The organism is Paenibacillus medicaginis, assembly GCF_042138635.1.
Classification (GTDB): domain Bacteria; phylum Bacillota; class Bacilli; order Paenibacillales; family Paenibacillaceae; genus Paenibacillus; species Paenibacillus medicaginis.
This window is the reverse complement of the sequence record NZ_JBHIRY010000015.1, coordinates 1-57,671: the sequence shown is the minus strand read 5'-3', so window position 1 is coordinate 57,671 and position 57,671 is coordinate 1. Positions and strand designations below refer to the sequence as shown.

The window sequence follows — 57,671 nt, the reverse complement described above, 5'->3', positions numbered from 1 at the left end:
GTTCATTTTCCCCTTTCCCCGCAGCCGGTATTTCCGGCAACGGCCTCTCCGACTTGTGCAACGCATGCCATTCCGCCACTTTTAGCTCAGGTACGGCGGCAAGCAATTCACGGGTATATGGATTACGCGGCCCCTGGAGCACTTGAGCGGTATTTCCCCACTCCAGCAGTGCCCCTTCTTTCATAATGCCCACCTTATCTGCGATAGAGGCCGCAATCGCCATATGATGAGTGACCAGAATCATGCCTGTCTGCTGGTGGTCACGAAGCATCCTGAGCTGCTCCAGCACCCTGGCTTGTGCCAGCACATCCAGTGCGCTGGTCGGTTCATCCGCCAGCAGCAGCTTCGGCTGCAATGTCATCGCCATGGCAATGGCCGTACGCTGCTTCATGCCTCCGCTGAGCTGATTCGGGTAGGTCTTCATGACACGCTCCGGGTCCTTCAGCCCAATCTCTTGCAAATGCTGCAGAGCAAGCTGATAAGCCTCACGTCTCGATAGGCGCAAATGGCTGCGAATGGCCTCAATATATTGACTTTCAATTTTGCGGATAGGATTCAAATAAGCGCCGCTGTCCTGAAATACCATCCCGATCTGCCGGCCACGGATGGTTTCCCAGCCTCGTCCTTTCAGCCCGGTAAGCGAGAGGCCAGCCAGCGTAATATTTCCTGCCGTGATGCAGCCCCCAGCCCCCAGCAGGCCGATCACGGCCCGCAGCAGGGTAGATTTGCCGCTGCCGCTCTCGCCGACAAGAGCAACAACCTCACCGTGCTTCACGGATAGATTCACGTCGTGCAAGGCAGGCCGCTCATTGGAGGAATAGCTGACACTCAGATGGTCCACCCGCAGCAGCGCATCCGCCGCCTCAGCCTGATCACGGATGCTGTCAGCGGAAGCTCCCGTCATTGCTGCCACCGAATATTACGATCCAGCAGATAGAAATCAATTGGATACATCGCAGCCCCTGTAACCGAGCTCTTGCTCACAATATTGATTGGCGTGTAGGTCACGAACAGGTAAGGCGCGTCATCCAGAATCATTTGCTGCGCCTTGGCGGCAATCTCGTATCGCTTTTCAGTATCAAATTCAGAAGACAGGCTGCTGATTAACTTGTCCAGCTCAGGGTTGCTGTAACCTCCGATATTCCACTCCGCACCGGTCTTGAAGTAAAAGTCCAGAATATACTGCGGGTCTCCGGTAATGCCTGTATTGATGCTGGTCAGCGCCAGATCGAAGTTGCCGCTCTTCTGCGCATCCGTCAAATCCTCATAAGAGGTCAGCTCCAGACCAACACCAAGCTCTTTCAGCTGGGATTGCATCGCCTCCGCGACGATGGAATCGGACTCATATGAGGCATTCAGAATCAGCCGGAGGGAGAGCTTTTGCCCATCCTTTTCCCGGATACCGTCACCATCACGATCCTCATAGCCTGCTTGGCTCAGCAGCTTTTTAGCCTGCTCAGGATCATAGGTATATCCTGTAATCTGGTCATAACCAAAAGGCAGCGCCGAAGTGAACGGTCCCTTGGCTGCCTGCCCGCCTACCAGAGTACCCGCATACATTTCCCGGTCAATGCCGTAGGATATCGCTTTGCGGACTGCGATATCGCTCAATGCCGGATTCTTGTAGTTGAACCAGACAAATTGGGTGCGCAGACCCGGAATCTCATCAATCCTGTAACGGGAGCTGTCCTGGAACAAAGGCAGCTGGCTGCGGCCTACATTGCTGGCTACATCAATCTCCCCGGATTGCAGGGCCATTGCTCTGGTATTATCGTCGGCTATGTATTTGAATGTAATGCTCTGCACCTCGGCTGCACCGCCCCAATAGCCCTCATATCGCTTCGTCTCAATCTTCTGCTCCGGTGTATAGGAAGTAACCATATACGGGCCAGTGGCAATAGGCTTTTGGGCAAAAGCAGATGTATCCGCAGTGGTGTCCACGATGACAAACAAAGGCTCGGCAATGTTGCCTGGCAAGGATGCGTACGGTTCACGGGTTCGGATCGTCAGGTTCTGTCCTTCGGAGCTCATCGAAGCGATCGGGAGCGTGGACTTGCCGCGCGGGTTCAGAGAAAGAGAGCGTTCAAGCGATTTCTGCACCGCCTCCGCTGTCACCGGCTTTCCGTTATGGAAGGTCACCCCTTCACGGATATGGAATAGCCAGGTCTTATCATCCTGACGCTCCCAGCGATCTGCCAGCTTGGGAACCATCTGCATCTTCTCATTGAACTGGATAAGCGTCTCACCGATGGCCGCGCGTGTCAGCGTCCAGCCGTTCCATTCCTCTGCCGGATCAAGATTTGTCCCCAGCCAGAACAATGCCACATTCAGGTGCGTGCCTGCAGTTGCCTCATTTCCTGTTGCCGCAGACCCCGCAGCTCCAGCAGCTTGTGTACTCTCTGCACCGCCAGAGCCGGAATTGCCCGCCGTTCCCCCTCCACATGCAGACAGCAGCACCACCATCAACACCCATACAGACATACTTCCAAATCGATTCGTGTAAAAAGCTTTGTTCCGCCTATTCATTATATCTCTCCTCATGCTAGCGCTTATGTCTGGGATCAAGCACGTCACGCAGGCTGTCCCCCAGCAGATTAAAGATCATGACCGTGCAAAAAATAGCAAGACCCGGATAAATCAGCAGCCAGGGTGCGGTCTGCATATATCTTCGTCCTTCGTTCAACAGTGCTCCCCACTCCGGCTCCGGCGGCTGTGCGCCGAGTCCGAGAAAGGACAAGCCCGAGATGGACAATAACATGCCGCCGATATCCATCATCGCCATGACGATTAGCGGTGGCAGCACATTGGGCAGAATATAGCGCATCAGAATACGGACAGGCCGTGCCCCGCCGAGCGCAGCGGCAGTGATGTATTCCTTCTGCTTCTGCTGAATGACCAGACTGCGCACCATACGGGCATATTTAGCCCACCACACGACGGAGAGTGCCACTACGGTATGAATCAGACCGGGACCAAGCATACCCGCAACCGCAATGGCAAAAATAATTCCCGGAAATGCCATCAGTGTGTCCGCGAGCCGCATAAGCACGCTATTCACCCATTTGCCCGCATAACCTGCCAGAGCACCAACCGTCACGCCAATCGCAGCCACAACCGCAACCAAAATGAAGGTCATGAGCAAGGAGGTCCTTGCCCCGTACAGCACCCGTGACAGCACACAGCGTCCCAGTTGATCCGTTCCCAAGGGGTACTGCCTGTCCGGAGGATGCAGCACCTTCGTGAAGTCTGTTGCAAAGGGATCATGGGGAGCCAGTAAAGGTGCGACTATGGCCAGCACCAGCCATAGTCCGGCCAGTCCTAACCAGATGGAGAATAGCCGCTGCTGTATCCATAACTGTGCCAGTTGCTGTATCAGCATTCTCATTTATACGTCCTCTCCAAGTCTGAGCCGCGGGTCCCGGAGATGTGTCCATACATCCACGACCAAATTAATAGATACATAGATGACGGCCATCCAGATGACATAGCCCTGAATCAGCGGATAGTCACGTGCGATGATCGCCTCCAGCGCTAACTGACCCACACCCGGCCAGCCGAACACACTCTCTATGATCGCTGCGCCGCCAAGTAAAGTGCCTGCAGACATCCCGAGCAAAGTCATTAGCGGCAGCAGTGCATTCGGCAGAACATACCGCAGCATGATCGTGCCCTCCCGCACACCGCGCGCCTTAGCCCCGATCACATAATCCTGGGACATTTCCTCCAGCAGCACCGTGCGAATCTGCCTGCTATACTGTGCAATCAACGGCACAGCCAGCGTACAGGCTGGGAGGATCAGGCTGCGGACTCCTGAACGTCCCATGACCGGCAGCAGCTGCAGCTTGACTGCGAAGAGCAGCATTAGCAACAGCCCTAGCCAGAAGCTCGGCATGGAAAGCCCTGCAAAGGAAAACACACGGATAAAATAGTCCTTTGCACGATTCGGTTGCATTGCAGCTGTCATCCCTAGCGGAAAGGAGATCAGCACCACCAGCAGCAGAGCGGCACCGGCCAGTTCCAGCGTAGCAGGCATTCTGGACAGCAGGACCTCTGTCACCGGATATCCGTATTTATAGGACATGCCAAAATCACCGGTCAGCGCACGCAGGACCCATGAGCCATACCGCACAAGGAAAGGCTCGTCCAGCCCCAGCTCCGTCCGCACCTGTGCGACCAGTTCCTCTGAGGGAGTAACTCCTGTAGACATCAGCATCAATCGTGCAGGATCACCTGGCGACAGGTAGGTGAGCAGGAAGGTCAGGAACGAAATGCCCAGCAGCACGGCGGCCAGCTGAAGCAATCTGTGGACAATATATCGGCTCACGCCATTCGCCGTCCTTTCCTGAGGGTAGTAAATACTGCTGCGTAACAGCATGTTGAAAAATACACAAGCAAAAAGAGCGACTTCTCCCGTGTAGAAACGGAAAAAAAGTCGCTCCAAATAGACTGATTTTCAATGAAAATCGGACTCCTGTAACACCTTCCTATCTTCCGTAGGCATTGCTGTGTTGTCGAACGGGCAGGTCTCCTGGCTCCAGAATCATCATCCTTGCAGCGGCCTTCCCGGGTTATAAACCCAGTGGCACTTGCTGCGACTCCTCTGTTACAGTGGCGGGACCGCGCCGGTATTACACCGGACTTCCCTATTAAGCAGCCATCCTTGTAGATGGAGCACCCAGTTCCATGTATGCAGTTGATATGTTTTACAAGTGTAAAGCAGCCTCATTTCAGTATAACGGGCGGGCCTGAAATGGGCAAAGCTTTTCTGCTTCTTTTACTTTGCAGTCGGCCAGCTTCAAGACTGTGCTGTTCCATTGGACTTTTTACGTTGCATGAACATCTATGACTACGTATAGTATATATGTAAGCTATTTCTTTTAAGGAGAGTGAATGATCATGGCCCGCACCAAGACTCAAAAGGCCATAACCCAAGCAGAGCGAGCGGGAAAGCGCAGCTTTGCGGACAATCGGAAAACGAATGACCAGTACGGCGCTCTGTCGCAGCACGTACGAACTACCCCCACCAAGCTGGAAAAACTGCATAAAATCAAGCATAAAAAGCGGATCGGAGACGATGGCGCTTTTTTTCGTTTTGGGGAAAATTTGGCGTAGCTCTCCTACAGCAGGGCGGAAAGATGGTATCCTATGTATAATCCATACCGTACAGGAGTGAGCCGTCATGACATTAGCCCGCACCGGAGAGATCATTCCCAGAGAGAAAGTGAACCTGGACAAAAAATACCCGATTTACATTGCAGACACCATCGGCGTCAGCTCCCCATACCAGAAGCTGCACTGGCATGATGTGCTGGAGATCAATTATATTAAGTCCGGCTCCGGATACTACATCATTAACGGTAAAAGGTTTGAATTCCAGCAGGGAGACATTCTGTTGATTAATTCGAATGATCTGCACTGCGCGTATGAAGTGAAGGACCTTGTCATCATGGTCATTGAATTTGATATGTCCTGGTTTGTCAGCAGCCTGCGTTATGATCCGGAGATTCTTTCCCCTTACAAGGATATGGGCAGCCATTTCACCAACCTGCTTGACCGCACTTCGCCGCATATCGGGGAGCTGCGTACGCTTTTGCTGGAGATGCAGCAGGAGCATGAGCAAGCCCGTCCATCGTATATTTCCCTGGTGTATGCCCACTTGCTGCGCTTTCTTTCCTGTGTGAACCGTTATTTCCGTCTGGAAGACGCCAGACAGTGCAGCAGTGCGAACGTCAGCTCGCTTCAGCTTGAAAAAATGCGTCAGGTCATCCACGCCATGGAAGAAAAGCTTTCCCACCCATGGACCCTGGAGGAGCTTGCTGCCATTGTCTACCTCAGTCCGTCCAGGTTCAGCGATATTTTTCGCCGGGCTGTTGGCACTTCTCCCCTGGAATACCTGATTCAGCTGCGTTTGGAGCATGCGCTGATGCTGCTGGAGCAGACGCAGATGAAGATCATGGATGTTGCCATGGAATGCGGCTTCCGCAGCCTGTCCAATTTCAATCATTTGTTCAAAAAGCACATCGGCCAATCCCCGAAGCATGCCAGAATGCGGCAGCATCATACCCCCACGCTTCAAAAATAGCCATTTCCTAATAAAATATCACTCACAGTTGACACCGAAAGATAGGATTCTCCCTCATTGGGTCAATATAATTAAAAATCCAGTAAGATAACGTAACTTTACAGACGTTTAACAGAAGAAATGTATTGTTTTCGCCTTGTAAAATAAGAAGGAAAGACAGGTTGATTGACGCGGTTCTGACAAACAGAAGCCGCAGAGTTCCTGTTAAAGGGGGGGACGTTTCTGCAGAGCGGCGTTCGTACGGAGCGGCAATTGGCGGCCAACCCGGACAGCGAAGCCTATCGAAAGCCGGGACGGCTGGTCAGATTTGCCCGGCAGTGGGAAATTCAGCTGATGGTTGTGCCTGCGCTGCTTTTCATTATCGTGTTCAGCTACGTCCCGATGTATGGGGTGCTGATGGCCTTTCAGGATTACAACATGTTCAAAGGCTTTCTGGCAAGTCCATGGGTAGGCTTCAAGCATTTCGAAATGTTCTTCCATGCACCCGAGTTTTGGAAGATCATAAGGAACACTGTTGTCATCAGCCTGCTGAAGCTGCTGGTCGGTTTCCCTGCGCCCATTATTCTCGCGCTGATGCTGAACGAGATCCGCAACAGGGTATTCAAAAGGACGATTCAGACGATCAGCTATCTTCCCCATTTTCTGTCCTGGGTCATCGTCTCCGGCTTTGTCGTATCCTTGCTGTCTACAGATAACGGCAGCCTCAACATTGCGCTGATGAAATTGAACCTGATCGAAGCACCCATCAATTTCCTGTCGTTGCCCGAATACTTCTGGACCATCCTGGTGACCACCGGCGTCTGGAAGGAGATTGGCTTCGCCTCCATCGTCTATCTGGCGGCCATTGCGGGTGTTAATCCGCAGCTGTATGAAGCCGCAGCGATGGATGGGGCAAGCCGTCTGCGGCAAATCTTTTCGATCACGATTCCCTCCATTATGCCGGTTATTATCGTGTTTATGATACTCGCCATCGGCAATCTGTTGAATGCGGGCTTTGACGATATCCTGCTGCTCGGCGCAAATCCGGTGCTGCGGGACGTAGGGGATGTGATCGATACCTACGTGTATCGGGTGGGGATACAGAATTCGCGTTATTCGTATGCCACCGCTGTCGGATTATTCAAGGCGCTGATCAGTGTCGGGCTGTTGGCAGCCGCCAATTATGCTGCCCGCAAATCCGGCAATAGCCTGTGGTAAACCGGACGTGGTCCGGGAGATTCGGCAGAAAGGAGGAGATGCATGAAGCTGACCCTGGGAGACAAGGTGCTGACGTTTATCATCTATGTTTTGCTGACATTGCTCGGCTTCGCTGCCTTTTATCCGTTCTGGAACGCGGCGGTCATTTCGTTTAATGACGGGAACGATACGCTGCGGGGAGGCGTTACCTTCTGGCCCAGAGCCTTTACGCTGGAGAACTACGCGGTCGTGTTCAAAGATAAGCGGCTGATCGACGGGTTTATCGTATCGGTGCTGCGGACAGTGACTGGCACGATTTTGTCCATTGTTGCGACAGCCGTCTTTGCCTACGGCATGACCAAGCGGGAGTTGATGGGGCGCAAGTTTTATATGATCCTCTGTGTCATCACCATGTACTTTAGCGGGGGATTGATTCCGACTTATCTGCTTATCCGTGAGCTTCATCTTATCGATACGTTCTGGGTCATGATTATTCCCGGTATTATCAGCGTGTGGAACATGATTATTTTCCGGGCATTTTTTATGGGCATGCCTGACGGTCTTGATGAATCGGCGCGGATCGACGGCTGTTCGCACTGGGGGGTATTTTTCCGCATCATCCTGCCGCTGTCGGGGCCGGTGCTGGCGACCCTGTCCCTGTTTACTGCAGTCTATCATTGGAATGACTGGTTCGCCCCCAGCATCTATATCACCAATCTGGACCTGCTGCCCATTCAAACCAAGCTGCAGCAGATCCTCAATTCCAACATCATGAAAGAGCAGATGTCCCAAATGGATTCTGCGGCGGCAAGCCATTTGAACCAGATGAAGAGTGTAACCACCAAGTCGCTCTCCATGGCTACGATGATGGTGGCGACCGTACCGATCCTGCTTGTGTATCCGTTTGTGCAGAAATATTTCGTTAAAGGGGTCATGATCGGATCGTTGAAGGAGTAGCCGGTCGATTGACCACGCTTTATTTGTTCACCGCAAGTGCATACAAGGGGGAAGGTACCATGGATGGTTGGAAAAAGAACACGTTTCTGTCTTCTCTGTCAGTCCTGCTTGTCGCTATGCTCGCTTTGACCGGATGCTCGGGTTCAGGTGGCGGCGAAGAAGGTCCCGCAACTGCTGAAGGTGAACCGGTGAGGCTGGCATGCTGGTTCCGTTTGATGACTATCTCGATAAATATCCCAATCTGCAGAAATGGGCAGGAGAATCTACATTGGATATGCTGCGTTCCCCGGATGGCAAGCTGTATCAGTTCCCGAACTGGTATACGACACAGCCGAACGGCAACGCGGGTTATGTGGTGAACAAGAAGATTTATAACGAGCTGGGTTCACCTTCGCTGGAAACGACGGATGATTTTTATGCCTATCTGAAAATGGTGAAGGCAAAATACCCTGATGTCATTCCGTTTGAAGTGGGTGAAAAGGCGAATGGAGTGGATATCCTCACCACCGCCTTTGCCGAAAAACGCCCGTATTTGTTTAACAGCATGAAGGCCGTGCCAAACGGGGATCAGTTAACATCCATTTTTAAAGACCCGGCTTACCGTGAAGGCCTGCAGCTGGCGAATAAGCTGTACCGGGAAGGATTGATCACCCAGGATGCCTTTACCCAGAAACCAGAGCAGATTGAGCAAAAGATCCGCAACGGCCAGGTTGCCGTATATGCCGCATCCAGTCCGACCGAGTATGGTGCGATCGGAAATGCGATACTGTCAGCCGAAGACCCGGAGGCAGGTTATTTCATGATCTGGCCGATCCGCAAGCAGGGCCTTGATAAGAATAATATTTTCCCTGGAGATTATAAGCAGCAGGGCTGGAACGTAAGCGTCATTACCCAATCGGCGCAAAATCCGGAAGCCATCTTCGCCTTCCTGGACTGGATGACAGGACCTGAAGGGCAGCGGGTCATCATGTGGGGACCTGAGGGCACGTTCTGGGACGGTGCCGACGAGGACGAAGCTCCGCTGTTTACAGAGAAATACGTTAATGATACCAAGGCCCGTGACGAGTTCATGAACTCAACCGTGAATCTCCAGTGGGTCGGCAATACGGTGTATGTAGATAATTCAAAGATGAAGTTCGAAAAGACACTGCCGCCTGAAAAGCAAAACTGGGAGTCGCGCTGGCAGTCAGAGATAACATGGAAAACGCAGTACAATACGACGGAATTCACGAACCTTGATCCTGCCGGGGATTCAGACGAGGGCATTGTGGCACAAAGCGTGCTGGATATTTATGATAAAGCCTTTGCCGCTTCCGTCATGACCGCCAAATCTGAAGACGAGGTGCTTGCCATGCTGGATCAGGCGGAAGCGGACGCGCAGCAGGCCGGGTATGAACGGCTGCTGAAGTACAAGACAGCAAGATGGCAGGAGAATCTAAGCAAGCTGAAATAGGAGAGAGAGCATTGAACTATTACTTGGGTGTAGACGGTGGTGGCAGCAAAACCTTGGCGGTCGTGTCGAATGAGCAGGGACAGATCGTGGGCAGGGGAATGAGCGGCTGCGGCAACCATCAGGTAGGGGTAGAACTGGCACGTCGCAGCATCCGTGAAGCGGTTGCGGAAGCCCTGTTCCAGGCAGGACTTGTGAAGGAGCAGATTGAGTTTGCCATGTTCGGGCTGGCGGGAGCGGACCGCGAAGCGGACTTCCGCATCCTCAGACCGATGATAGCGGAGCTGGATTTTCCGGCCCGCGATATTGTGTGTGACACCGTGATTGGACTCAGAGCGGGCACGCGGCAGCAGGATGGCGTGGTCGTCGTGTGCGGCAGCGGCACGAACTGCTTTGGGGTCAACAAGCATGGAGAATCGCTGCAATGTGGTGGATTCGGTTATAACTACGGGGATTTTGGTGGAGGCAGCGGCCTCGCGGTAGAGGTGTTTCGGACCGTCATCCGGGCCTGGGAAGGAAGGGAGCAGCCAACATTGCTAACCGGTGCTGTGCTGCAGACGTTGGGATATCCGTCGGTGGAGCGAATGTTCCATGATTTTCTGGATCATGGCAAGGAGATACCGAGATACCTTGCCAAGGTGCTGTTCCAGGTAGCGGAGCATGACGAAGCGGCACGGCGCATCCTGCAGCGGCAGGGGGAGGAGTTGGGTATCGCCGCAGCTGCGGTGATTCATAAGCTGGAAATGACCCAGGACAGCTTTGATCTGGTGCTTGTCGGCAGTGTGCTTACCCGTGGTGACAGCCGGTACGTTATTCCTTATATCGAAAACATTGTGAAGACAGCCGCATCGGGTTGCAGTCTGCGCAGACTGGCCATGGAGCCGGCTGCCGGGGCCGTTCTGCTCGCGATGGAGCGGGCGGGGCGTCAGGTTGCCGAGCCGGTATACGAACGTCTGGATGACGGCTTGTCAGTCAGGGAGGTTGAAGCATGAGCAAGCAGTTGAAAATCGCAGTGATTGGCGGCGGGTCATCCTATACGCCGGAACTGATTGAAGGATTTATACTTAATTATGAAACGCTCCCTGTAACGGAGATTGTGCTGGTGGATATTCCGGAGGGCTTTCACAAGCTGACCATCGTGGGGCAACTGGCTGAGCGCATGATTGCTGCGTCCGGTCTGCCGATCAAGCTCAGAATGACGATGGATCGCCGTTCCGCGCTGGAAGGAGCCACCTTTGTCTCGACCCAGATGAGGGTAGGACTGCTTGATGCCCGGGCCCGGGATGAATCCATTCCGTTGAAATATGGCATGATCGGACAGGAAACGACCGGACCGGGGGGCATGATGAAAGCCCTGCGTACGATTCCGGTGCTGCTGGATCTTTGCAGGGAGATGGAAGAGGTGTGCCCGGATGCCTGGCTGCTGAACTTCACCAATCCGGCGGGAATGGTGACAGAGGCCATCCTCAAGCATTCCCGCATCCGCTCGGTTGGCCTGTGCAATTCGCCGATTGGAGCCTATAAGTGGTTGTCCTCGCTCTATAATGTGCCGATGGACCGCATCTACTGTGAATTTGTCGGACTGAACCACTTGCACTGGATTAGCCAGATTACGGTGGACGGCCAGTCCAAGCTGGAGGAGCTGCTGGGCAACCGGGAAGGTTATTCGGCGAAAAATGTTCCCCAGTTCGCGTGGAACGGTACGCTGCTGCAATCCATCGGGGCGATTCCTTCCTATTATCTGAAATACTTCTACCTGCAGCGTGAAATGCTGGCAGAGCAGATGGAAGCGGCAGCAAAAGGTGAGAACCGGGCCGAAACCGTGAAGCGTCTGGAGAGCGAGCTGTTCGAAATTTATCAGAATCCGGATTTGCAGGAAAAGCCCAAACAGCTGGAGCAGCGCGGTGGCGCCTACTATTCGGAGGCGGCCGTACATTTAATGAATTCTCTGTACAATGATTCCGGAGATACACAAACCCTGAATGTTTCCAATCAAGGGATTTTAAGCTTTCTGCCGGACGACGCCTGCATTGAAGTGAACTGTACAGTCACGAAGGATGGGCCGGTTCCACAGCCGGTGACGGTCGTTCCGGAAGCCGTCAAGGGACTGATTATGGCGGTGAAAACGTATGAGCGGCTCGCTATCGAGGCTGCCGTCACCGGCGACCGGGGACTTGCGCTTTCGGCGCTGGCCCATCATCCGCTGACCAGCTCCGTCAATGAAGCCGAACGGATGCTTGAAGACATGCTGGAGCAGAATCAGCAGTATCTCCCGAACTTTTTTCAAAAAATCCATTAAGAAATGGAGCTGTTCGTGATGCAAAAGGACAAAATTCACCAAAGATTGCGCAAAGGGATAGCGATGATACTGGCTTGCAGCAGCCTGCTGCTGGCTGTGCCGGCATCTGCGGCGGGGGCGTTTAATGAACCGTTGAATGCAGTGAATAATGATCGCTTTTACACATCGGACGGCTGGGGAAATGGTGAGGATTTCGGAGTTTTCTGGCAGGCGGACAATATTGAATTTAACAATGGCATTATGGCTCTTAAACTGGACAAATCGAACTGTCCTGCGGGCTGTAACGGAAAGCCGTATGCTTCCGGGGAGTATGCCACGAATGAGGATACGTATGGTTACGGGCGTGTAGAGGCACGTATGAAAGTAGCGAAAGGAACAGGGCTGGTGACCTCGCTGTTTACCTACTCCGATCCGACCGGACAGGGATTGAACGACGAGATTGACATTGAAATTCTGGGCAAAGACACAACAAAGCTGGAGACCAACTATTATACGGATGGTGTGGGAGAACACAGCACGGTGATCAATTTGGGGTTCGATGCATCACTTGCTTTTCATACGTATGCCTTTGAATGGTCTCCGACCTCGATCAAATGGTATGTGGACGGCAAACTGGTGCATACCGAGAATGGATCACGCGGCAAGCTGCCTTCCAGACCAGGCCATATTATGGTTAACTTCTGGGCAGGCGCCAATGATGCAGCCAAATACTGGACAGGTGACTTTGTTTATCCGGGCTCGCCTGTGCGCGCATACTATGACTATATTAAATACACACCGGCACAATAATGGAAAAGCCTTGATCAGGCTGATCATTCGGACTGCTCTTCGCGCACTCACAGGACGCGGGGGCAGTTTTTTCTTTCGTTTCCACCGCTTCTATGATTTCTATAGGAGTTTGTATACCCTGTATGCTAAAATAGAGAACTATGGAGGGGATAACATGCAGTTAATCGATCAGGAGCTGGTACAGCACAAGATTGACGCCTTAAAGGATCAGGATATATATCTGCATCTTGAAATGACCACGGGAGCGTATGCCGCCCACCGGGACAGCACCAAGCATCCTGCAGCCAACTTTATTTCCAATGCCAAAATCCGTTACTCCCACGGATCTATAGCGGGAACCCGCCCCTTCCGTGTCGGATTGAAGACAGAAGAAGGCTGGGTATATGCAGAAGGATTGACCCATTGGGACGAGCAGGAGACCGAGCGGCTTATTCTGGCCGGTCATGATGCCCAGGGCAAGCTGGTTGTGGCGCTGCAGCTGAGCAGCACGCCGTTTTGAGAGGAGATGAAGCATTCTATGAATCAGCGTATTCTGGTTATACTTCCTCATCCGGATGATGAGGCTTTCGGCCTGTCGGGAACGCTGGCCAAGCGGATTGCCGAGGGATATCAAGTGACGTATGCTTGTCTGACTCTGGGGGAAATGGGCCGCAATATGGGCGTCCCCCCTTTCGCTAATAGAGTAACACTTCCGCAGATCCGCAAGCTGGAGCTTGAGGAATCCGCCCGTGCCATCGGCATTCAGGACCTGCGTATGCTTGGTTTTCATGATAAAACCATTGAATTCGAGGACCAGGAGCGGCTGGACAGCATCATTCGCGGTCTGCTGGAGGAGCTGAAGCCGTCGCTAGTGTTTACCTTCTATCCGGGATACAGCGTGCATCCGGATCATGACGCGACAGGGGCTGCAGTCATCCGCACCATCCAGGGCTTGCCCGCAGAACAGCGACCGGTCGTGCACTGTCTGGCGTTTTCGAAAAACTGCCAGCAGGTGCTTGGACCGCCCGACGTGCAGCATGACGTCAGTGATTACCTGGAACTCAAAATGAGATCCATTCAAGCCCACCGCTCCCAATTCCAGTTCGAGGATTTCCTCGGCACCAAGAATCCGTCCGATGAGGAGATCAAGGCCCATTTTGGCACGGAGCGTTTTTGGACATACAACTTTGAAGCATAATTAGCTATATGATTAACAATCAGTCTGGTGTATGATAAAATGTAATCAAGATGCATATACTAAAAAAGAGTGGGGATGTTCGCGCATCTCCCACTCTTAGCAACAGCCGCTTTTAAGGGCGGTAGGCTGCGACAAAAGATAATGGACAGAAAGTAGACCTTTACCTTGTCAGGGGCGGCGGTCTACTTTTTGTTGTGGAACGAAAGTATTAGTACAACTAAAATAACCCACGGTAACCAAAGTTTAAACAAGCGATGCCCCTTCTTGCTGGGTAATCGCTTGTTTGTCGTTAATTAACGGGTGTGGTGGCATTGGGTTAAGCTACTTTTCGTCTATGCTGTGTAAACGCTTGGACACAGCCGCCTCCAGCCGCCGCATCGCTTCCTCAACAGTGGCGCGGGTGCAGCCGAGATTCATGCGCATAAATCCGTCGCCATCCGTGCCGAAGGAATCGCCGCTGTTCAAGCCAAGCTTGGCCTCCTCAATGAGGAATGAGCTTAGCTCTTTGCCTTTCAGGCCAAGCGCGCGGAAATCCAGCCACAGCAAATAAGTGCCTTCCGGCCGCCACACCTTCACCTCAGGCAGATGCCCTTCACAAAAATCGCACACATAATCCATATTTCCGCGCACATGGTCCAGGAGCGCATCCAGCCATTCCGCCCCCTCGCGGTAGGCTGCCTCTGCGGCAGCCAGACCGAGCGGTGTGGCCGAGCCCATCGCGTGAATTTCCAGGGCTTTGCTGAACTTCGCGCGCAGCTCTTTGTTCGGGATAACCAGATTTGCGGTGTGCAGACCGGCGATATTGAACGTTTTGCTAGGTGCGGTGCAAATGATGCTGCGCTGTGCCGCACCCTCCGACAAGGAAGCGAACGGAGTATGGCTGCCTGCTTCGAAAACGAGATCAGCATGAATTTCATCCGATACGACCAGCACGTTCCACTTCGCGCAGAGATCAGCCAGCTGCTGCAGTTCCTGCTTCGTCCAGACACGCCCTACAGGATTATGGGGGCTGCACAAAATCAGCAGCTTCACTTTGCCGTCTGCCATTTTGCTTTCCATATCTTCAAAATCCATGCTGTAATAGCCATCCTGCTCCAGCAGCGGGCTGCATACCAGTTCACGGCCGTGGTTTTTAACGACACTATGAAACGGTGGATATACCGGGGTTTGAATCATGACCTGATCCTCCGGTTCCGTAAACATCTCGACGATCAGACTGAGTGCCGGGACAACGCCTGGACAGAACTGAATCCATTCCTTCTCAATCTTCCAATTGTGGCGGTTCTGCATCCAGTTGATAATCGACTCATAATAGGATGGGGAGGGATATGTATAGCCAAATACCCCGTGTTCCACCCGTTCACGCACGGCGCGGATGACGGCCGGCGGTGCCTGAAAATCCATATCCGCCACCCACATGGGCAGAACGTCCTCTGTTCCGAATACAGCCGCCCGGTTATCCCATTTATAGGAATTGGAGCGGGTGCGGTCAATATGCAAATTAAAATCCATGTATAGTCCTCCCGTGTAATGTATGTAGGTCTGTTATGTTGAACTCATTTTTTTAAGTATAAAGGATTACGGGACTATATGAAAATAAAACGGAAAAAGTTCTTTACACCATCCTGGGTTTTTCATACAATAGGCATATAACACACTAATCGGGTAGGAATTATTTATAATTAAAGTTCTCACCGTACAGACGGAGGAACTCCTCAGGATACACGGGATTGGTATGATCGCAGAGATCGCCGGAATCGTCGTGCTGTCCAGAGGAATTCTTCCGTCTTTTTTTCTGCCTGTACACAGCACAATGAATTCTTTAACCAAATCAGAGCAACCGGGGGAGAGATGTTGTATGAAAAAGGGATACAAAAAAGGACTTTTAATCGGTTTGTCGCTCGTATTCACCGCCATGCTGGCAGCCTGCGGCGGCAGCTCGGCCGGGAATGACACGGTGGCGTCCCAAGGAGGCACAGGCGGAGCAGCGCCTGAAGAAGTAGAGCTGCTGAATGTATCTTACGATCCTACTCGTGAGCTTTATGAGGCTTACAATAAAGCTTTCGCGGCCCATTGGGAGCAGGAGGAAGGACAGAAGGTTACCATTAAACAGTCACATGGCGGATCAGGCAAACAGAGCCGCTCTGTGCTCGACGGGCTGCAGGCGGATGTGGTCACATTGGCGTTAGGATATGACATCGATGCGCTGCAGCAGAAAGGCCTGATCCAGGAGGGCTGGCAGGGCAAGTTTGAGCATAACAGCTCGCCTTACACATCAACGATTGTGCTGTTGGTCCGTGAGGGAAATCCGAAGGGCATCAAGGACTGGGATGATCTGACCAAGGACGGGGTCGAGGTGATCACGCCGAATCCCAAAACATCAGGCGGAGCCCGCTGGAACTATCTTGCAGCCTGGGGGTATGCCTTGAAGCACAATAACAATGATGAAGCCAAGGCCCAGGAGTTTGTGAAGGAGCTGTTTACGCATGTGCCTGTTCTGGACAGCGGCGCGCGCGGCGCAACGACAACCTTCGTGGAACGGGGAATCGGGGATGTGCTGATTGCTTGGGAGAATGAGGCGCTGTTGTCGGTGCAGGAGCTTGGGGAAGACAAGTTTGACATTGTCTATCCGTCTGTCAGCATTCTGGCAGAGCCGCCGGTAGCTGTTGTTGATAAAGTCGTCGATAAAAAAGGCACACGCAAAGTGGCGGAAGCTTATCTGAAGTATCTGTATAGCGAGGAAGGGCAGAAGATAGCGGCCGAAAACTATTACCGCCCAACACTTGAAAGCATGGCTGAACAATTCAAGGATCATTTCCCTCAGATTGAATTGTTCACACTGCAGGATGTATTCGGAACATGGCAGGAAACCCAGGAAAAGCATTTTAACGATGGTGGCATATTTGACCAGATTTATGTGCCCCAATGAGGGGATTTTGTACCGTAAAGGAGTGAACTGAGGATGGGAGGGTCTCAAGCTTCCAATAAAAAGGTGCTGCCGGGCTTCGGTCTCACGCTGGGATACACGGTGCTGTATCTCAGTCTGGTCGTGCTGCTTCCCTTGTCGGCGCTGTTGTTGAATTCGACGGGGCTGACATGGGCGGGGTTTTGGGAGGCTGCTCTGGATCCGAGAGTGATCGCATCCTATAAAGTAAGCTTTCTATGCTCGGCAGCCGCCGCTTTGATCAATCTGTTTCTCGGCCTGCTGCTGGCATGGGTGCTTGTACGTTATGATTTTCCCGGCAAACGGGTATTTGACGCGATCATAGATTTGCCGTTTGCGTTGCCTACCGCCGTGGCGGGGGTGGCGCTGACTGCACTCTATTCACAGAACGGGTGGATTGGCTCCATTTTTGAGCCCTTTGGCATCAGATTAGCTTTTTCGCAAATCGGCATTACGCTGGCGTTAATGTTCATCGGTATCCCCTTTGTGGTGCGCACCGTGCAGCCGGTGCTGGAGGAGCTGGAAGCGGACACGGAGGAGGCGGCTGCTACACTTGGGGCCGGAAGATGGCGTATCTTTCGCAGCGTGATCCTGCCTGAGCTCGTTCCCCCACTGATCACGGGATTTGCGTTAGCTTTTGCCAGAGGGATTGGGGAATACGGTTCGGTGGTATTTATTTCCGGAAACATGCCAATGAAGACGGAGATCGCTCCACTGCTGATCATGTCGAAGCTGGAGCAGTATGACTACGCCGGTGCGACAGCGGTTGCGCTGATGCTGCTGGCGATATCCTTCATCCTTCTGTTCTGCATCAATATGGTGCAGCGTCTTTCAAGAAAACAGATGGCCTGAGAAAGGGGAGGCTCAAATATGACGGATTCCGTGCAAGTATGGACCGGATCACATGTACCGCCAAGGTTATCAGGCAGAAGTGCAACCACGGAGGCCCCCTGGGTCAAATGGGCGCTTATCGGGGCTGCCTTGCTGGTGCTTTTGTGGTTGCTGGTGCTTCCGCTTACGGTCGTAATGGCTGAGGCGCTCAAGCAGGGATTGGAGGTGTATGCGGCGGCACTGCGCGACCCGGATGCGCTGTCAGCCCTGCGGCTGACCTTGCTCGTGGCGGCGATTACGGTGCCGTTGAACACCATCTTCGGCACAGCGGCCGCCTGGCTGATCACCAAATTCAAATTTCGCGGCAAAGGCATTCTCGTTACTCTGATTGACCTGCCTTTTGCTATTTCACCGGTTGTCGGGGGACTGATCTATGTGCTTGTCTTTGGAGCTCAAGGCTGGTTCGGCCCGTGGCTGGAGGAGCATGATATCAAAATTATTTTTGCGGTTCCCGGCATCGTGCTTGCCACGCTGTTTATTACGTTCCCTTTTGTAGCCCGTGAGCTGATTCCTCTCATGGAGGATCAGGGAACCCATGAAGAGGAAGCGGCCGTAACGCTTGGCGCCGGGGGATGGCAGGTGTTTTGGCGTGTTACGCTGCCCAACATCAAATGGGGATTGCTCTACGGGATCATCCTGTGCAATGCGAGGGCTATGGGAGAATTCGGGGCAGTCTCGGTCGTGTCCGGCCATATCCGTGGTGAAACGAATACACTGCCGCTGCATGTAGAGATTTTGTATAATGAATATCAATTTGCCGCTTCCTTTGCGGTAGCTTCACTGCTGCTGCTGCTTGCCCTTGCCACCCTTGTGCTGAAAAGCTGGCTTCAGCGCAAAAAAGTTCATCCCTAAGGCTTGGAAACGATTGACGGCGGTTTTTGAAGCATGATAAATTATAAACCAAGTATATAGGTTGGATAACAATGTTTTATATATAAATGAAGGAGGCGGCCGTATGGCAAAACCGCTGAAGGTGGACCAGATTTGGATGAACCGTATTGCTGAGCTGCTGGATGATATGGAATTCGGTTCACTTCATATCGTTGTCCATGAAGGGCAGATAGTCCAGATGGAACGGACGGAACGCAAGCGTTTTGGAAACACGGGTTCGGAAGCGTCAAAGCAGGTGCACGGGCGTACTTCCCCTCGGCCGCTCCGCAAGTCAGGATCAGAGTAGGGGGATAATGCTGCTTATATCCGGAAAATCCAACAAGGGTGCCTTGGCCAAAATGGCTGCAGGCGCCCTTGTGTTTTTTTCAAAATTCAGTTTTTACAAATTACACCCAGAAAGTGCGGCAGATGATAACCAGCAGGATGAACAGAACCAGGATGACACCTGTGGAAGTCCACAAACCACCACCACATCCTCTATGAATAGCGCTCAATTGTCTTCCTCCTTCCCATGGGTTAATTAGGTCGTTCCCTCATTGACGGCTAATGCTTATTTTCAAAAACAGTATATTCATGTGCCTGAATGACGGAAATCAGCAGGAGTCCATTTTGCGCCGACAAAGATTAAATAGGCGTTCTTGATGAAGACTGTTCAATTGCAACGGGGGACGGTATAATCAGGACAAACATCATCACGCTGGTATACTGTAAAAAATTCGGACAGGAGATGCGGATTACTGGGGCGATGATAAAGGCGGAAATCCTGCCTAAAAGGGGTTTGACAAGAAAGACCGACAGGATTAGGATAAATGCAGCATGGAAGTGAAGGAGAGCATGAACATGACCGTCCCTAAAACATTGACGATTGCCGGCTCCGATACAAGCGGAGGAGCAGGCATTCAGGCCGATCTGAAGACTTTTCAGGAGTTCGGCGTATATGGTATGACCGTTCTGACCACGATTGTTGCGATGGCACCCCGCACTTGGGACCATCTTGTATATCCGGTAGCCCTGGATGTGGTGGAAGCGCAACTGAAAACCGTACTGGAAGGCATCGGCTTCGATGCCATGAAGACAGGCATGCTTGGCTCCGTGGAGATTATCGAGCTGGTTGCCGGATATTTAAAGAAGCATGATCTCAAACGGATCGTCATTGATCCGGTTATGGTATGCAAAGGTACGGACGAAGTGCTGCAGCCTGAAAATACGGAAGCGATGCTGGAGCTGCTTATTCCGGGCGCAGATCTCGTTACACCGAACCTGTTTGAGGCGTCACAGCTTGCCAAGACAGGCCCGATTCGCACGGTCGAGCAGATGCAGGAAGCGGCTGCCATTATTCATGAACGCGGGGCCAGGCACGTGCTGATTAAAGATCGCGGCAAAATTAAGGAAGGCAAAGCGATGGATCTGCTCTATGACGGGCACACCTTTGAATGGTTTGAAACGGACAGCGTGAATACGAGCTTTACCCATGGCGCGGGCTGCACCTCATCCGCCGCCGTTACCGCAGGGCTGGCACAAGGCCTTTCGGTGCGTGAAGCTGTGGAGCAGGCCAAGCAATTTATTACCCAGGCAATTGCCGGCGGGTTCCGTCTGAATGAATTTGTCGGGCCAACGCTTCATGCTGCTCACCGTCTGCAGCAATCTTGAGACATTAAGCGCATATGGATTGACTCTGTGCACTGCTTCGTATGTTGTGAGAAGCTCCGTGCATGGAACAAAAGGTCGAGAACAGGAGCCAGCTCCCCATGTTCTCGACCTTTTTTCCTTCATGCCTGTTACTCAAATTTTCTCCCCGGGTATCAGGTATGATAAAATAAAATTTGTTGTTTTGACGGATATTGGCGTTTTTTTAACCAGGTTTGACGAAAGAATGGAGGACAGCTTACATGAATGGGTTGAATGAGAGAGCACTTCCCTTTATGCGCTGCTTTGTGCTTCTCTTTCTGTGTGCGGCTCTGTTTGCCGGGAGCAGTCATAATGCGCTGGCACAGTCCGGAACCATTACCGTTATGGTGGATGGGGTCGAGGCAAATTGGAATACGAAGCCTTATATTGCTTACGGCACGACATACGTCCCGCTCCGGGAAGCGGCTGGTGCACTCGGAGCAACCGTACGCTGGAACGCAAGCGCCAACAGTGCCGTTGTCCAACTGAACGGGGATGTCATTACGTACAAGCTTGGCTCCACAGCGGTTGATGTGAACGGTTACGCCTGGCAGCAATCCTCGCCGCTGCGCTATGTAAAAGGTGTTTTAACAGTGCCGCTGCGGGGTGTGATCGATCCGCTGCGCGCCACTGTAAAACCTGCCAAAACAACCGCAGGCACGCTGCTTGAAATTCAAAGCGACAGTGAAACCATGCTGAGCAGCAGCATGAATTCAGTGGATACTTACCTGCGCAATGAATCGTTCTCCGGTCTGGCCCTAGTGGCGAAAAACGGGCAGGTATTGCTCCGTAAAGGATATGGCCCGGCCGGTGATGGCAAGTTCAACCGCCCCGACATGACGACACGAATCGCATCGTTGTCCAAATCGTTCACGGCGGCTTCCGTGTTGAAGCTGTCGGAGGCAGGGTTGCTGAGTCTGCAGGACACTGTATCCAAATATATTCCCGATTTTCCGCGCGGAGACGAAATTACACTGCATATGCTGCTGTCGCATACCGGCGGGCTCAGGGCAAACTTCACTCGTACAGAGGGGATGACACTGCAGGATACCGTGAATCAAATCAAACAGCTGACCATTCAATGGGAGCCAGGCACCCGTTTTCAATACAGCAACTGCGGCTATGTAGTTCTCGCTTATATTATTGAACAGGCAAGCGGAATGACCTATGGGGATTATCTGGAGAAGAACGTGCTGGGCCCGCTGGGTCTGAAGCATACAGGCCAGGCCACCCCTGACATTTCGACGATTAAAGGCCACACCTACAAAAATAGCGTAATGGCCGAAGCTCCTTATTATGTATCGGTGGAGGGAACAGGCACGCTGTACTCCACGGTTGATGATATGCTGACTTGGAACAGTGAGAACGGATTAGACAAGCTGCTGAGCAGCGAGTCGCTGACACAGATGCTGACCCCGTATTCCGAGAAGAACTATGGATACGGCGTGCTGGTCCGGCAGGACGAATCCGGCTCCGGTGTGACTATTTATCATAATGGCAGCGGAACTGGCTACAAGACAGGCATGATGCGGGATACCGGGACAGGCTTGACCGTCATCCTGCTGGGCAACCGCGACGGGCTTGATACAGTGCCTATGATGGATGAAATCACGACCCGCGCCCATACTTCCGGTCTATAACGGGTACAAAAGGTCAAGAACAGGGATTTTACTACTGTTCTTGACCTTTTTGTCTAGCCAGCAATCCAGGATATATTCGTTGACTGTGATTTTCTGCATTTTTTAAGTCGGGATACGCACGCAGCAGCGAAGAGAACGAAGCGATTCCGGAAAAGCGGCAGCGCTCGCCTTTGTCACCGAATTTCTACCGCTAAAAATTATAATCATTGGAAATCTGGGGACAACAGCGATTGCAGGAATGGTTCGTTCTCGGAGCGTCTCAGATCTACTTAAAATGCTGGTATATTATAGCAATCGGGATGTATAATAAACACATATTGGGAAAAGGGGAGGCCTCGCCTATGAAGTTCAGTGAGATGAAATACGAAAGACCGGATTTGTCCGAATTTGAACAGCGGTTTAAAAAATTGCTGGAGCAGTTCCGAAATGCGGACCAGCCAGCGCAAAGCAAGGCGGTTATTCAGGAGCTCAACAAGCTGCGCAGCCATGTGGATACGAACTGCCAACTGGTCGAAATCAGACATTCTATCGATACTACAGATGAGTTTTATAAAAAAGAGAAAGAATACGTGGATGAAATCAAACCCGTTTTCCAGGAATACATAACCGACTATTACCGGGCGCTCGTGGATTCACCATTGCGGGGGGAACTGGAGCAAGAGTGGGGCAGTCAACTGTTCCGGCTGGCCGAGGTTTCTCTCAAAGCATTTGATCCTGCCATGATCGAAGACATGCAGCAGGAGAACAAGCTTGGCACCGAATATATGGCACTGATTGCCTCCGCCAAAATCCTTTTTGAAGGGGAAGAGCGTACGCTTCCGCAATTAACCCCATTCCTGCAGTCGACAGACCGCGATATTCGGCGCAGAGCCGCTGAAGCGCAAAACGGATTTCTGGCAGCACACGAGGATCAATTCGACCAGATTTACGACGAGCTGGTGAAGGTCCGTACCCGGATGGCCCGCAAGCTGGGATATGCCAACTTTGTAGAGCTCGGTTATGCGCGTATGAACCGGACGGATTATAATGCAGCGATGGTTGCCAATTTTCGTGATCAGGTGGCAGAGCACATTGTTCCGGCTGCTTCCCGTCTTAAAGAACGGCAGCGGCAGCGGATCGGTGTGGAGACACTTCGTTATTATGACGAAAGCTTCGCCTTTGCGACAGGCAACCCTGTCCCCAAAGGCGGACCGGACTGGATCATTGAAAACGGAGCACGCATGTACAAAGAGCTGTCTCCTGAGGTGGATGAGTTTTTTACGTTTATGAAAGACAACGGCCTGATGGATCTGGTCAGCAAAAAAGGCAAGCAGAGCGGGGGCTACTGCACATTCCTTAATGACTATGGCGCTCCTTTCATTTTTTCGAATTTTAACGGCACCTCCGGGGACATCGACGTTCTGACACATGAAGCCGGGCACGCCTTCCAGGTGTATGAGAGCAGACATTTTGACATCCCTGAATATTTCTGGTCCACCTACGAAGCTGCAGAGATTCATTCCATGAGTATGGAGTTTTTCACATGGCCGTGGATGAAGCTTTTCTTTAAGGAGGATACGGAAAAATACCATTTCGATCATCTCTCGTCAGCACTGCTGTTTATTCCTTATGGAGTCGCCGTCGATGAATTTCAGCATGCAGTCTACGAAAATCCGGACTGGACTCCGGCGGAGCGGAAGCAGGCATGGCGTTCCATCGAGCGTAAGTATCTGCCGCATAAAAACTACGAGGGTAATGATTACTTGGAGAGTGGAGGCTTCTGGCACAAGCAGGCGCATATTTTCCAGTCACCGTTTTATTATATTGACTACACGCTTGCCCAGATTTGCGCATTCCAGTTCTGGAAGCGGATGAACACGGATTGGCAGTCGGCCTGGAATGACTACCTGCGCTTGTGCCGGGCAGGAGGAAGCCTGTCCTTTACAGGCCTGGTCGAGCTGGCGGGGCTTAAATCCCCCTTTGAGGCGGGATGCGTCACTTCCGTCATCGGCGACATTGAGGTCTGGCTGGACGGTGTGGACGACCAGAAGCTTTAAGAGGTTATCCAACCTTCTCGGTGCTGAAAACCTGACTTTTGAACACGCAGTTTCAGATCCGGCCACGGAGCCGGACGAATGTTTGCGGGAGATGAACGGTTAACAGCAGCAATGGCCCGCTGAAGGCAGCAGGCAAAAGATTAAAAACCGGGACCTCCTGTTCAGAGGCAAGTCCCGGTTTTATATGTTTTTATTTTGTTGTATTCAGCGGTTTCAGATGGGCTTCAATATCTTCTCGACGGTCTTCCAGAAACGGCGGGAGGGCAAGAGCTTCGCCAAGATGCTCTGGGTCCTCATCCGTCGCAAAGCCGGGACCGTCAGTAGCCAGCTCGAACAAAATGCCATTTGGCTCCCGGAAATACAGGGAACGGAAGTAGAAGCGGTCCACGAAGCCTGAATTGCCGATTTGCAGACTGCGGATGCGCTCCACCCATTGACGCAGCTCCTCTTCATCGCTTACGCGGAATGCGACGTGGTGAACACCGCCACGTCCAAGCCGCTCAGGGTCGAGGTCGTTGCGTTCTTCAAGGTGCACCTGGGCTCCGTTCCCGCCCTCAGCTGTTTCGTAAATGACGATATCCGGCTGCCCAGTGACAAGAGAAGGATAGGAGCCAACTTTGCGGAAGCCCATCACCTTCTCCAGAATCAGCTCGGTATGCTCCGCTACGGGTACAGTCAGCTTGACCGGTCCGAGACCGATGATGCCGTATTCGGCCGGAACAGGGCTTTTATCCCAGGGCTTGCCGCCCCGAACTCCCTGATCATGCTCATCGGAAATCAAATAGAAGCGCTGTCCTTCGAAATCTTCAAATGGCAGAATTTGATGTCCTGCTTGCTCCGTAATGTTTTCATGCTTCACGCTCAACTCTTCAAACCGGTTCTTCCAGTAGGTCAAGGCTTTATCGTTCGGAACGCGCAGCGACAGGGAGGAGATGCTGTTATTCCCTCTGCGGTTCTGCCCGGCATTTGGAATTTCAAAGAAAGTCAGCTCAGTGCCTGCGGTTCCGATCTCATCAGCGTAGAACAAGTGGTACACGCGAATATTATCCTGGTTGACGGTTTTTTTGACAAGGCGCATGCCGAGCACTTCAGTATAAAACTCAAAGTTTTTAGCGGCAGAGGCTGTGAAAGCCGATACATGGTGCAATCCAAGCAATTTCATGATAAGTCCTCCTTGGTGGTTCTTTATTATTGGGTAAAGGTACTGGATTCATTATTTATCTTTATTTAAAGATATATTGTTTTGTGATAAATGTCAACACATGAAATGAAAAAAGGGGGTTACTCGTTTGTGAAGTGCTGCTTTGCGCCATGCGGGTCGGCTTGAACAGGCGGAAGTGATACGGTACGATGAGCTTGTATATAAGGTCTGGGACAACATGTGAATTATTGGGAGGAGAGAAAGCATGAAAAAGAACCGGCTTGGATCTTCCGATCTCATGGTAAGCGAAATCGGCTTTGGTTGCATGACGATTGGCACAGAGGAACAAAAAGGAGTTTATCTTATTCACGAAGCGCTTGAAAAAGGCATCAATTTTCTGGATACTGCCGATTTGTATGACAGTGGCCGGAATGAAGAATTGGTTGGCAAGGCCATGCGGGGAAGGCGCCAGGACGTTATCATTGCGACCAAGGTAGGCAACCGCCGCATTGCGGGCCAGGAAGGCCTGGTGTGGGATCCGTCAAAGGCTTATATTCTGGAGGCTGTTAAAGAAAGTCTGAAACGCCTTGGCACAGATTATATTGATCTGTACCAGCTGCATGGCGGTACACTCGACGATCCGATTGACGACACAATTGAGGCTTTTGAACAGCTGAAACGTGAGGGAGTCATCCGCTGGTACGGTATTTCTTCCATCCGGCCGAATGTGATCCGTGAATATGTGAAGCGTTCAGGAATCGTTAGTGTCATGAACCAATACAGCCTGTTGGACCGGCGGGCGGAAGAAGAAGTTCTCCCTTTGCTGGGAGATGAAGGGGTCAGCCTGATCGCACGCGGCCCTGTAGCCAGCGGAGTGCTGGCTGAGAGAGGAGCATCCAAGGCGGCGAAGGGTTATCTGGATTATAAGGAGTCAGAGCTGCTGAATGTGCGTGAACGCCTTGCAGCGTTCGCAAGTGAAGAGCGGAGCATGGAGCAGTTAGCCATCCGCTACAGCCTTGCGCATCCGGCCGTGGCGACTGCCATTCCTGGAGCGAGCTCTCCGGAACAGCTTCAGCACAACGTTGGCGCCGCTGCTGTCACGCCGTTGACGGAGCAGGAAATCAGTGAGCTGAGAAGCTTTAGCAAAGCGAACCGCTACACACAGCACAGGTAACTGTCACAGTTGCAATTTGAGCGATAATGATTACAATGAAAGAATAAGTAAACAGCAGGAGGGATGGACGATGGAGCGCATTGAATCACAGCAGCACTATCAGGAACTGATTCAGGGAGATGGACTAACGGTTATTAAATTCGATGCAACCTGGTGTCCGGATTGCAAGACGTTGGACAAATTTATTGGCGGAATCATCGAGAAGCATCCTGATAAAGAATTTTATGCCATGGATGCCGAGCAATTTCTGCCGATAGCAGAAGAAAATCAGGTTCGCGGCATCCCAAGTTTGCTGGTATTCCGCGACGGGAAGAAGATTGCCCATCTTCACAGCAAATTTGCCAAAACCCCGGCACAAATCTCTGATTATCTGGAGACGCTGGAATCGAAGGTATAAAGATGGAAAAGGATGTACCCCGTTATTCAAACACCGGGATACATCCTTTTTAGTTACAGAATAATAAAGAAAAATACGGCCGCCAGCACGAAACGATAAATAGCAAACGACGTCAGGCTGAACCGTTTCAGCAATCCAAGGAAGCTCTTGATTGCCAGCATCGCTATGATAAAGGCGGTAACAAAACCAACCGCAAATACAGGGAAATCACTGGTGGACAGCTGTTCCATGCTGCTGTACATATCGACCACCGTAGCCCCCAGCATAATCGGAACTGACACCAAAAAGGTGAATTCGGCCGCTGCCGTGCTGCTTACTTTTGCAAACAAACCGCCGGAAATCGTGGAGCCTGAACGGGAGAAGCCTGGCCACAAGGCAAGAATTTGAAATAATCCAATGATAAAAGCCTGTCTGTATGTAATTTCATCTACCGTTTCTGCGGTTGCTCTTGGATGGAATTTTTCAGCCGCAATCATCAGCAGGCCTCCGGCAACCAGACTGTATACTACCGTTTGCGGACCGAATAAATACTGCTTGATGAAGTCACGCAGCAGTACGCCCAGCAAGGAAGCCGGGATCATGGCGATGATGATATGCAGCAGATTTAGACGCGGTTTTAAGGATTGAAGCGTCTGTCTCCGGAAATCGAACATGCCCAGAAACTTTCTGAAATACAATACGACAACCGCAAGCACGGCGCCCAGCTGTACGACAACTTCAAACGTCTTGACGGATTCACTATCTGTGTTGAGATTCAGCAGGTGGGCCGTCAAAATCATGTGCCCGGTCGATGAGACGGGTAGAAATTCCGTTAATCCCTCAATAATGCCCATAATAATCGCTGACAAAAAGTCCATGTATTATACTCTCCTCCCTACACACGCATGCAGGGCACGCGGCCAAGCCGTATGCCCTGTCATTTATTTAATCATTTGTGCAGAACGAAGTAAAGTGTACAACGTTTTCCGGTGAATTTCAAACTTAGTCCGTTTCTTCTTCTCCGCTTAGACGCGACGGCTCCTCAATGATAACCTCCACCCGTCTTACACGGTTTTTGCCCATTTCGCGGATAATGACTTTGACATGACCTTCAGTATATTCTTTGCCCGTCTTCGGTTCGGGAATACGGCTGTACACCCAGCCACCGACCGTATCGACATCCTCATCATCGAGATTCAGACCAGTCAGGTCACTGAATTCGGACAGGATGACTTTGCCATCCATCAGATAGCTGTTCTCAGACAGCTTCTCGACTTCCTTGCGCTCATCTTTATCGAATTCGTCGCGGATTTCGCCGACGATCTCTTCCAGAATATCTTCAATCGTAATAATACCGGATGTGCCGCCATATTCATCCACCAGCAGCGCGATATGCACCTGTTCCTTCTGCATCCGTTTCAGCAGATCGTTGACCGGGATAACTTCCGGCACCGTAAGAATCGGGTGAATCAGGGATTTGAAATCCAGATCCGGGTTCCGGTCATGCTCCAGAAACAGCTGCTTCGTATTGATCATACCGATAATTTGGTCTTTGCTTTCCGTTGCTACCGGGAAGCGGGTATACTGCTCATCGTAAATCGTCTGCATGTTCTCTTTCAAGCTGCGGTTGGTATACAGACACACCATATCGGTACGCGGCACCATAATTTCTTTGGCCACGGTTTCGTCAAAGGCAAAGATCTTGTTCACGTATCCATACTCTGTATTGTTAATTTTCCCGCTCTCCATGCTTTCCGACAGGATAATTTGAATCTCTTCCTGGGAATGTGCCTCCTCATGCTCTGACGCGGGTTTTAATCCGAATAAACGGACCAGCCTGTTGGCAGAGCCGTTCAGAAGCCAGATGAAGGGGTACATGATGCGGTTAAACCAGATAATCGGAGGAGATGTTAACAGACTGACTGTTTCCGCTTTGCGAATCGCCAATGTTTTAGGGGCCAATTCACCAATAACGACATGCAGGTAAGTCACAATAATAAAAGAGATTATGAAAGCCAGAATATGGCCAAAATCACCACTGATGCCTAGTTTAATAAATACAGGCTCCAAAATTTTGACCACAGTCGGTTCACCGAGCCAGCCAAGTCCAAGCGCCGTTATTGTAATACCAAGCTGACAGGCGGATAAATATCCGTCCAGATTGTTGACTACCGTCCGCAGCGCTTTCGCATTTTTGCGGTTTTCCACCACCAGTTGATCCACTCGGCTGGATCGAATTTTGATGATGGCAAATTCAGTAGCCACGAAGAAACCACTCAGCACAATTAACAACGCGAACAACAATAGACTGACACCTATGTCCATATAATTTTCACTCATCCCTTTTCTGATAAATTTAAGTTCATATGAACTTATTTTAAGAACTTAAAAGAAAAAATACAACTGTTAAAAAGAAAGCTGTCAACCTTCTGAGCCCCAAATTTGTTCGAAATAGTGAAAGAATAGACCTTGATCGTCTGCTTTCTCGCCTTTTTCTTCCTCGCTCTTTACAACCTGCATGCTTAAGCGTATGATGGGTTCGCATGAACTTGAAATGCAACACGTAAGCATGAGGAGGAAGGCAAATGGAGTCCTTTACAATGACCCGCAGCGACATGGCCCATTTGCTGCTTGCGCTTGATAACTGTCAGAGCATGCAGCCTTTGGCCGTTCTTCAGGAGGCTTGGAGAAAGAATCATCAGGACCGGCTTCGTGCCGGCAGCACGCTGCCTGCCTTTTTGAGCACCGAGGTGACTCCTGTGCTGGAGAAAATCATTAAAGGAAGGCAGATCGCAGCTTTTTCCCTGCAGGAGATCGCCTCGCTCGGCCAACTAATCGAGTATAGCCATGTTTCCCTGACCTCCATGCAGAACTGGGTGAAGCGGGACTTTAAAGAATTTCTCGGATCACCACAGGTAGGGAAAAAATATTCCATCAACCAGGCAGCCGTCCTGCTCATTATAGAGGATCTCAAATCCAGCCTTGATTTTGAGTCCATCCGCAAGCTGTTTCATATTCTCTTCGGACAGCCGGGAGACGACAGCGACGACCTGATGCAGCCCATGCATCTGTATGCCGCATATTCATCCCTGTTTGAAGAGCTCGACGCCAATGGCGACGGGATGTTTGACATAACTGGTACGGGACCTGCCTCCACTTTAAAGGATGGCCTTACCGAGGATATGCTGCTGCGCGCGGCAGGCAGGTATACGGATGATCTTGTCCACCTGAGTCCGAACCAGCGGGAAGCGCTCAGGAATGCGCTGCTGGTGGCAGCTGTATCGATCCAAAATTCCTATTTCCTGTCCATGGCCCGCAGATATGTCAATGCGACGCTGTTTCTGGACTTTTAATCCGCAATGAAGAGGAATGGCTTTACGGCCATTTCTCTTTTTTTGTTCCTTACCTATAAGTTTTCATATGTACGAAAAAGTATACAAAAGTGGTATGTACACTCAAATGCTGTCAACGCTAAAATAGAATTATACAATCCAACAATTGGAAAATAATTCTTGGAAAGAGAAACGGACAGGATAGGAGGAGACCGTAGCATGTCTGATGTCTCGATCATCATTTGCACAAGGAACCGGATTGCAGATTTGACGCGCTGCATTCGATCCATTGCCGCGCAGCAGGACATTAATTATACGGCAATTGAGCTGCTGATTGTTGACGATGGCGATATCCCGGCACACAAGCTGGAGGAATACCGGGAAATGATCTCCAGGCTGCCGAACGGGGAATTGAAGTATTACAAGAAAGAGCAGCCCGGTTTATGGCTTTCCCGGCATCAGGCGCTGCCTATCGTGAACAACGACATTATGCTTTTTCTTGATGATGATGCTGAATTGGATGATCGTTTGTACATTAGACGACTGCTGGATGTGTACGGCCAGGATAAAGAAATTGTAGGGGTTGGCGGGGTCGCCAAGGGACTCAGCACAAGCCGGGCAGGCAAGCTGCTGGGTGTTTTGACATGTCAAATGTCCTCTTCGCCCGGTAAGCTGTCCCCAAGTAGTCTGGCGGGTTCGTTGATGCAATGGGGAGAGATGAAATCGGTATTCCCCACGGAGTTTTTCCACGGCTGCAATATGTCCTTCCGCCGTTATGCGTTATGTGATATGCAGCTTTATCCGTGGATGACCAGCTATGCAATAGCAGAGGATCTGTACATCTGTCATCTTGCAAGCCGTTACGGCAAGCTGGTTATCGATCCGAAGCTTAAAATCACACATCATGAATCCCCGAGCTCGCGGGATAAGGCAGGCAAGGTCGCCAAAGCCACGGCCGTTAACCATTATTATTTGCTGCAGCTAAGAAAAGCAGGGCTCTGGAATTACATTGCGCTACTGTGGACTCTTTCCTATTTGATGCTCAAGCAGGCCTTTAAGAGAAATTTCAACACGGTAGCCGGGTATGCTCAGGGTGTTCTTTTTGTCCTGAATCCGCGCAAGCAGAAATATCTTGAATATACGGCTTCCCTGCCCCGTGATAGGGGGGCCTGACTTGACCGAAGGAGGGAATCTGATGATAGCCTTGTCCATTGCCATTTGCACGCGCAACCGTGAGGATGACCTGAAGCGGTGTATCTCCTCCATCGCACAGTCCAAGCTGCCGGCATCCGGCCTGCAGGCCGAGGTGCTGATTGTTGATGACGGATCGCTGACGGAAGCGTTCCTGAAGCAACAGGAACAGGTTCTGAAGCCGACGGGAATGGAACTGCGCTACCATCGCAAGGAGCAGCCGGGGCTATGGCTGTCAAGAGTCAAGACGGTAGAGATCGCCAGAGGTCACATCATTCTCTTTCTGGATGACGATGTGGAGCTGCCTGCGGATTATATTCAGAATTTGATGCACACCTATGCGGAATATCCCCAGGCTGCAGGAATCGGCGGGATCGCGCTGGGCATGAGCAACAGCTTTTTCGGCACCATCCGCTGCTTGCTCTCTTTTCAGCAATCGCCCTTTAAAGGGAAGCTCTCGCTCAGCGGCCAATCCGGTTCCATGTATAACTGGCATAAGGCACGCAAGACGTTCAAAACCGAATTTTTCCACGGCTGCAACATGTCCTTCCGCAAGGATGCGATTCGCGAATTAAAGCCGGTTCCCTGGCTGCAAAGCTACAGTATCGGTGAGGATCTGCTCCTGTCCAGCATTGCATTGAAGAACGGGCCTTTGTATATTAACCCTCTTTTAAAGCTGCTGCATCATGAATCACCGTCCTCCCGCGATAATATGGAGCATGTGGCCTACACACGTGTGATGAATCATATTCATCTGCTCAAGCATGAGCAGTCAGGACCGATCAAATATGCGGCACTTTGCTGGACTACGCTGTACCTGATGTTCAGAGAAAGACCAAAGAAGAATAACTCCGCAATCAAAGGTTATAAAAAGGCGTTAAAAGTGATGTTCTCCAATGAGGCTGCCGGTTAAAAAGCGGCTGCAGGATTGGAGGCTAATATAGAAGCAGAGCAGGGATGTGAGGACGATGAGCGTCTGGACGGCAGCCAAAACAGTCTTTACAGGCGACAGCCTGGCCAAAACGATTATGCGTACCAGCTTTAACAATTTCTTTGTGCTGATCGTTACGACGCTTACCTCGATATTAACCGCACGGATGCTTGGGGTTGAGGGGAAGGGAGAATTGGCGGCAGTGCTTTTCTGGCCTGCGTTGATCGGCAGCGTGCTAAGCTTCGGCCTCCCCACCTCCCTCATTTACAACGTAAAAAAGAAGACAGGCAGCTCTGAGGAACTGCTCGGATTATCCCTGTGGATACAGCTGCCTGCCTGTTTGCTGGCAGGGGGAATCGCCTGGCTGTTCATGCCCATGTGGCTTAACGGATACTCCCCGGACATCATTCAACTGTCACGATTATACTGTCTGGCCGCCATCCCGTTGGCGGTGCTGACGGCATTGACGACGGCATTGTCCCAGAGTCTAGAAAAGTTCGACGTATATAACGGGCTGCTTTTCCTGTACCCGTTTATTAATTTTGCGGGGCTGGTTACAGTTTGGCTGCTCGGATTCCTTGATGTCCATATGGCGGGGGCCATCAACTTTGCAGCCAGTCTGGCCGCGCTGCTGTGGGCGTTTTTCAAGCTGCGCCATGGAGTGCATGTGCGCTCGTTCCGTTTGTTCATCGATAAAAAGGTTTTGCGCCCCTACTACAGCTATGGAGCCCGGGTGTACGGCATGGAGCTGATGGGAACGCTGTCCACGCAAACGGACAAAATTGTGATTGTTGCCCTGCTGTCGCCGCGTGATTTCGGGCTGTACTCCGTTGTTTATGCTTTATCCAGAGTATTCAATGTGGTGCAGAATGCGGTGACGAACGTAACCTTTCCACGGGTAACGGGATTGTCCCAACCAAAGATTATCGAGACCGTCGGCAGAGCCTTTCGCATATCCATGGCCATTATGCTCGTTGTCATAGTTCCGAGCCTGTTCATCGGCAGGTATATGCTGGGCCTGCTGTTCGGGCCCGCTTTTCTGGAGGCGGATGTGACCTTTTATCTGCTCTCGCTGGAATGCATTATTGGCGGAGGCTCCTGGATTCTGGCATCTGCATTTAATGCCCTTGGCCGTCCGGGCCTCGTGCTGATTCGCCAGATTGCAGCCTATGCGATCACCGTCGCCATGTTCTTCGTATTTACACCATTGCTCGGGCTGGAGGGCATTGCGCTGGCGCTGCTGGCCGGAGCCTGTGTCCGCCTTGTCTTTTCCGTGTTCTCTTTTCCGGTGTTCTTCAAGATTCCGCTGCGACGGATCGTCTTTGACAGGGAGGATATTGCGTTCCTGATCCAGATTATACAAAAGAAGCGAAAGAAGGGGGAACTGAACGATGGCGAGCTTGCATCCAATGGATGAGCTTAAAGAGAAGCTGAAAGCAATCCTTGAGGTGGTGCCTCCGGGATCGGAAGTTATTTATGCGGATTATCCGGTGTATAACAACGGCGGCGACCTGCTGATTATGAAGGGGACGGAGAAGTTTTTCCATGATTATAATATCAAGGTTCGTGCCCGCTACAGTGAAATGAACTTTCCCGACAAGCTGAGCGTTCCAGACAACTGCATTATTATATGCCAGGGCGGTGGGAATTTCGGCGACTTGTACGCCAATCATCAGCAGATGCGGGAAAAGATCGTACGCTGCTTTCCGTCCCACCGGATTGTCGTGCTGCCGCAGACCATTCATTTTGAAAATGAGCGCAAGGCTGACATGACCGCTGCACTTTTCAACAATCACCCTGATCTGCACCTCTTCGTCCGGGACATGCGCTCCTATGACTTTGCGATGGCGAAGTTCCATAACTGTCGGGTCCGCCTGTGCCCGGATATGGCGCATCAGCTATGGCCGCTTCAGCCGGCCTCCCGGCCCGCGAAGGACGTGCTCTATTTTCTGCGTACAGATTCGGAGACTTTTGCCGGGCAGCAGCATATTGACAAAGAGGCCGACGACAGTAACCGGCTGGATTGGGAGACGCTGTTCACACCATCGGAAGTTCGAGGTATCCTGTATTTCCAGAAGTTTTATAGTCTGGACAAGAAGCTTGGCGGGCTGCTTCCGGTTCGTTCATTCTGGTATAAATATACCGATTATTTGATGAATAGGGCGATTAATCTGTTCAGCTCCTACAGGGAGGTGCGCACCTCTAGGCTGCATGGTCATATTCTGTCCTGTCTGCTGGACATGCCAAATGTGGTGATCGATAATTCTTACGGGAAGAACTCGCAGTATTATGAAGTCTGGACCGCAGGAAATCCGAAAGCGGGACTGCATGGCGCCCCCGAAAGCAAGCTGGAGCAGCCGTCCTGAACACGTCGATATCGTAATATCTTTTACAGGACAGTTCCATGCGGAGCTGTCCATTTTTTTTTGTAAAGCACAAGCGCTTCACCAAGGATATGGCAGCCTGCATAACAGATATTTTGACAAGCTTGCCGGGTCGTCGATATAATTTTACAAAAGACGCCATAGGAAACTTTTCACAGTGAGATCAATGTCTTCATATTGAATGTTGCACAATTCTAGCAAGGAAGTTGAGGCAAAAGGAATGAATAATCTGCCGGTTCCCGGGATTCTTTTCATGAGTGATATTGTGCGGGAAGGAGACTCCATCCTGCGCAAGCGTACAGAGCCTGTATCCCTGCCGCCAAGCAGTGAGGACCGCCGCTGGATGGAGCTGATGCTGGACTATCTCAAGAACAGCCAGAATGAAAAGAGAGCCGCCGAATACGGTCTGCGGGCCGGGGTAGGCTTATCAGCCAATCAGATCGGCCTGAACAAGCGGATGTGCGCCGTTTATATCCAATCCGGGGAAGAAACCGTTGTCTGCGAGCTGTATAATCCGAAAATCATTAGTCATTCAGCCGCCATGATCTATCTGGAAGCCGGGGAAGGCTGTCTTTCGGTGGACCGTTACGTGCCGGGTTATGTCCCCCGTTATGCCAGGATCAAGGTCAAAGCAGCGGATGCACAGGGGAGAGAGCAAATTTATACGTTCAAAGGATATACGGCCATCGTCGTTCAGCATGAACTGGATCATCTGGACGGAATGATGTTCTATGACCGCATCGCCAAGGATAATCCGTATGCCCTTCCCCAGAATGTATTTATAGAGCCTGTTTAATGCAGCACTACAACCTCCAGGATGACGATATACAAAAGGAATTGAGATGAGACCAACATTCCTCTGTTTATTTAGTTGCTTATGGAGGTTTCTTGGCTTCAGGAATATGAAAGCGCTTATAAAACAGGAGGCGGCATGTGTGGGAAGAGTACCGCGAATGATCAACAATGTCCGGATGCGGAACAAGCTGCTGTTTTCTTATGTGGTGATCGTGATGATCCCCGTGCTGCTCGTTGGAGGAGCCATGATTGTCTATCTGCGGGAGCAGGCGCTGCAAAGCGCCATTGCACAGACGGTCAACAATGTGGAGAAGATTAAAACCCAGACAGGCAATCTGCTCCGTGTGCCAACGGACATATCCAACCAGCTTATGTTTGACAGCAATTTAAACGCTATCGTGAACACACGATATGGGGGCATGCTGGATTTGACCAGAGCTTATCATGAATTTGACGACTTCAAGGAATACAGGGAACAGTACCGGGAAATCGACAGCCTTCGCTTTTATTCGTTTAATTCGACACTGGTCAACAATCTGGAGTTCATTCCCGTGGATATCGATACGCAAAATGCATATTGGTTCAAGAAAGCACTCACGGGGACGGAAATTCGTTGGTACTACATTCGTGATGCCAAAGACGATCTGCTGAATAAGCTGAGTTTGGTCAGGCAAATTCCGTTCCCGGAGCACCGGACGAGTGGTGTGCTTGTCATCGGCATTAATCAGAACGAATTGAACGGTATGCTCAGCAAAGAGCCCTTTCATACGATGATTGCCGACGAGCAGGGGGTTGTGGTTGCCGCCAAGGACCCGGATATGGTGGGAAGGACGCTGAAAGAGCTGAAGCTGGGCTTTGATTTTCATAACAAAGGCAAAGGAACCTATAAAGCTGAAGTTAATGGGGAATCCGCTAACATTGTTGTGGACGAACTGCTGCCACAGTCGAGCAAAAGCGGCCTGAGGATCATATCCGTATTCTCCACGGCCAGTATTGTAAGCGGGGCCAACCGTATTAGTCTGATCGGCTTTATTTGCATTCTGACGGTGCTGGTTGCGGCGCTTGTATTGGTGTCGATGATATCTGTTCTGATTACAAGACGCCTGCAGCGGCTGCGTGAAGATTTGAATGCGGTGGCGCGCGGAGATTTGAATGTGGTTACCAGAGTGGATGGCGGAGATGAGATCGGCGATTTATCGCGCCAGTTCAACCGGATGGTGGAGAGCATCCATCAGTTGATGCAGCAGGTAGCTGATACAAGCGAAAAGAACAGCCGGCTTGAACTGGCGCAGAGGGATATCAAGCTGAAAATGATGGCTAGCCAGATCAATCCCCATTTCCTGTTTAATGCGCTGGAATCGATCCGGATGAAAGCCCATATGAGGGGAGAAAAGGACATCGCAAGGGCTGTGCGGCTGCTGGGCAAGCTGATGCGTAAAAATATAGAAATCAAAGGTGGATATACGACACTGCGGGAGGAACTGGAGATGGTGCGCTCCTATCTCGAAATTCAAAAATTCCGTTATGGGGAACGCCTGAACTATGAAGTGGTCGCGGATGAGGCGGTATTGCAAGCGCCTATTCCTCCGCTGATCATCCAGCCCCTGGTGGAAAACGCGGTCGTGCATGGTCTTGAAAATAAGGAGGAGCCGGTTACCGTGATGGTGAGCGTGCAAATGAGCGGCGGTTGCCTGCATACCGAGGTGACGGATAACGGCAGCGGCATGGAGGCGTCCAGGCTGGAGCAGGTCGAGGCTTCCTTCAAAGGAGAAGAAGAGCCGGAAGCCGGCCGTATCGGCATGCGGAATGTGCATCAGCGCCTGACCCTGATGTACGGGGAACAGTACGGGATTCGGATGGACAGCAAGGCGGGAGAAGGAACGCGGGTCTGCTTTACTTTACCTGTGGAGGAGGAGGCAAATGTATAATGTACTGATCGTTGACGATGAACCGGCAATTCGGGAAGGGCTGACCACGATTATGGATTGGGGCGCTCTCGGCTTCAGAGTGGCGGATACGGCGGGCAGTGGCAGGGAAGCCTTGGCGAAGCTTGAGCGCGTACAGATTGATCTGATCATTATGGACATCAGGCTTCCAGGCATGAACGGACTGGACGTCATCCGGAAAATACAGCAGGAAGCGGCGGGAATACCGTTCCATTTTCTCATATTAAGCGGGTATGCCGATTTCGAATATGCGCGGCAGGCGATCAGTATCGGAGCGGACGGTTATTTGCTCAAGCCGGTCGACGAGGAGGAAATGGCGGAGGAGCTGCAGCGCATATACCGTATGCTGGAGAGCAGGGAGGCTGCCGATGGAAGGCATGACAGGTACAGCGATTATCTGGAAGATTTGCTGCTGAATGCCTATAAAGGCGGGGAAGGAGAGCCCGGGCCCGTCCCTCCGGAGCTTCAATGGCCTTCTTACCAGGTGATCATGCTGGATATCCGTCTTCCTGATACGGACCGGATGGGCAGAATGGCGTTGGCCAGGGAACAGCTATCGAACATGTGCCGTGAGCGGAGTTACGGCTTCGTTTTTACAGCAGGCGGCCATACAGGCATTTTGCTGCGGCGGCCCTTGGAGAGGCCGGAACAGGCGTTAGAGCTGATGAGGGAAATTCGGGAGACGCTGTCTTCCTGTGCCGCAGCCGTATATGCGGCGGCCGGCCGGGAAGTAACCTCTCTGGGGCAGCTTAAAGCCTCCTGCGATGCTGCGGGCTTCCTTTTGGAACGGCGATTTTTGTTTCGGGGAGACAGGGTTCTGCTTCATTCCGACTGGGTGGCCCTGGGACAGAATGCGCTTGAGAACTCCGGGGACACGTTCCTTGAGACTGAATCAGGGATGCCACACAGGGATTTGGCGGACCGGCTTTATTATGCGCTGGAGATGGCCAATGAGGATACGGTTGCCCAGATCTTGCAGGACATGGAGAAGATGTGCTTATCCCATGGGGACAGCGAGCAGTCTGTCAAAGAGGGCTTTGCACGAGTTATGACGCTTGCTCTGGATAAATATATGGCAGGACGGGAACGGAGCAGTTCTTCCCTGGAACCGGCCAGCCTGATTGCGGAAGTCTATGGGCAGCGCTCACTTCCCGAACTGGTGGAGCAGGTGCAGCTGCGGCTGAAGCAGTTGACGGCGAGCTTGGGCGAAGGCAGCAAAGAGGCGGTCATGAAGCAGATTGTGAACTTCATTCATACACATTATGGGGAAAATCTGAAGCTCGAGCTGCTGGCGGAAACCTTCAATTATAACAGCTCCTATCTCGGGAAACTGTTCAAGCAGCATACCGGAGAGCCGTTTAACCTTTACCTGGATAAAGTGCGAATCAGGAATGCCAAGCGGCTGCTTGCCGAAGGAATGAAGGTGCACGGAGTGGCGCAGCATGTGGGCTATGCCAATACGGACTACTTTCATGCAAAATTCAAAAAATATGTAGGCTGCTCTCCCTCCGCATACCGAAGCTATAACCGGAAGAAGGGGCAGACGGAGTGAATTTCAGAAGAGGTGAGGCCCGGACCTGTGTCCGGGTTCTTTTTGGTAAAGGGCAGTTACAGAGGTAGTTCAAAAAGTCATCTTTTGATCACGAAGTAAGTCAGGAAGCGGACTCGACATCGAATCTTGAATTCAGCCGGGCCTTCCGGTGCTCACGTACCCCAAGTACGCTCCGCTCCTCAGTCCCTAGCTTCATCCAACCTTCTCGGTGCTGAAAACCTGACTTTTTGAACACGCAGTTAAAGTGGAAATCTCTAAAAATGACCGGATTTTTCCTCTAATTTAGCAGGTATCAAATTGCGAATGTAAGCGGTATCATCTTGGTAACATGTAAAAGGGGGATTGTCATGGACACGTTAACCAAACCGGCGCCGCGTAACAATAGGGCTTCCCGCAACACATCCAAGGGCAAAGCCGGTTCGAAACGGCACAAGGCCGCTTTTTGGAAAACCGCAGTGCGGCAGAAGTATCTGTACCTGATGTCGGTGCCTTTTGTCATATGGGTGTTTGTTTTTAGTTATCTTCCTTTATGGGGATGGACGATGGCATTCCAGGATTATAAGCCGGCTCGTTCCTTCAGTGAGCAGAAGTGGGTAGGATTCAAGCATTTCGCAGAGCTTTTTCAGGACGAACGCTTTTACCTGGTGCTGCGCAATACGCTGGCCATGAGCGGGCTCAGCATTGTTTTCGGTTTTGCCATACCTATTCTGTTCGCGGTTCTGTTGAATGAACTCAGGGGCATGGTGTTCAAAAGGTTTGTGCAGACGGTTTCCTATCTTCCCCACTTTGTGTCCTGGGTCGTTGTGGCAGGCCTAGTTACCAAAATGCTGTCCATTGACGGCGGTATTGTCAATGACGTGCTCATGGGACTTCACCTGATCGACGAGCCGATCCAGTTCATGGCAAAGGGGAGCTGGTTCTGGTATATTGTAACCGCTTCCGATGTGTGGAAGGAAATGGGATGGAATACGATCATTTATTTGGCGGCTATTACTGGCATCGATCAGGAGCAATATGAAGCCGCCCGGGTGGATGGAGCCAGCCGGCTGCGGCAGATCTGGCATATTACGCTGCCCGGCATCCGGTCCACCATTGCAGTGCTGTTCATTATGTCCATCGGTCATCTGATCAGCATCGGCTTTGAAAAACAATTTTTGCTCGGTAACAGTCTGGTCATGGATTACTCGGAGGTACTGGATCTGTACGCCTTGAATTACGGTCTGAACATGGGCAGGTTCTCCTACGGAACAGCCATCGGCATTTTTAACTCGGTAGTCAGCATCATCCTGCTCTTCACGGCTAACGGCCTGTTCAAGAAGTTCACGAAAGAAAGCATTATGTAAAGGAGGAGCTCCATTTGACCAATAAAGCCTTTAATGCGACGAGATCGGAGAAGCTGTTTGATGTCTTCAATATTCTGTTCATGATGATGGTGCTTGTCATTACGCTTTATCCTTTCCTTAATGTGCTCGCCATTTCGCTTAATAACTCGACCGATACCGTTCGTGGAGGCATTTATATTTGGCCCCGTCAATTTACACTGGAAAACTACAAAACAATCTTTCAATATGAGGGGCTTTTACAGGGCCTGCAAATTTCGATCCTGCGCACGCTGGCAGGAACGCTGCTGGGCTTGCTCAGCGCTTCGATGCTGGCTTTCACCCTGAGCAGAGTGGATTTTCAGGGCAGAAGATTCGTTTCCGTATTCCTTGCCCTGACCATGTACTTCTCCGGCGGTTTGATTCCGGTTTATATTCTGATGCGGGATCTCCATTTGATCGGCACCTTCTGGGTGTATATTTTACCTGGAATTGTCAGTGCGTTTAATGTATTTGTCGTACGTTCGTTTATCGATGGTCTGCCCTATGCCCTGCAGGAATCGGCCAAACTGGACGGAGCCAACGATTTTACGATCTACTGGAGGATTATTCTGCCTCTCTGCAAGCCCGTATTGGCTACCATTGCCCTGTTTCTGGCCGTTGGCCAGTGGAATGCATGGTTTGACACGTATTTGTACAACGGCTCGAAAGAGCATCTCACTACGCTCCAATATGAGCTTATGAAAGTGCTCCAGAGCACCCAGCAGGGTGGCAGCGGAGCGGCCCGAAATGTCAACGACATGGCTCAGCAAATGACGCAGATTTCGCCGGAATCCATCAAAATGGCCATCACGATTGTGGTTACATTGCCGATTCTGCTGGTATACCCGTTCCTGCAAAAATATTTTGTCGGAGGTATGACGCTGGGAGCAGTTAAGTCCTGAACCTACTTTTCTCTGGGAGGAACTCATATGTTATCAAGAAAGATTGCGAAATTTACCCTTATTCCATTACTGTCCCTTTCCCTGCTCGCAGGCTGCGGGGGCGGTAAAGAGACGCCTGCCTCAAGCAGCGGAACTGACCCGATTACGTTCACCTTTTTTGGCGCGGACTCGAGTCCGCAATGGAACCATATGAAAGATGAGATCGGACAGGAAATCATTAAACGGACGGGTGTTACTCTTGATGCGGAATATGCAATCAGTGATGGCGGTAAAGATCGTATTTCCCTCATGGCCGCCAGCGGCGATTATCCGGACCTGGTGTCTGCCAAAGCGGAAGTGGCAAAGCTGGTGGATGCTGGCGCCATGCTGGATTTGACGGATCTGATCAATGAACATGCGCCGAATCTGAAGAAGCTGTACGGGCCATACATGGACCGTTTGAAGTACAGTCTTGAAGATCCCTCGATTTACGTGATCCCTTCGTATGCAGGGGTGGATCAGACGTACTTTGATGCTACAGGGGGATTTGAAATTCAGCACAGGGTATTGAAGGAGCTCGGATATCCGGAGGTGAAGACGCTCGAAGATTTTGAAAACGTGCTGAGAGCCTATAAGGAGAAGCACCCGACGATTGACGGGCAACCCACCATTCCGCTTACGCTGGATGCGGATGACTGGAGAATCATGATTACGGTGACCAATCCGGCATTTCAGGCGACCGGGGCCCCGGATGACGGGGAATATTACATCGATCCTCAAACCTATGAAGCCAAGCTGCATTACAAACGACCGGAGGAGAAGGAATATTTCCGCTGGCTGAACAAGATGTACAACGAAGGGCTGCTCGACAAGGAAAGCTTTGTGCAGAAAAGCGACCAGTACAAGTCCAAGATCGCAAGCGGGCGCGTGCTTGGACTGATTGATCAGGAGTGGGGATATCAGGACGCAGAAAATGCTTTGAAAACCGCAGGCAAAGAGGATGCCACCTATGCCCACTTCCCGGTTACATTGTCAGAAGAATACAAAGACCGTACCTTCCAGAGTGCAGGTTTTACCTCAGGCTACGGTGTGGGCATTACGACCTCTTGTAAAGACCCGGTGCGGGCCATTAAATTTCTTGACTTCCTTGCTTCCGAAGAAGGGCAGGTGCTGCTCAATTGGGGGATCGAAGGCAAGCATTACGAGATGAAGGATGGTAAGCGGGTCATTCCGGAGGATGTGCTGAACGAGAAAACCAACAATGCCACCAGCTTCCAAAAAAATACCGGTATCGATCTGTATACGCTGATGAGCGGGCATTACGGAGATGGAGTTAAAGACTCCACAGGCAATTATTATACAACTAAATTCCCGGAGCAGATTGTCGCATCCTACTCCGAGCCCGAGAAAGAAACGTTAAAAGCTTATGGAGTCGAGACCTGGAAGGAGCTGTTCCCGGATAAGGAGGAATTCCCGGTCAAGCCGTGGGGAGCAGCCTACAATCTGACCGTCGAGACCGGCTCCAATTATCATGTTACCTTCGAGAAGACACAGGACATCATCCGCAAACGCATCCCGGAAGCCATTCTGAGCTCGCCCGAAAGCTTTGATGCAGCATATGACGGAATGCTGCAGGAACTGGATGCAGCCGGCGCCGTTAAAATGGAACAGGAGTATACACAACTGATCAAGGACCGCGTGAAATTATGGAGCGGACAGTCTTGATTTGTGATTCTTTCCCTTCTTTTGTTTACCAGGACTCGCATTCTGTTTAATTAAGCATTACATGGTTTCCATGCTTTTGCGGGATACTTAACAGGTATCGGGAATTGGAAATGAGCTTTGGAAGGAGGGTGTTGTTATGTCTTACAGAACCCAGCCCATTGATAAAGTAGAAACAAAGGACAAGCGGATGAAGCGCTCCGTAGCGGCCATGACTTTCTTTTTCTGGGTGGCGTTAATTATAGGATTGGTCACCATCGTGGTCAATTTGAGCTTCTTCAGTGACCGTAATTTGGGGCTGATGATCGGGATCGGTTTTGTGGTGGGAAGTATATTTATTTATTTTATAGGGAAATATATGGGTGCTATACGCAAAAGAGAAGACCAGGAGGATGGCAATGACCTTCGCTAGAGGATGCTTGCACCCATGAATGTACTTAGTGAATTGCTATGAGAAGATCCTCGGTGAGCGGACATGGCTGCGTCGGGGATCTTTTTTTTAAGATTATAGAGGTAGTTCAAAAAGTCATCTTTTGATCACGAAGTAGGTCAGGAAGCGGACTCGACATCGAATCTTGAATTCAGCCGGGCCTAAGCAGATGCTTCCGAAGCATGTTTCCTGCGGAAACATTTCAGGTGCTCACGTACCCCAAAGTACGCTCCGCTCCTCAGTCCCTATCTTCATTCAACTCAAGCGTTTTGAAAAAACGCACTCCGGAAGCATAGGCTTCGGTGCTGAAAACCTGACTTTTTGAACTCTCACTTATAGGTTTTAAAGCCTGAGCAGGCTGAATAGACAGCGTTTTCTTGGGCAAGAATACCGAACCTGATCCGGTGACGATTTGCAAGAGAAAAAAATTTTTTTGAGATTAAATTCACAAAATCAAAAGAAATATCGACAAATTTGTTAACAACGCAAAAAAACGAGTGATTTTCTGCTATCTTATATAAGGACAGAATGTAATGGGTGCGTAGTTAGAGCACATTTTAAGGAGAGGGGAACATCATGAACAAAAAACCAAAAGCTGTTATTGCATTGGTTTTGACCGTGCTCACGGTAGCCTTGATCATTTGGACGTGTTTTTTCTCGGGCGGAAGCTACTGGGTTTTCGATTCCATGGGACCAATTGGCCAAGCGCAAAAAGAGCTGATTATTATTACTACCGTTCTGGCCTCGGTAGTAATTCTCCCGGTCATGGTCATGACATTCGTGATCATCTGGCGCTACCGGGACAGACCGGGCAGCAAGGCCAAATACAAGCCGCATTGGGATGACAGCGCGAAGCTGGAGACGATCTGGTGGGGGATTCCGATCATTATTATCATCGCTATCGGAATAATTACTGCAAAATATACGTATGACCTTGAGCCCTCCAAGCCATTAGCTTCTGCACAGAAACCCATTACCATTCAGGTTAGCTCCCTGGACTGGAAGTGGCTGTTTATGTACCCGGATGAAGGGATTGCAACGGTGAACACCCTGACGATTCCCGAGGACGTGCCGGTCCGCTTCGAACTGACGTCTGATGCTCCGATGAACTCCTTCTGGATTCCTCAGCTCGGCGGGCAAATCTATACGATGTCAGGCATGGCGATGACCCTGCATTTGCAGGCGGATCACCCGGGAACTTATTACGGCTCGGGAGCCAACTTCAGCGGTGAGCATTTTGCGCAAATGAGATTTGACGTGAACGCCGTAACCAGCGACCAATACAATCAATGGGTGCAGCAAGCGAAGCAGGAGAACAACCCGCTCACAGAGGACGGTTATACCGCTCTCGCGCAGCCGGGCGTGGGACAGAAGACAACCTATTCCGCATTCCCTGAAGGTTTGTTTCAACGGATTGTTACGAAATACGTTGTAGAAGGTTCCGAAAATCCTCATGGCGGTCACGGAGCTCACGCGCCAGCCGTAACGGAGACTGCTTCTGCGGAAGCGGCAGCCAAGACTGCGTCGGCTGCCGGCAGTGAAGAGGGGCAAGCAAGTCATTCTAATGCAGGACATTAATGATCTCGGGAAAGGAGGCCCCCAATGCTAGACAGATTGATTGAGTTTGCACAATTCTTTTTCGTTACCGGCGATCCCCTCATTTATGGGGCAATGGTATCGATCGCACTTGCAACAATTGCGATTTTATTCGTGCTGACTTACTTTAAAAAATGGGGCTGGCTCTGGAAAAACTGGTTGACGACGGTTGACCATAAGAAAGTCGGTATTATGTACATCCTGGCATCAATCCTGATGCTGTTCCGCGGTGGTGTGGATGCCCTCATGATGCGTGCCCAAATCGCGCTTCCTGATATTAACTTCCTGCACCCTGAACACTACAACCAGGTATTTACGACACACGGTACGATCATGATCCTCTTCATGGCGATGCCGCTGATGTTCGGTCTTTTCAACATCGCGGTTCCCCTGCAAATCGGGGCGCGCGACGTTGCTTTTCCTTTCCTGAACGCCCTCAGCTTCTGGCTGTTCTTTATGGGTGCGATGCTGTTCAACCTGTCCTTCATTATCGGCGGTTCGCCGGATGCAGGCTGGCTGAGCTATCCGCCTTTGTCAGAGCTGCAGTATAGTCCGGGTGTAGGACAAAACTTCTATATCTGGGGTATACAGATCTCAGGTATCGGTTCACTTGCAACAGGCATCAACTTTATCGTAACAATTATTAAAATGCGCGCTCCGGGCATGACCTGGATGAAGATGCCGATGTTCACATGGTCGGTATTCGCATCTTGTATTATCATCATTTTTGCATTCCCGATTCTGACGGTCACCCTTGCATTGCTGTTCCTGGACCGCTTTGGCGGCGGGCATTTCTTTACGCTTGATATGGGCGGCAATCCGATGATGTATATCAACCTGATCTGGATGTGGGGTCACCCTGAGGTTTATATCGTGGTGCTTCCTGCTTTCGGTATTTATTCGGACGTTATCAGTACATTTGCGAAAAAGAGACTGTTCGGCTACAAATCCATGGTGTTCGCGATGCTGATTATCAGCGTTCTGTCCTTCTTCACTTGGGCTCACCACTTCTTTACGATGGGCTCGGGCGCGGATGTCAATGCCTTCTTTGCGATAAGCACGATGGCGATAGCCATTCCGACAGGGGTTAAAGTATTTAACTGGCTGTTTACGATGTACCGTGGCAAGCTGAGCTTCCCGACACCGATGATGTGGGCGATCGCGTTCATCCCGAACTTCCTGATCGCAGGTCTGACAGGTGTTATGCTTGCCGTTGCACCGGCAGACTTCCAGTTCCATAACAGTTACTTCCTGATCGCTCACTTTCACTCCGCTCTGATCGGCGGTGTTGTGTTCGGTTATTTTGCAGGTCTGTACTACTGGTGGCCTAAAATGTTCGGCTTCTCTCTGCCTGAGAACCTGGGCAAATGGGCGTTCTGGTTTTGGAACATCGGCTTCTATGTCTGCTTCCTGCCGCAATATTCGCTTGGTTTGATGGGTATGACCCGCCGGATCAGCACCTACGGCTGGGATACAGGCTGGGCTCCGCTCAACTTCGTGTCCACGATTGGTGCGTTCCTGATGGGGATTGCGTTCCTCTTCCAGGTTGCACAAATCGGCATGGGCATCAAGCATTACCGCAAGCTGAAAGCATCCGGCGATCCTTGGGATGCACGGACGCTGGAATGGTCCATTCCATCTCCTGCGCCTGAATACAACTTTGCTACCATTCCGCAGGTTACAGACCGTGACGAGTGGTGGGAAGAGAAAGAACGGCGCAAACAGGGAATTCACAAGCAAGAACAGCCAATCGAACCGATCCATATGCCGAAGAACTCGGCCATTCCGTTCATTATGTCGGTGTGCTGGTTTGTTGCAGGCTTCGGCTTTGTATTCGGCTGGTTGATCTTTATCATTCCAGGCTTGCTTGGTGTTGCGGCTTGTATGATCGCCCGTTCCTTCTACTCGTACGACGCGGACTACTATATCCCTGTGGATGAAGTTAAACGCACCGAAGCGGCTATAAGAGGAGGGTCGGTATAATGGCACAAGCAACATCACATCATGGCCACGGCCATGACCATGGACATCACGATCCTCAGGAACTGAAAATGCTCGGCTTCTGGATTTTCCTGGTTACCGACGTTATTTTGTTTAGTACACTGTTCGCTACGTTCGCAGTCCTGCGGAACAATACGGCTGGAGGACCAGGGCCTGAAATTTTCAACATGACAGGTGTGATTCTCGAAACCTTCCTGCTGCTTACGAGCAGTTTTACAAGCGGTATCGCCGTGCTGGCTATGAATAAAGGCAACCTGAAGCAGCTTCTCGCCTGGCTGGTAGTCACTGTACTGCTCGGCCTCGGCTTCCTGGGGCTTGAAATTTACGAGTTTGTAGAAATGGTTCATGAAGGGGCAACCTTCATGACCAGTGCTTATCTGTCTGCGTTCTTTACCTTGGTAGGTACACACGGATTGCACGTTTCCGTAGGTATCTGCTGGATGATCGGCCTCATGATTCAGCTGAAGCGGCGGGGGATTACCGATGTAACCAGAGGTAAAATTTCCGCGATCAGCTTGTATTGGCACTTTTTGGATGCGGTCTGGATTTTCGTACTTTCAGTTGTCTATCTGATGGGGGTGATGTAGATGGCACAGCACCACACAGGCGCGGATTCGCATGGGCATGAGGGTCACGGCTCCGTGAAATCCTACGTTATCGGTTTTATTCTGTCCATCGTTCTGACCATCATTCCGCTGGTTGTTGTTTTAAATCACATGATGGGCAAGACCGCGACCATGGTTGTTATTCTGGTGACCGCCGTTCTGCAATTTATCGTACAGCTCTTCTTCTTCATGCATATCCGTGAGGGAGATGGACCAAAATGGAATGTTATGACCCTGATCCTCGGGGTTGTCATTCTGCTGACGATTGTGGGCGGATCGATCTGGATCATGACTTACAATATGGTTGCTCATTAATGATCTAAACCAAAGGACCTCAAACCCACGATTGAGTGGGGATGAGGTCCTTTTTTAGTAGCCAAATTCAGCTCTGGGCACGATAAATAATCTTGTTGACACTTCTAATTGATAAAGGTTATCATTAGCGTTAATTGATAATAATTATCAATGGTATTCGCAGAAAGAGAGAGACTGAGAGGGGTCAACTAAGAAATGCATACAAGAACGAGGAAATCGATGGTTTTACTAGTGGCGGCAATGCTTCTCTTGTCCAGCGTGCTCGCAGGTTGTTCCAAAGCGGAAAACACACCTGTACAGGGGAATGCTGCGGCAAGCCAAACGGCTGGAGAAAAGGTCGTTACCTTATCTTGGCCACGTGATATCGGACCGATGAATCCGCATGTGTACAATCCGTCGCAGCTTATCGCGCAATCGATGATCTTCGAGCCTTTGGTCAATTACGGTGAAGGGGGCAAACTGGAGCCTGCATTGGCCGAGTCCTGGACAATCTCCGAAGATGGCAAGGAATACATATTTAAAATCCGTCAGGGCGTAAACTTCTCTGATGGTACCCCTTTTAACGCAGCGATTGTGAAAAAGAATTTTGATGCCATTATGAAGAATGTCGATAATCACAGCTGGCTTGGTTTTATCGCGCTTCTGGATAAGACCGAAGCAGTGGATGAGTCCACGTTTAAGCTGACATTAAAAGAACCTTATTATCCGACGATCCAGGAGTTGTCTGTCGTTCGTCCTGTTCGCTTCCTTGGTGAGGCCGGTTTTCCGGATGATGGAGATACATCGAAAGCTGTTAAAGCCCCGATAGGTACAGGACCATGGATGCTGACTGATTATAAAACGGATGAATATGCAACTTTCACCCGCAACCCGAACTATTGGGGCGAGCAGCCGAAGGTGGACAAAATCGTCATCAGAATTATTCCTGACGGCGATACACGCGTGCTGGCTTTTGAGAAGGGCGAACTTGATCTGATTTATGGCGAAGGTATGATCAGCCTGGATGCATACAAGCAGCTTGAGGCATCCGGTGAGTATGAGACCAAACTCTCTGCACCTGTTGCAACGAGACAACTCGTCTTGAATACGGCTAATGAAGCGTTGGCAGACTTGAACGTGCGGCTTGCGCTGCAGGCGGGTTTTAACAAACAGGCGATGGTTGATGGTGTTACGTCCGGATTAGAAGAGAAGGCCGATAACTTGTTGGCTACGAACTTGCCGTATACGAATATTTCAGTTACACCGATTCCTTATGATGTAGAGAAAGCCAAATCCTATCTGGATGAAGCGGGTTGGAAGCTGCCGGAGGGCAAAACAGTTCGGGAAAAGGACGGCAAACCGCTTGAGCTTGAGCTGATCTATGAGAAATCCGAGCAAACTCAAAAGCCGATGGCTGAGACGCTGCAGGCGGAGTGGGCCGCAATCGGTGTTAAACTGAACATTACAGGTCTCGATCTGACCGAGCAAATCAAAAGGTTCCGTGCAAATGACTTTGACCTGAACTTCTTCAGCAACTACGGCTCGCCGTATGACCCGCACTCCTTTATTCAGATTACGGCTGAGAAGGGCTTTGGGATATCGGAAGCATTGGCCAACCTGCCGATGAAGGCGCAGCTTGATCAGCAAATTCATGATGCGCTTGTCTCAACGGATGAGAAGAAGCGTGAAGAGCTGTACGGTTCCATTCTGACGACGATGCAAGAGCAGGCTGCGATTATTCCAATCTCTTATGTAAAAAAAATGATCGTTGCTAACAAGAAACTGGGCGGCGTTGAATTTCCGGCGAATCGGGATGGAAATGCGTTCACAAGTTTACAGATTAACGAGTAAGCAGCAGGGAGGCCATACATGGGCGGATTTATCGGGAAACGGCTGCTTGCTGTCATACCACTCATTTTTTTCGCTACGCTGTTAGCGTTTATCTTAGTCCATCTCTCACCGGTTGATCCGGCTGAAGCTTACCTGACAGCAGCGCATATTCATCCGACCGACGAGATTCTCGCCCAGAAAAGGCATGAATTCGGCTTGGACCAGCCGCTTCCTGTACAATACGCTCATTTCCTGATGAAGATGTGCCGACTGGATTTCGGCACATCTTATCTTTCGAATGAACCGGTTTGGGAAGAGGTAGCCAAGCGAATCCCTGCCACACTTGAGCTGGCGTTCAGCAGTATTGCATTAGCTATACTCATCAGTGTTCCAATCGGATTTTTGTCTGCCATTCACAAGAATGGAATTGTTGATCATCTGGGCAGGATCATTGCTTTTTTTGGGGCATCGATTCCTCAGTTTTGGCTTGGATATTTGCTTATATTCATTTTTTCCGTCAAGCTGGATCTCCTGCCGGTCCAGGGAACCGGCACATGGCTGCATCTTTTGCTCCCTTCGTTAACCTTGGCAATGGGATTGATCGCTATCTATTCCCGTCTGCTGCGTACCACGGTTCTGGAACAATTGCAGGAGTCTTATGTATTGTATGCGAGAACAAGGGGCATAAAAGAGCGGGTCATTCTGAGCAGGCATGTATTGCGTATTGCATTCTCACCGATGCTGACCGGACTAGGGATGAACATGGGAAAATTGCTCGGAGGCACGGTCATTGTGGAGGAAGTGTTCTCCTGGCCCGGATTCGGGCGGTATTTTATTGAAGCGATCTTTAATCGGGACATACCGGTGATTCAATGTTATGTGCTCGTTTCAGCCTGTCTGTTCATTGTGTGCAATTTGCTTGTAGACCTGCTGCAGATGGTGCTTGATCCTCGCATTGCACGGGGAGGGAGGGTTCAGCGATGATTTCCGCATTACGGGTCCGCCTCAGGAATCCCCAAATCGCAATAGCCAGTTCGATTGTTTTACTGCTGCTGTTTCTGCTTACGATTCTCGCCCCCTGGATTGCACCGCATGATCCAGTACAGGTGAACCTCGCGATGAAGCTTAAACCGCCTTCATGGGACTACCCATTGGGGACAGACCAGTTGGGGCGTTGTATATTGTCCCGCCTCTTATATGGAGCACGCGTTTCACTTGGCTTTGCCTCGCTCATATTCATTTCATCGCTTGGCATTGGACTATTCATCGGAACGTTGTCCGGGTATATTGGGGGCTGGGCGGATTATGTCCTCATGCGTTTTTGTGAAGGAGTCATGGCTTTTCCCACACTGGTGCTGGTGCTTGGTCTTGTCGGTGTATTTGGTCCGGGTCTGGCTCAGGTTGTTCTGGCCATGGTGCTTGTACAGTGGGTCTATTATGCCCGCATGTTCAGGGGGATGGTGCTGAGCTTGAAGGAGAGAAATTTCATTGCTGCAGCACGGATCAGCGGCTCCTCGCGATGGAACATCATTAGGCGACATATCATTCCGAACGTTCTTCCGCCGGTTATGGTGATGGGAACGCTGGAGATCGGCTGGGCCATTATGGATATCGCGGCACTTTCCTTTCTGGGGCTTGGCATTCAGCCTCCTTCGCCAGAGTGGGGTGCTATGATTCATGAAGGGAAAGCATATATCCGGAGCAATCCGGAACTGATGCTGTACCCGGGGCTTCTCATTCTGCTTATCGTTGCCATGTTTAATTTGCTAGGCGAAGCTTTGTCGGAACGGCTGGGCGTCAAACGTGTTGGAAAGGACGTGGAGCTTTAATGATTAAACCGGAGCCTGTACTGGAAGTAAACGGACTAAAGGTCAAAGCGTATACGCCGGATGGCATTGTCCCTCTCGTCCATGGGATCAGCTTCGAGCTACAGCCAGGAAGGGTGCTCGGCATTGTTGGCGAGAGCGGTTGCGGAAAGACGGTGACCAGTTTGGCGCTGCTGCAGCTGCTTGACCGCAAGCAAACTTTCATTGAAGGCAGCATACGGCTCCAGGGTGTTGAACTAAACGGCATGAGACCACGTGTTATGCGATCCATTCGAGGGAGAGATATCGGCATTATCATGCAAAATCCGATGAATGTATTTTCTCCTGTCACGACGATCGGCTCCCAATTCATTGAGACGATTCGAACACATGCAAGGCTTACGCGGAGGGAAGCAGCAGAGTTGGCCATCACTTCGATGGAGGATGTCCGCTTGCCGAATGCGGCCGATGTCATGCGTCGCTATCCGTTTCAACTAAGCGGCGGGATGCTGCAGCGGGTGATGATCGCCATCTCCATGTGCTTAAAGCCGGCGGTCATTATCGCAGATGAGCCGACGACAGCGCTGGATGCGGTTAATCAGCTGCAGGTTTTGCGGCAGCTGGACCAGCTGCGCCGGAACTATGGCACCTCGGTTCTGCTGATCTCTCATGATTTGGGGGTTATTGCGGAACTGGCCGATGATGTGATAGTTATGCAGCACGGTCAAATCGTCGAACGGGCGGATGTATATGAGCTATTCGATCATCCGCAGCATGCGTATACGAAGCAGCTTCTGCAAGCACGGCCAGCCTTGAAGTCCAACGCTCCCGGGCGTTCAAACACGCATAAACCAGGAGTTGAAGCAGAAGAGTATGGAGGGTTAGATGAGTCTTTTACAGGTTAAGGATATCTCTCATGCATACCGTTCATCCAAACGGCTGTGGCGGTCTGGAAGTCTGACGGCAGTGCTTTCGAAGGTGTCGTTTGCAATTGAACCGGGTCAATGCCTGGGCCTGCTCGGTACAAGCGGGGCAGGCAAGAGTACACTGGGCAAGGTCATTCTTGGTATGGAACAGCCGCGTCAGGGACGGGTTATCTTCCAGGGACATGACCTGTACAATGTGGATCCACAAACAGCCAGATTGCTTCGGAGGGATCTACAGGTGGTGTTTCAAGATTGCTACTCTTCGGTCAATCCGCGAATGACTGCCGAGCAGATCATCGCGGAGCCGCTGGATAATTACGAGAATCTCACCCGGGTTGACCGGAAACGGCGGGTTGGAGAACTTCTTGAAGCAGTTGGGTTAAAGGCAGCAGATATGCAGAGGTATCCCCATACATTCAGCGGCGGGCAGCTCCAGCGTATTAATATCGCACGAGCAATCGCTTTGAAGCCGAAGCTGATCGTACTTGACGAACCTGTCAGCAGTCTGGATATGGTGAATCAAACCCGGATTTTGACCCTCCTTAGCGAATTGAAAGCGACCCTTGGTCTTTCGTATCTTTTTATAACGCATGATGTAAAGGCGGCACATATAATTTCAGATTCGCTGGCTGTAATGAAAGAAGGGCGGATTGTGGAGCTGTGTAGTGACAAAAACCAACTGGCGGCATCCACACATCCCGCGGTGTGTGAGTTGTACGCTTCTGTCCTTCCGGAGCACCCTCGGGATCGTTTGCTCGGAAGAGAGGCCAGCGGTCCGACTTCTCCATAAACTAATCGAATGAAACAAATAGATCCTCATCCCCAAACCGGGACTGAGGATCTATTTGTTTAATGGCAGGAATATGAGGTAGGAGTATAAATCCAATGTTAGCTTAATACGCTAGAGGAGTAATGCAGTTCCACACCTTGGTAAGCGCTTACTGACAACTTGCTTCATGAGTGAGCCGGATCGAAAGGAAGGTGTATCCATGGATTACGATTTGGATAAGGAGGAGACTGCGATAAGCAGTAAATCTGTTCCTTTGCTGGTGGAGCTTGTTCAAAGAGGCGTCATGAGCAAACCGAATGCGCTGCTGCAGCATTTTCTGGAGGATGCAATCCGCAGGCATTCTGACGCAGCCCTGTTTCATGCACCGTGGAATTCAGCAGAGGACACCTTGCTGGAATGGTGCGACGATTTCCGGTTTTTGCGGCTGCGGTTGAACGCCGGTTGGGAGAGCAGGATGGTGTCGCGCGGAAGAAAAGCTGATGGGCTTTGTCTCTTTAACAGTGGGCTGCGGCAGGAGGGGAAAATAGCCGATTTGCTTCAATCCTATATGTCCGCTAGTACCCCGGAGAAGCGCAGCTTGTTGTCCGGCCGGATGATCAGCAGGCTTAAGCACGAGTATGAGTACTGGTTTGAGCATATGAAAGGCCGGCCGGTAACCATGTCTCTTGTCCAGGAGTCAGGCGTCTCTCTGCATAAGGATTATTTTCTGGATCAGCAGCTGGAGGCGTTCATGCGTGCAGCGCTTAAGGCTATGAGGAATGGCTGGGAGCCGGTGCCCGAGATTGTAATCGCCAATCCCGGAGAAGCAGATACGTTCAGAAAGCTGCGCGAATGGGTGGATGCTGTAGCCGAGCAGACGTTATGGACTTACTACCATAGTGTGCCTTACCGCATCGGTGTGCTGCTGTCTGCCGACCAAGCCTTGCCGGCTGCTGCAGCGGAGCTTGCATATTATACCGACTTGCTCTTTATTGATTGCACGCAAATGTTTCTCAATTATGCTGAACTTGATAAAATTATAAAATCCGTACGCAGGATCAGGCCCGCCATGGAGATATGGGCCATTTTCAGCCATATGGATGAGCATACGGAGCCTGCCTTTCAATCGGGCGTTTCGGGGTTCGTCTGCCCTCCGTCCGAGGCGGCGTTCATTAAACTTAAAGCAGCGCAGCTGGCACTGCGGCAGAATCAAGGCGGAGAAGGAATGTGGCAAATTTTTGGATGAAGGCTTCTTGTCCGGTTGGCCTATTTTTAGTTCGGCATGTTTACATTTCCCGGGTGCAAGGAGTATAATGAAATAAATTTTCATCAATACAAAATATTTGATTAATTGCAAAATTGATTATCATTCTCATTTAAACATGCTGCTTTGCCTATATGGCGAAGCAGCATGTGTCATTTTAAGGGCAGTAACAATGGCTCTCATTCTCAATTAGAAAAGGACTGTGATGAAAATGCAGGCTATCAACAACGTTTTTCCCCCTTCTGTCAGAGTTGGAGCGGCTAAAACGGGCAATCAGGGACCCGGCCGCAAACGCCAGTTTCAGCTTAGCAGCATGCTTAAAAACAAAGAAATACAAACGGCAGCGGCTAGCGGTATTCTGATGCTGTCGGCATGGGCAGTGTCTCATTGGTCGTATTGGCTGTCTATTGTGCTGTATATTTTGTCCTATACGCTTGGCGGATGGGCCAAGGCGCGGGATGGTATAGAAACACTGGTGAAAGAGCGTGATCTGGATGTAAATCTGCTGATGATCGCGGCTTCGCTCGGTGCTGCCGCTATCGGCTACTGGAATGAAGGGGCGATGCTTATCTTCATATTTGCGCTCAGCGGTGCGCTTGAGAGCTATACGAACGAGCGCAGCAGCAAGGACATTTCGGAGCTGATGGCGTTAAAGCCTGAGACGGCGCTTCGCCTTACCGGCAAGGAGATGGAAACGGTAAACATAGATGAACTCGTTCCAGGAGATCTGCTGCTCGTCAAGCCGGGCGAACTGATTCCTGCTGACGGGCGCGTTACCAAGGGATTTTCTGTTGTCAATCAGGCGTCCATTACAGGGGAGTCGGTGCCTGTGGACAAAACAGCGGGAGATGAAGTGTACGCAGGCACTTTGAACGGGGAAGGCGTATTGTACGTGGAGGTCACGAAAAACACCGAGGAAACGCTGTTCGCCAAAATTATCAGGCTGGTGGAGGAGGCGCAGACGGAGGTCCCGGACTCGCAGCGTTTTATCAAGCGCTTTGAATCCGTTTATGCACGGATCGTGGTAGGTGTTACCCTTCTGCTTATCGCCGGTGCTCCGCTTCTGCTGGGCTGGAGCTGGCAGCAAGCCTTCTATAAGGCGATGGTATTCCTGGTAGTGGCGTCTCCCTGTGCTCTTGTTTCTTCTATTATGCCGGCGGTATTGTCCACGATATCGAACAGAGCACGCAAAGGAATCCTCTTTAAGGGCGGGGCGCATGTTGAAAATATGGCTTTGACCGCTGTCGTGGCCTTTGACAAGACGGGCACGCTGACTGTCGGAGCGCCAATAATAACGGACTGGGTGACAGCCGAGGGATATGCGGAGGATGAAGTGCTTTCAACGGCAGCGTCCATTGAGGCATTTTCCATGCACCCGCTGGCAAGAGCTGTGGTGAAGAAAGCGGCTGAACGGCTTCTCACCCTGCCGGAAGCGGCAAATGTTCAATCGCTGACAGGCTGGGGAATGGAAGGCGAGGTTCATGGCACACACTGGAAAATTGGACGGACCGATATCCTTGATCAAGTGGAGAATGCCGCGTTGTGGAAGGAATTGCGCAGCCAATTCGAAGGGGAAGGCAAGACAGTATCTGTCATTCTGCATGAAGGGCAGGTTGCCGCATTGTTTGCTATGCGTGATGAGCTGCGCCCGCAGGCGTCCGAAGCGGTACAGCGTCTGCGCAGCATGGGCGTGAAGGTGGTCATGCTGACAGGTGACCGTCATGAGACGGCATCCGTCATTGCAGCCCAAGCTGGAGTAGACCAAGTGTATGCAGGACTCACCCCTGAAGACAAGGTTAATCATGTCAGAGGCTTGCGGGAGCGTTATGGCCATGTCGTGATGGTCGGAGACGGTGTAAATGATGCACCGGCTCTCGGGGCGGCAACAGTAGGCCTGGGCATGGGCATGAATGGAAGCGGTGCGGCACTTGAGGTGGCCGATGTCGTTCTGATGAATGATGGTATTGAAGAGATTGCTCCGACTATTGCATTGGCCCGCCGCGCCCAGCGGATTATCAAGCAGAATATGATTTTTGCGATAACGGTTATTCTGCTGCTGATTGCGGGCAACTTTCTGGAGAACATTGCGCTTCCACTGGGGGTAGTTGGACATGAAGGAAGCACACTGCTTGTGATCCTGAACGGGCTTCGTCTGCTTCGCTCCCGACATTAAAGCCATTCCGTCAGGCCGATCATGGTGAGCAGTCCGAGCAAAAAGGATAAGGTGGCCGTACGCTGATTGCCGTCTCCGTGGCTTTCAGGGATCAGTTCCTTGTAGACGATGAACATCATCGCACCGGCGGCGAATGCCAGTCCATAGGGCACCAAGCCGGAAACAAAGGAACTCAGATAATATCCGATTATGCTGGTCACGATCTCGACTGCCCCCGTCAGTGTTGCAATGCCCAGCGCCTTTAGCCGACCTACATTCTGGTTAACGAGAAACAGAGCAACAATAAAGCCTTCCGGGGCATTTTGCAAACCGATGGAGAAGGCGATCAGGTTGCCCAGGTTCTGATCCTCACTGGCGTAGCTGACCCCGACCGACAGCCCCTCGGGAAGATTGTGCAGTGTGATGGCCGCAATAATCAGAAAAGCCTTGGCCTCGATGGGCACAAGAGGTCCCTGATCGGGATTTTCCAAATCAACATGGGGGATATTCATCTCCAGTACAAGCAGCACGAGCGCCCCCAGCAGCAGCCCTGCGGTCAAAACAAACAAGTTGGAATGGCCGAGCGCCTCGGGAATCAGGTTATACATGGAGGCTGAGGTCATAATGCCTGCTGCGAAAGCGAGCATGATGTCGCGCAGGCGGTGGGTTATAGTTCTCCTCATGAATAGAATCGGTATAGCGCCGATTCCTGTAGAGAAGGCAGATATAAAGCTGCCGATCAGTACATCGTACATTGCCGCAAATTCCTCCACCTTTACATCTCTTGTCATTCATGAAAACTTCATTTGACTCTTTTCAGGCAGTCCAGCATAATGAATATTAATTTAGAATGATTATAAGAAAAACGTCTATCGACGTAAATTCAAAGAAGCCAGACCGCGTTTAGCAGTAGTTTTTCTTGGGGTCAAGCTCAAGCTGCGGATATTCAGATTTTCTAATGTATGCTGCTGTCCGGACGGATGATGCTATTTCCGGTGAATGCTTTTACTGTGATGTCTCATCATTTTAAGCATGACCCTATTATTTTGTATGAATACAAAAAAAGCAACCTGTATCCTTTATAGTGCGTGTTCAAACTAACATGGTCTGACGACCACCACCAAAGATGAAAATGATGTGTTGTGCGTTTGAAGTCTTGCTCTGCCATCAATACTGGTAATGGACAGGTCTAAGGTCGAAACTTTTTTGGTGG

The 57,671-nt window shown here is 51.0% G+C and carries 51 protein-coding genes, 1 pseudogene and 1 riboswitch (1 of these 53 running past the window's edge); of the genes and pseudogenes, 42 read left to right on the top strand and 10 right to left on the bottom strand.

Annotation, left to right across the window (positions count from 1 at the left end; all coding sequences use genetic code 11):
• The 4 genes in view from ACE5LO_RS15765 to nikB (ACE5LO_RS15750) are tightly spaced (at most 16 nt apart) and all read right to left on the bottom strand, a layout consistent with a single transcriptional unit that may run on beyond the window.
• Positions 1–904: the 5' portion of an ABC transporter ATP-binding protein gene (locus ACE5LO_RS15765; protein ID WP_375520968.1), read on the bottom strand. 8 nt of this gene lie to the left of the window's left edge; only the first 904 of its 912 coding nucleotides appear in the window; its start codon is at positions 902–904; its stop codon lies off the left edge, out of view.
• The gene (locus tag ACE5LO_RS15760) at positions 901–2,526 is read right to left on the bottom strand and encodes an ABC transporter substrate-binding protein (RefSeq protein WP_375520967.1); all 1,626 of its coding nucleotides are present in this window, start codon (positions 2,524–2,526) and stop codon (positions 901–903) included. Before ACE5LO_RS15760 ends, ACE5LO_RS15765 begins: the two co-directional genes overlap by 4 nt.
• A 16-nt stretch (positions 2,527–2,542) precedes the next feature.
• Complete coding sequence (nikC, locus tag ACE5LO_RS15755) at positions 2,543–3,385, bottom strand: nickel transporter permease (protein ID WP_375520966.1); 843 nt, start codon at positions 3,383–3,385, stop codon at positions 2,543–2,545.
• Entirely contained in the window at positions 3,386–4,324 is a 939-nt protein-coding gene (nikB, locus tag ACE5LO_RS15750) for a nickel ABC transporter permease (protein ID WP_375520965.1), read from the bottom strand.
• Between the two features lie 177 nt (positions 4,325–4,501).
• A riboswitch (cobalamin riboswitch) is annotated at positions 4,502–4,695 on the bottom strand.
• 201 nt (positions 4,696–4,896) lie between these two features.
• Between nikB (ACE5LO_RS15750) and brfA the strand changes: the two genes are divergently transcribed.
• The 10 genes and pseudogenes from brfA (at position 4,897) to bshB2 (ending at position 13,930) form a co-directional block, all read left to right on the top strand.
• Positions 4,897–5,112, top strand: a complete 216-nt coding sequence (brfA, locus tag ACE5LO_RS15745) for a ribosome rescue factor BrfA (protein WP_375520964.1) — start codon at positions 4,897–4,899, stop codon at positions 5,110–5,112.
• A 67-nt stretch (positions 5,113–5,179) separates the two neighbouring features.
• Positions 5,180–6,082, top strand: coding sequence for an AraC family transcriptional regulator (locus tag ACE5LO_RS15740; protein ID WP_375520963.1), 903 nt, complete (start codon positions 5,180–5,182; stop codon positions 6,080–6,082).
• Between the two features lie 333 nt (positions 6,083–6,415).
• On the top strand, positions 6,416–7,279 hold the full coding sequence (locus ACE5LO_RS15735; RefSeq protein WP_375521046.1) for an ABC transporter permease: 864 nt from the start codon (positions 6,416–6,418) through the stop codon (positions 7,277–7,279).
• A 42-nt stretch (positions 7,280–7,321) separates the two neighbouring features.
• Positions 7,322–8,215 carry a carbohydrate ABC transporter permease gene (locus tag ACE5LO_RS15730; RefSeq protein WP_375520962.1) on the top strand — a complete coding sequence of 298 codons (894 nt, stop codon included), beginning with the start codon at positions 7,322–7,324 and terminating at the stop codon, positions 8,213–8,215.
• A gap of 190 nt (positions 8,216–8,405) precedes the next feature.
• Positions 8,406–9,668, top strand: a pseudogene (locus ACE5LO_RS15725) (extracellular solute-binding protein); the annotation flags it as partial.
• Between the two features lie 11 nt (positions 9,669–9,679).
• On the top strand, positions 9,680–10,657 hold the full coding sequence (locus ACE5LO_RS15720) for an N-acetylglucosamine kinase (protein WP_375520961.1): 978 nt from the start codon (positions 9,680–9,682) through the stop codon (positions 10,655–10,657).
• A complete protein-coding gene (locus ACE5LO_RS15715) occupies positions 10,654–11,964 on the top strand; it encodes a 6-phospho-beta-glucosidase (RefSeq protein ID WP_375520960.1) in 1,311 nt (436 codons plus the stop codon). The genes ACE5LO_RS15720 and ACE5LO_RS15715 overlap by 4 nt, the downstream gene beginning before the upstream one ends.
• A gap of 18 nt (positions 11,965–11,982) precedes the next feature.
• Positions 11,983–12,753: a beta-glucanase gene (bglS, locus tag ACE5LO_RS15710; protein ID WP_375520959.1), complete on the top strand. Its 771-nt coding sequence runs from the start codon at positions 11,983–11,985 to the stop codon at positions 12,751–12,753.
• Between the two features lie 154 nt (positions 12,754–12,907).
• Positions 12,908–13,252, top strand: a complete 345-nt coding sequence (locus tag ACE5LO_RS15705; protein WP_375520958.1) for a YojF family protein — start codon at positions 12,908–12,910, stop codon at positions 13,250–13,252.
• An 18-nt stretch (positions 13,253–13,270) separates the two neighbouring features.
• Positions 13,271–13,930, top strand: a complete 660-nt coding sequence (gene bshB2 / locus ACE5LO_RS15700) for a bacillithiol biosynthesis deacetylase BshB2 (RefSeq protein ID WP_375520957.1) — start codon at positions 13,271–13,273, stop codon at positions 13,928–13,930.
• Positions 13,931–14,251: 321 nt separating this feature from the next.
• Here the strand turns inward: bshB2 and ACE5LO_RS15695 are convergent, their stop codons facing one another.
• The gene (locus tag ACE5LO_RS15695) at positions 14,252–15,442 is read right to left on the bottom strand and encodes a MalY/PatB family protein (protein ID WP_375520956.1); all 1,191 of its coding nucleotides are present in this window, start codon (positions 15,440–15,442) and stop codon (positions 14,252–14,254) included.
• 346 nt (positions 15,443–15,788) lie between these two features.
• Here ACE5LO_RS15695 and ACE5LO_RS15690 point away from each other — a divergent pair, with 346 nt between their 5' ends.
• The 4 genes from ACE5LO_RS15690 to ACE5LO_RS15675 all read left to right on the top strand — a co-directional run bounded on the left by ACE5LO_RS15690 (position 15,789) and on the right by ACE5LO_RS15675 (position 18,942).
• Positions 15,789–16,859, top strand: coding sequence for a sulfate ABC transporter substrate-binding protein (locus ACE5LO_RS15690; RefSeq protein ID WP_375520955.1), 1,071 nt, complete (start codon positions 15,789–15,791; stop codon positions 16,857–16,859).
• A 33-nt stretch (positions 16,860–16,892) separates the two neighbouring features.
• Positions 16,893–17,726 (top strand): sulfate ABC transporter permease subunit CysT, encoded by an 834-nt coding sequence (cysT, locus tag ACE5LO_RS15685; RefSeq protein WP_375520954.1) that lies wholly within the window; start codon positions 16,893–16,895, stop codon positions 17,724–17,726.
• Positions 17,727–17,744: 18 nt separating this feature from the next.
• Complete coding sequence (gene cysW, locus ACE5LO_RS15680) at positions 17,745–18,617, top strand: sulfate ABC transporter permease subunit CysW (protein ID WP_375520953.1); 873 nt, start codon at positions 17,745–17,747, stop codon at positions 18,615–18,617.
• 103 nt (positions 18,618–18,720) lie between these two features.
• Positions 18,721–18,942, top strand: a complete 222-nt coding sequence (locus tag ACE5LO_RS15675; protein WP_375356724.1) for a YezD family protein — start codon at positions 18,721–18,723, stop codon at positions 18,940–18,942.
• Positions 18,943–19,042: 100 nt separating this feature from the next.
• Here ACE5LO_RS15675 and ACE5LO_RS15670 read toward each other — a convergent pair whose 3' ends face one another.
• Entirely contained in the window at positions 19,043–19,150 is a 108-nt protein-coding gene (locus ACE5LO_RS15670; protein ID WP_375520952.1) for a sporulation protein YjcZ, read from the bottom strand.
• Between the two features lie 346 nt (positions 19,151–19,496).
• On the opposite strand from ACE5LO_RS15670, the gene thiD reads away from it, so the two are divergent.
• The 3 genes from thiD to ACE5LO_RS15655 all read left to right on the top strand — a co-directional run bounded on the left by thiD (position 19,497) and on the right by ACE5LO_RS15655 (position 24,000).
• Positions 19,497–20,306 carry a bifunctional hydroxymethylpyrimidine kinase/phosphomethylpyrimidine kinase gene (gene thiD, locus ACE5LO_RS15665; RefSeq protein ID WP_375521045.1) on the top strand — a complete coding sequence of 270 codons (810 nt, stop codon included), beginning with the start codon at positions 19,497–19,499 and terminating at the stop codon, positions 20,304–20,306.
• A gap of 239 nt (positions 20,307–20,545) precedes the next feature.
• Positions 20,546–21,964: a serine hydrolase domain-containing protein gene (locus ACE5LO_RS15660; RefSeq protein ID WP_375520951.1), complete on the top strand. Its 1,419-nt coding sequence runs from the start codon at positions 20,546–20,548 to the stop codon at positions 21,962–21,964.
• Positions 21,965–22,305: 341 nt separating this feature from the next.
• Positions 22,306–24,000 (top strand): M3 family oligoendopeptidase, encoded by a 1,695-nt coding sequence (locus tag ACE5LO_RS15655; RefSeq protein ID WP_375520950.1) that lies wholly within the window; start codon positions 22,306–22,308, stop codon positions 23,998–24,000.
• Between the two features lie 190 nt (positions 24,001–24,190).
• Here ACE5LO_RS15655 and ACE5LO_RS15650 read toward each other — a convergent pair whose 3' ends face one another.
• Positions 24,191–25,162: a ring-cleaving dioxygenase gene (locus tag ACE5LO_RS15650; RefSeq protein WP_375520949.1), complete on the bottom strand. Its 972-nt coding sequence runs from the start codon at positions 25,160–25,162 to the stop codon at positions 24,191–24,193.
• Positions 25,163–25,406: 244 nt separating this feature from the next.
• On the opposite strand from ACE5LO_RS15650, the gene ACE5LO_RS15645 reads away from it, so the two are divergent.
• Together ACE5LO_RS15645 and ACE5LO_RS15640 are read left to right on the top strand one after the other, a co-directional pair.
• Positions 25,407–26,315 carry an aldo/keto reductase gene (locus ACE5LO_RS15645; protein WP_375520948.1) on the top strand — a complete coding sequence of 303 codons (909 nt, stop codon included), beginning with the start codon at positions 25,407–25,409 and terminating at the stop codon, positions 26,313–26,315.
• Between the two features lie 70 nt (positions 26,316–26,385).
• Positions 26,386–26,712, top strand: coding sequence for a thioredoxin family protein (locus tag ACE5LO_RS15640; protein ID WP_375520947.1), 327 nt, complete (start codon positions 26,386–26,388; stop codon positions 26,710–26,712).
• Positions 26,713–26,765: 53 nt separating this feature from the next.
• Here ACE5LO_RS15640 and bacA read toward each other — a convergent pair whose 3' ends face one another.
• Positions 26,766–27,569 carry an undecaprenyl-diphosphate phosphatase gene (gene bacA / locus ACE5LO_RS15635; protein WP_375520946.1) on the bottom strand — a complete coding sequence of 268 codons (804 nt, stop codon included), beginning with the start codon at positions 27,567–27,569 and terminating at the stop codon, positions 26,766–26,768.
• 124 nt (positions 27,570–27,693) lie between these two features.
• Complete coding sequence (locus ACE5LO_RS15630; RefSeq protein ID WP_375520945.1) at positions 27,694–29,016, bottom strand: hemolysin family protein; 1,323 nt, start codon at positions 29,014–29,016, stop codon at positions 27,694–27,696.
• A 260-nt stretch (positions 29,017–29,276) separates the two neighbouring features.
• Between ACE5LO_RS15630 and ACE5LO_RS15625 the strand changes: the two genes are divergently transcribed.
• From ACE5LO_RS15625 to ACE5LO_RS15515, 23 genes are all read left to right on the top strand, one after another.
• Entirely contained in the window at positions 29,277–30,044 is a 768-nt protein-coding gene (locus ACE5LO_RS15625) for a DUF1836 domain-containing protein (RefSeq protein ID WP_375356714.1), read from the top strand.
• Positions 30,045–30,242: 198 nt separating this feature from the next.
• The gene (locus tag ACE5LO_RS15620) at positions 30,243–31,196 is read left to right on the top strand and encodes a glycosyltransferase family 2 protein (protein ID WP_375520944.1); all 954 of its coding nucleotides are present in this window, start codon (positions 30,243–30,245) and stop codon (positions 31,194–31,196) included.
• Between the two features lies 1 nt (position 31,197).
• The gene (locus tag ACE5LO_RS15615; protein WP_375520943.1) at positions 31,198–32,127 is read left to right on the top strand and encodes a glycosyltransferase family 2 protein; all 930 of its coding nucleotides are present in this window, start codon (positions 31,198–31,200) and stop codon (positions 32,125–32,127) included.
• A 55-nt stretch (positions 32,128–32,182) separates the two neighbouring features.
• A complete protein-coding gene (locus ACE5LO_RS15610) occupies positions 32,183–33,562 on the top strand; it encodes a lipopolysaccharide biosynthesis protein (protein ID WP_375520942.1) in 1,380 nt (459 codons plus the stop codon).
• Positions 33,537–34,511 (top strand): polysaccharide pyruvyl transferase family protein, encoded by a 975-nt coding sequence (locus tag ACE5LO_RS15605; RefSeq protein ID WP_375520941.1) that lies wholly within the window; start codon positions 33,537–33,539, stop codon positions 34,509–34,511. Before ACE5LO_RS15610 ends, ACE5LO_RS15605 begins: the two co-directional genes overlap by 26 nt.
• A gap of 271 nt (positions 34,512–34,782) precedes the next feature.
• Complete coding sequence (gene def, locus ACE5LO_RS15600; protein WP_375520940.1) at positions 34,783–35,325, top strand: peptide deformylase; 543 nt, start codon at positions 34,783–34,785, stop codon at positions 35,323–35,325.
• Positions 35,326–35,431: 106 nt separating this feature from the next.
• Positions 35,432–37,252: a cache domain-containing sensor histidine kinase gene (locus ACE5LO_RS15595; protein ID WP_445993907.1), complete on the top strand. Its 1,821-nt coding sequence runs from the start codon at positions 35,432–35,434 to the stop codon at positions 37,250–37,252.
• Entirely contained in the window at positions 37,245–38,822 is a 1,578-nt protein-coding gene (locus tag ACE5LO_RS15590) for a response regulator transcription factor (protein ID WP_375520939.1), read from the top strand. The genes ACE5LO_RS15595 and ACE5LO_RS15590 overlap by 8 nt, the downstream gene beginning before the upstream one ends.
• A 347-nt stretch (positions 38,823–39,169) precedes the next feature.
• The gene (locus tag ACE5LO_RS15585; RefSeq protein ID WP_375520938.1) at positions 39,170–40,165 is read left to right on the top strand and encodes an ABC transporter permease; all 996 of its coding nucleotides are present in this window, start codon (positions 39,170–39,172) and stop codon (positions 40,163–40,165) included.
• Between the two features lie 14 nt (positions 40,166–40,179).
• Positions 40,180–41,085, top strand: coding sequence for a carbohydrate ABC transporter permease (locus ACE5LO_RS15580; RefSeq protein ID WP_375520937.1), 906 nt, complete (start codon positions 40,180–40,182; stop codon positions 41,083–41,085).
• 27 nt (positions 41,086–41,112) lie between these two features.
• Positions 41,113–42,789, top strand: coding sequence for an ABC transporter substrate-binding protein (locus ACE5LO_RS15575; protein WP_375520936.1), 1,677 nt, complete (start codon positions 41,113–41,115; stop codon positions 42,787–42,789).
• Positions 42,790–42,925: 136 nt separating this feature from the next.
• A complete protein-coding gene (locus tag ACE5LO_RS15570; RefSeq protein ID WP_375356705.1) occupies positions 42,926–43,198 on the top strand; it encodes a hypothetical protein in 273 nt (90 codons plus the stop codon).
• Positions 43,199–43,792: 594 nt separating this feature from the next.
• Entirely contained in the window at positions 43,793–44,794 is a 1,002-nt protein-coding gene (locus ACE5LO_RS15565) for a COX aromatic rich motif-containing protein (RefSeq protein ID WP_375520935.1), read from the top strand.
• A gap of 24 nt (positions 44,795–44,818) precedes the next feature.
• On the top strand, positions 44,819–46,795 hold the full coding sequence (locus tag ACE5LO_RS15560; protein WP_375520934.1) for a cbb3-type cytochrome c oxidase subunit I: 1,977 nt from the start codon (positions 44,819–44,821) through the stop codon (positions 46,793–46,795).
• Entirely contained in the window at positions 46,795–47,400 is a 606-nt protein-coding gene (gene cyoC, locus ACE5LO_RS15555) for a cytochrome o ubiquinol oxidase subunit III (protein WP_375520933.1), read from the top strand. The genes ACE5LO_RS15560 and cyoC overlap by 1 nt, the downstream gene beginning before the upstream one ends.
• Positions 47,401–47,733: a cytochrome o ubiquinol oxidase subunit IV gene (gene cyoD, locus ACE5LO_RS15550; RefSeq protein ID WP_375520932.1), complete on the top strand. Its 333-nt coding sequence runs from the start codon at positions 47,401–47,403 to the stop codon at positions 47,731–47,733.
• 195 nt (positions 47,734–47,928) lie between these two features.
• Complete coding sequence (gene nikA / locus ACE5LO_RS15545) at positions 47,929–49,563, top strand: nickel ABC transporter substrate-binding protein (protein ID WP_375520931.1); 1,635 nt, start codon at positions 47,929–47,931, stop codon at positions 49,561–49,563.
• 18 nt (positions 49,564–49,581) lie between these two features.
• Entirely contained in the window at positions 49,582–50,526 is a 945-nt protein-coding gene (gene nikB / locus ACE5LO_RS15540; protein ID WP_375520930.1) for a nickel ABC transporter permease subunit NikB, read from the top strand.
• The gene (nikC, locus tag ACE5LO_RS15535) at positions 50,523–51,371 is read left to right on the top strand and encodes a nickel ABC transporter permease subunit NikC (RefSeq protein ID WP_375356696.1); all 849 of its coding nucleotides are present in this window, start codon (positions 50,523–50,525) and stop codon (positions 51,369–51,371) included. Before nikB (ACE5LO_RS15540) ends, nikC (ACE5LO_RS15535) begins: the two co-directional genes overlap by 4 nt.
• Positions 51,371–52,252, top strand: a complete 882-nt coding sequence (locus tag ACE5LO_RS15530; RefSeq protein WP_375520929.1) for an ABC transporter ATP-binding protein — start codon at positions 51,371–51,373, stop codon at positions 52,250–52,252. The genes nikC (ACE5LO_RS15535) and ACE5LO_RS15530 overlap by 1 nt, the downstream gene beginning before the upstream one ends.
• Complete coding sequence (nikE, locus tag ACE5LO_RS15525) at positions 52,233–53,063, top strand: nickel import ATP-binding protein NikE (RefSeq protein ID WP_375520928.1); 831 nt, start codon at positions 52,233–52,235, stop codon at positions 53,061–53,063. Before ACE5LO_RS15530 ends, nikE begins: the two co-directional genes overlap by 20 nt.
• Before the next feature lie 199 nt (positions 53,064–53,262).
• Positions 53,263–54,288, top strand: a complete 1,026-nt coding sequence (locus ACE5LO_RS15520) for a hypothetical protein (RefSeq protein ID WP_375520927.1) — start codon at positions 53,263–53,265, stop codon at positions 54,286–54,288.
• Between the two features lie 229 nt (positions 54,289–54,517).
• The gene (locus ACE5LO_RS15515) at positions 54,518–56,479 is read left to right on the top strand and encodes a heavy metal translocating P-type ATPase (RefSeq protein ID WP_375521043.1); all 1,962 of its coding nucleotides are present in this window, start codon (positions 54,518–54,520) and stop codon (positions 56,477–56,479) included.
• Here ACE5LO_RS15515 and ACE5LO_RS15510 read toward each other — a convergent pair.
• Positions 56,476–57,213: a ZIP family metal transporter gene (locus ACE5LO_RS15510; RefSeq protein WP_375521042.1), complete on the bottom strand. Its 738-nt coding sequence runs from the start codon at positions 57,211–57,213 to the stop codon at positions 56,476–56,478. The genes ACE5LO_RS15515 and ACE5LO_RS15510 overlap by 4 nt on opposite strands.
• Positions 57,214–57,671 lie beyond the last annotated feature (458 nt).

Coding starts and splice junctions, on each gene's coding strand:
- ACE5LO_RS15575 (WP_375520936.1), top strand. CDS start 41,113: ATGTTATCAAGAAAGATTGCGAAATTTACCCTTATTCCATTACTGTCC.
- nikC (WP_375356696.1), top strand. CDS start 50,523: ATGATTTCCGCATTACGGGTCCGCCTCAGGAATCCCCAAATCGCAATA.
- ACE5LO_RS15660 (WP_375520951.1), top strand. CDS start 20,546: ATGAATGGGTTGAATGAGAGAGCACTTCCCTTTATGCGCTGCTTTGTG.
- nikC (WP_375520966.1), bottom strand. CDS start 3,385: ATGAGAATGCTGATACAGCAACTGGCACAGTTATGGATACAGCAGCGG.
- cyoD (WP_375520932.1), top strand. CDS start 47,401: ATGGCACAGCACCACACAGGCGCGGATTCGCATGGGCATGAGGGTCAC.
- nikB (WP_375520930.1), top strand. CDS start 49,582: ATGGGCGGATTTATCGGGAAACGGCTGCTTGCTGTCATACCACTCATT.
- ACE5LO_RS15650 (WP_375520949.1), bottom strand. CDS start 25,162: ATGAAATTGCTTGGATTGCACCATGTATCGGCTTTCACAGCCTCTGCC.
- ACE5LO_RS15645 (WP_375520948.1), top strand. CDS start 25,407: ATGAAAAAGAACCGGCTTGGATCTTCCGATCTCATGGTAAGCGAAATC.
- cyoC (WP_375520933.1), top strand. CDS start 46,795: ATGGCACAAGCAACATCACATCATGGCCACGGCCATGACCATGGACAT.
- ACE5LO_RS15655 (WP_375520950.1), top strand. CDS start 22,306: ATGAAGTTCAGTGAGATGAAATACGAAAGACCGGATTTGTCCGAATTT.
- ACE5LO_RS15510 (WP_375521042.1), bottom strand. CDS start 57,213: ATGTACGATGTACTGATCGGCAGCTTTATATCTGCCTTCTCTACAGGA.
- ACE5LO_RS15515 (WP_375521043.1), top strand. CDS start 54,518: ATGCAGGCTATCAACAACGTTTTTCCCCCTTCTGTCAGAGTTGGAGCG.
- nikE (WP_375520928.1), top strand. CDS start 52,233: ATGAGTCTTTTACAGGTTAAGGATATCTCTCATGCATACCGTTCATCC.
- ACE5LO_RS15530 (WP_375520929.1), top strand. CDS start 51,371: ATGATTAAACCGGAGCCTGTACTGGAAGTAAACGGACTAAAGGTCAAA.
- nikA (WP_375520931.1), top strand. CDS start 47,929: ATGCATACAAGAACGAGGAAATCGATGGTTTTACTAGTGGCGGCAATG.
- ACE5LO_RS15570 (WP_375356705.1), top strand. CDS start 42,926: ATGTCTTACAGAACCCAGCCCATTGATAAAGTAGAAACAAAGGACAAG.
- ACE5LO_RS15590 (WP_375520939.1), top strand. CDS start 37,245: ATGTATAATGTACTGATCGTTGACGATGAACCGGCAATTCGGGAAGGG.
- bacA (WP_375520946.1), bottom strand. CDS start 27,569: ATGGACTTTTTGTCAGCGATTATTATGGGCATTATTGAGGGATTAACG.
- ACE5LO_RS15705 (WP_375520958.1), top strand. CDS start 12,908: ATGCAGTTAATCGATCAGGAGCTGGTACAGCACAAGATTGACGCCTTA.
- ACE5LO_RS15620 (WP_375520944.1), top strand. CDS start 30,243: ATGTCTGATGTCTCGATCATCATTTGCACAAGGAACCGGATTGCAGAT.
- ACE5LO_RS15605 (WP_375520941.1), top strand. CDS start 33,537: ATGGCGAGCTTGCATCCAATGGATGAGCTTAAAGAGAAGCTGAAAGCA.
- ACE5LO_RS15690 (WP_375520955.1), top strand. CDS start 15,789: ATGAAAAAGGGATACAAAAAAGGACTTTTAATCGGTTTGTCGCTCGTA.
- ACE5LO_RS15595 (WP_445993907.1), top strand. CDS start 35,432: ATGAAAGCGCTTATAAAACAGGAGGCGGCATGTGTGGGAAGAGTACCG.
- ACE5LO_RS15610 (WP_375520942.1), top strand. CDS start 32,183: ATGAGCGTCTGGACGGCAGCCAAAACAGTCTTTACAGGCGACAGCCTG.
- brfA (WP_375520964.1), top strand. CDS start 4,897: ATGGCCCGCACCAAGACTCAAAAGGCCATAACCCAAGCAGAGCGAGCG.
- ACE5LO_RS15740 (WP_375520963.1), top strand. CDS start 5,180: ATGACATTAGCCCGCACCGGAGAGATCATTCCCAGAGAGAAAGTGAAC.
- def (WP_375520940.1), top strand. CDS start 34,783: ATGAGTGATATTGTGCGGGAAGGAGACTCCATCCTGCGCAAGCGTACA.
- ACE5LO_RS15625 (WP_375356714.1), top strand. CDS start 29,277: ATGGAGTCCTTTACAATGACCCGCAGCGACATGGCCCATTTGCTGCTT.
- ACE5LO_RS15560 (WP_375520934.1), top strand. CDS start 44,819: ATGCTAGACAGATTGATTGAGTTTGCACAATTCTTTTTCGTTACCGGC.
- ACE5LO_RS15760 (WP_375520967.1), bottom strand. CDS start 2,526: ATGAATAGGCGGAACAAAGCTTTTTACACGAATCGATTTGGAAGTATG.
- ACE5LO_RS15735 (WP_375521046.1), top strand. CDS start 6,416: ATGGTTGTGCCTGCGCTGCTTTTCATTATCGTGTTCAGCTACGTCCCG.
- ACE5LO_RS15695 (WP_375520956.1), bottom strand. CDS start 15,442: ATGGATTTTAATTTGCATATTGACCGCACCCGCTCCAATTCCTATAAA.
- ACE5LO_RS15520 (WP_375520927.1), top strand. CDS start 53,263: ATGGATTACGATTTGGATAAGGAGGAGACTGCGATAAGCAGTAAATCT.
- bshB2 (WP_375520957.1), top strand. CDS start 13,271: ATGAATCAGCGTATTCTGGTTATACTTCCTCATCCGGATGATGAGGCT.
- thiD (WP_375521045.1), top strand. CDS start 19,497: ATGACCGTCCCTAAAACATTGACGATTGCCGGCTCCGATACAAGCGGA.
- bglS (WP_375520959.1), top strand. CDS start 11,983: ATGCAAAAGGACAAAATTCACCAAAGATTGCGCAAAGGGATAGCGATG.
- ACE5LO_RS15715 (WP_375520960.1), top strand. CDS start 10,654: ATGAGCAAGCAGTTGAAAATCGCAGTGATTGGCGGCGGGTCATCCTAT.
- ACE5LO_RS15730 (WP_375520962.1), top strand. CDS start 7,322: ATGAAGCTGACCCTGGGAGACAAGGTGCTGACGTTTATCATCTATGTT.
- ACE5LO_RS15630 (WP_375520945.1), bottom strand. CDS start 29,016: ATGGACATAGGTGTCAGTCTATTGTTGTTCGCGTTGTTAATTGTGCTG.
- ACE5LO_RS15640 (WP_375520947.1), top strand. CDS start 26,386: ATGGAGCGCATTGAATCACAGCAGCACTATCAGGAACTGATTCAGGGA.
- cysW (WP_375520953.1), top strand. CDS start 17,745: ATGACGGATTCCGTGCAAGTATGGACCGGATCACATGTACCGCCAAGG.
- ACE5LO_RS15565 (WP_375520935.1), top strand. CDS start 43,793: ATGAACAAAAAACCAAAAGCTGTTATTGCATTGGTTTTGACCGTGCTC.
- cysT (WP_375520954.1), top strand. CDS start 16,893: ATGGGAGGGTCTCAAGCTTCCAATAAAAAGGTGCTGCCGGGCTTCGGT.
- ACE5LO_RS15675 (WP_375356724.1), top strand. CDS start 18,721: ATGGCAAAACCGCTGAAGGTGGACCAGATTTGGATGAACCGTATTGCT.
- ACE5LO_RS15585 (WP_375520938.1), top strand. CDS start 39,170: ATGGACACGTTAACCAAACCGGCGCCGCGTAACAATAGGGCTTCCCGC.